Source organism: Exiguobacterium sp. UBA1053 (assembly GCF_002316465.1).
In the GTDB taxonomy this organism is placed as follows: domain Bacteria; phylum Bacillota; class Bacilli; order Exiguobacteriales; family Exiguobacteriaceae; genus Exiguobacterium_A; species Exiguobacterium_A abrahamii.
This window is the reverse complement of record NZ_DCDO01000012.1, coordinates 1-57,671: the sequence shown is the minus strand read 5'-3', so window position 1 is coordinate 57,671 and position 57,671 is coordinate 1. Positions and strand designations below refer to the sequence as shown.

At 46.2% G+C, this 57,671-nt stretch carries 56 protein-coding genes and 2 riboswitches (1 of these 58 running past the window's edge); of the genes, 27 read left to right on the top strand and 29 right to left on the bottom strand.

All coding sequences use genetic code 11. The annotated features are described in order from the left end of the window. Both B3G15_RS07750 and B3G15_RS07745 read left to right on the top strand, forming a co-directional pair. Positions 1 to 576, top strand: partial view of an ABC-F family ATP-binding cassette domain-containing protein gene (locus B3G15_RS07750; RefSeq protein ID WP_023469741.1) — the final stretch only. It extends 981 nt beyond the left edge of the window; 576 of the gene's 1,557 nt are visible here — the last part of the coding sequence; its start codon lies beyond the left edge, outside the window; it ends in the stop codon at positions 574 to 576. A gap of 132 nt (positions 577 to 708) precedes the next feature. Continuing rightward, on the top strand, positions 709 to 1,494 hold the full coding sequence (locus B3G15_RS07745; protein ID WP_290719679.1) for an alpha/beta hydrolase family protein: 786 nt from the start codon (positions 709 to 711) through the stop codon (positions 1,492 to 1,494). A 9-nt stretch (positions 1,495 to 1,503) separates the two neighbouring features. Here B3G15_RS07745 and B3G15_RS07740 read toward each other — a convergent pair whose 3' ends face one another. From B3G15_RS07740 to B3G15_RS07730, 3 genes are read right to left on the bottom strand one after another with little or no spacing between them, the layout of a single operon-like run. Continuing rightward, positions 1,504 to 2,082: a ferric reductase-like transmembrane domain-containing protein gene (locus tag B3G15_RS07740; protein ID WP_290719676.1), complete on the bottom strand. Its 579-nt coding sequence runs from the start codon at positions 2,080 to 2,082 to the stop codon at positions 1,504 to 1,506. Beyond that, positions 2,070 to 2,960: an FAD:protein FMN transferase gene (locus tag B3G15_RS07735; RefSeq protein ID WP_290719673.1), complete on the bottom strand. Its 891-nt coding sequence runs from the start codon at positions 2,958 to 2,960 to the stop codon at positions 2,070 to 2,072. The genes B3G15_RS07740 and B3G15_RS07735 overlap by 13 nt, the downstream gene beginning before the upstream one ends. Before the next feature lie 11 nt (positions 2,961 to 2,971). Next, entirely contained in the window at positions 2,972 to 3,280 is a 309-nt protein-coding gene (locus tag B3G15_RS07730; RefSeq protein ID WP_290719671.1) for a hypothetical protein, read from the bottom strand. Between the two features lie 101 nt (positions 3,281 to 3,381). Here B3G15_RS07730 and B3G15_RS07725 point away from each other — a divergent pair, with 101 nt between their 5' ends. The 3 genes from B3G15_RS07725 (at position 3,382) to B3G15_RS07715 (ending at position 5,714) form a co-directional block, all read left to right on the top strand. Further along, a complete protein-coding gene (locus tag B3G15_RS07725; protein WP_290719668.1) occupies positions 3,382 to 4,059 on the top strand; it encodes a response regulator transcription factor in 678 nt (225 codons plus the stop codon). Then, a complete protein-coding gene (locus B3G15_RS07720) occupies positions 4,052 to 5,221 on the top strand; it encodes a sensor histidine kinase (protein WP_290719665.1) in 1,170 nt (389 codons plus the stop codon). Before B3G15_RS07725 ends, B3G15_RS07720 begins: the two co-directional genes overlap by 8 nt. 79 nt (positions 5,222 to 5,300) lie before the next feature. After that, positions 5,301 to 5,714, top strand: coding sequence for a DUF2231 domain-containing protein (locus tag B3G15_RS07715; RefSeq protein ID WP_290719662.1), 414 nt, complete (start codon positions 5,301 to 5,303; stop codon positions 5,712 to 5,714). Between the two features lie 66 nt (positions 5,715 to 5,780). On the opposite strand, the gene B3G15_RS07710 is transcribed toward B3G15_RS07715, so the two are convergent. From B3G15_RS07710 to B3G15_RS07690, 5 genes are all read right to left on the bottom strand, one after another. After that, positions 5,781 to 7,013, bottom strand: a complete 1,233-nt coding sequence (locus B3G15_RS07710; RefSeq protein WP_087681667.1) for a DEAD/DEAH box helicase — start codon at positions 7,011 to 7,013, stop codon at positions 5,781 to 5,783. A gap of 104 nt (positions 7,014 to 7,117) precedes the next feature. Further along, entirely contained in the window at positions 7,118 to 7,417 is a 300-nt protein-coding gene (locus B3G15_RS07705) for a DUF3817 domain-containing protein (RefSeq protein WP_023469750.1), read from the bottom strand. A gap of 78 nt (positions 7,418 to 7,495) precedes the next feature. Beyond that, positions 7,496 to 8,461, bottom strand: a complete 966-nt coding sequence (locus B3G15_RS07700; protein WP_290719631.1) for a ring-cleaving dioxygenase — start codon at positions 8,459 to 8,461, stop codon at positions 7,496 to 7,498. A 119-nt stretch (positions 8,462 to 8,580) separates the two neighbouring features. Next, positions 8,581 to 8,781 carry a cold-shock protein gene (locus tag B3G15_RS07695; protein WP_023469752.1) on the bottom strand — a complete coding sequence of 67 codons (201 nt, stop codon included), beginning with the start codon at positions 8,779 to 8,781 and terminating at the stop codon, positions 8,581 to 8,583. A gap of 275 nt (positions 8,782 to 9,056) precedes the next feature. Then, positions 9,057 to 11,447, bottom strand: coding sequence for an immune inhibitor A domain-containing protein (locus B3G15_RS07690; RefSeq protein WP_290719627.1), 2,391 nt, complete (start codon positions 11,445 to 11,447; stop codon positions 9,057 to 9,059). 254 nt (positions 11,448 to 11,701) lie between these two features. On the opposite strand from B3G15_RS07690, the gene B3G15_RS07685 reads away from it, so the two are divergent. The 3 genes from B3G15_RS07685 to B3G15_RS07675 all read left to right on the top strand — a co-directional run bounded on the left by B3G15_RS07685 (position 11,702) and on the right by B3G15_RS07675 (position 15,309). Continuing rightward, positions 11,702 to 13,189, top strand: coding sequence for an HD domain-containing phosphohydrolase (locus B3G15_RS07685; RefSeq protein WP_290719626.1), 1,488 nt, complete (start codon positions 11,702 to 11,704; stop codon positions 13,187 to 13,189). Positions 13,190 to 13,207: 18 nt separating this feature from the next. After that, complete coding sequence (locus B3G15_RS07680) at positions 13,208 to 13,639, top strand: GyrI-like domain-containing protein (protein ID WP_050677192.1); 432 nt, start codon at positions 13,208 to 13,210, stop codon at positions 13,637 to 13,639. A 173-nt stretch (positions 13,640 to 13,812) separates the two neighbouring features. Then, complete coding sequence (locus B3G15_RS07675; protein WP_149428030.1) at positions 13,813 to 15,309, top strand: M4 family metallopeptidase; 1,497 nt, start codon at positions 13,813 to 13,815, stop codon at positions 15,307 to 15,309. Positions 15,310 to 15,415: 106 nt separating this feature from the next. Here the strand turns inward: B3G15_RS07675 and B3G15_RS07670 are convergent, their stop codons facing one another. The 4 genes from B3G15_RS07670 to B3G15_RS07655 form a co-directional block, all read right to left on the bottom strand. Next, positions 15,416 to 16,276, bottom strand: coding sequence for a hypothetical protein (locus B3G15_RS07670; RefSeq protein ID WP_290719620.1), 861 nt, complete (start codon positions 16,274 to 16,276; stop codon positions 15,416 to 15,418). 67 nt (positions 16,277 to 16,343) lie between these two features. Then, complete coding sequence (locus B3G15_RS07665; protein WP_290719617.1) at positions 16,344 to 17,327, bottom strand: YhdH/YhfP family quinone oxidoreductase; 984 nt, start codon at positions 17,325 to 17,327, stop codon at positions 16,344 to 16,346. 254 nt (positions 17,328 to 17,581) lie between these two features. Next, complete coding sequence (locus B3G15_RS07660; protein ID WP_290719614.1) at positions 17,582 to 18,094, bottom strand: hypothetical protein; 513 nt, start codon at positions 18,092 to 18,094, stop codon at positions 17,582 to 17,584. A gap of 43 nt (positions 18,095 to 18,137) precedes the next feature. Further along, positions 18,138 to 18,911 (bottom strand): hypothetical protein, encoded by a 774-nt coding sequence (locus B3G15_RS07655; protein ID WP_290719611.1) that lies wholly within the window; start codon positions 18,909 to 18,911, stop codon positions 18,138 to 18,140. A 142-nt stretch (positions 18,912 to 19,053) separates the two neighbouring features. On the opposite strand from B3G15_RS07655, the gene B3G15_RS07650 reads away from it, so the two are divergent. After that, positions 19,054 to 20,691: a glycosyl hydrolase family 28-related protein gene (locus tag B3G15_RS07650; RefSeq protein ID WP_290719609.1), complete on the top strand. Its 1,638-nt coding sequence runs from the start codon at positions 19,054 to 19,056 to the stop codon at positions 20,689 to 20,691. Positions 20,692 to 20,731: 40 nt separating this feature from the next. Here B3G15_RS07650 and B3G15_RS07645 read toward each other — a convergent pair whose 3' ends face one another. The 3 genes from B3G15_RS07645 to B3G15_RS07635 all read right to left on the bottom strand — a co-directional run bounded on the left by B3G15_RS07645 (position 20,732) and on the right by B3G15_RS07635 (position 23,566). Further along, positions 20,732 to 21,553 carry a DUF1028 domain-containing protein gene (locus B3G15_RS07645; protein WP_290719606.1) on the bottom strand — a complete coding sequence of 274 codons (822 nt, stop codon included), beginning with the start codon at positions 21,551 to 21,553 and terminating at the stop codon, positions 20,732 to 20,734. Between the two features lie 99 nt (positions 21,554 to 21,652). Beyond that, positions 21,653 to 23,056 carry a YfcC family protein gene (locus B3G15_RS07640; RefSeq protein ID WP_290719603.1) on the bottom strand — a complete coding sequence of 468 codons (1,404 nt, stop codon included), beginning with the start codon at positions 23,054 to 23,056 and terminating at the stop codon, positions 21,653 to 21,655. 228 nt (positions 23,057 to 23,284) lie between these two features. Then, positions 23,285 to 23,566, bottom strand: a complete 282-nt coding sequence (locus tag B3G15_RS07635; RefSeq protein WP_029342949.1) for a putative quinol monooxygenase — start codon at positions 23,564 to 23,566, stop codon at positions 23,285 to 23,287. A 156-nt stretch (positions 23,567 to 23,722) separates the two neighbouring features. Between B3G15_RS07635 and B3G15_RS07630 the strand changes: the two genes are divergently transcribed. The 5 genes from B3G15_RS07630 (at position 23,723) to B3G15_RS07610 (ending at position 29,957) form a co-directional block, all read left to right on the top strand. Further along, positions 23,723 to 24,208, top strand: coding sequence for a cupin domain-containing protein (locus B3G15_RS07630; protein WP_023469764.1), 486 nt, complete (start codon positions 23,723 to 23,725; stop codon positions 24,206 to 24,208). An 86-nt stretch (positions 24,209 to 24,294) separates the two neighbouring features. Continuing rightward, on the top strand, positions 24,295 to 25,185 hold the full coding sequence (locus B3G15_RS07625) for an aldo/keto reductase (RefSeq protein WP_290719599.1): 891 nt from the start codon (positions 24,295 to 24,297) through the stop codon (positions 25,183 to 25,185). A gap of 13 nt (positions 25,186 to 25,198) precedes the next feature. Then, the gene (locus tag B3G15_RS07620; protein WP_290719596.1) at positions 25,199 to 26,131 is read left to right on the top strand and encodes an aldo/keto reductase; all 933 of its coding nucleotides are present in this window, start codon (positions 25,199 to 25,201) and stop codon (positions 26,129 to 26,131) included. Positions 26,132 to 26,212: 81 nt separating this feature from the next. Continuing rightward, positions 26,213 to 26,665: an OsmC family protein gene (locus B3G15_RS07615; protein ID WP_133208492.1), complete on the top strand. Its 453-nt coding sequence runs from the start codon at positions 26,213 to 26,215 to the stop codon at positions 26,663 to 26,665. Between the two features lie 127 nt (positions 26,666 to 26,792). Beyond that, positions 26,793 to 29,957: a DUF3427 domain-containing protein gene (locus tag B3G15_RS07610; protein WP_290719594.1), complete on the top strand. Its 3,165-nt coding sequence runs from the start codon at positions 26,793 to 26,795 to the stop codon at positions 29,955 to 29,957. Here the strand turns inward: B3G15_RS07610 and mutT are convergent. Then, a complete protein-coding gene (gene mutT / locus B3G15_RS07605) occupies positions 29,932 to 30,336 on the bottom strand; it encodes an 8-oxo-dGTP diphosphatase MutT (protein ID WP_058704348.1) in 405 nt (134 codons plus the stop codon). The genes B3G15_RS07610 and mutT overlap by 26 nt on opposite strands. 184 nt (positions 30,337 to 30,520) lie before the next feature. Between mutT and B3G15_RS07600 the strand changes: the two genes are divergently transcribed. Continuing rightward, on the top strand, positions 30,521 to 31,705 hold the full coding sequence (locus tag B3G15_RS07600; protein WP_214861129.1) for a class I SAM-dependent rRNA methyltransferase: 1,185 nt from the start codon (positions 30,521 to 30,523) through the stop codon (positions 31,703 to 31,705). Between the two features lie 85 nt (positions 31,706 to 31,790). Here the strand turns inward: B3G15_RS07600 and B3G15_RS07595 are convergent, their stop codons facing one another. Next, positions 31,791 to 32,789: a zinc-binding dehydrogenase gene (locus tag B3G15_RS07595; RefSeq protein WP_290719589.1), complete on the bottom strand. Its 999-nt coding sequence runs from the start codon at positions 32,787 to 32,789 to the stop codon at positions 31,791 to 31,793. Between the two features lie 109 nt (positions 32,790 to 32,898). Between B3G15_RS07595 and pepT the strand changes: the two genes are divergently transcribed. Beyond that, positions 32,899 to 34,134: a peptidase T gene (gene pepT / locus B3G15_RS07590; protein ID WP_290719587.1), complete on the top strand. Its 1,236-nt coding sequence runs from the start codon at positions 32,899 to 32,901 to the stop codon at positions 34,132 to 34,134. Between the two features lie 88 nt (positions 34,135 to 34,222). Here the strand turns inward: pepT and B3G15_RS07585 are convergent, their stop codons facing one another. Beyond that, positions 34,223 to 35,092: a prohibitin family protein gene (locus B3G15_RS07585; protein WP_290719584.1), complete on the bottom strand. Its 870-nt coding sequence runs from the start codon at positions 35,090 to 35,092 to the stop codon at positions 34,223 to 34,225. A 299-nt stretch (positions 35,093 to 35,391) separates the two neighbouring features. Here B3G15_RS07585 and B3G15_RS07580 point away from each other — a divergent pair, with 299 nt between their 5' ends. The 3 genes from B3G15_RS07580 (at position 35,392) to B3G15_RS07570 (ending at position 39,455) form a co-directional block, all read left to right on the top strand. Continuing rightward, a complete protein-coding gene (locus B3G15_RS07580; protein ID WP_023469778.1) occupies positions 35,392 to 37,014 on the top strand; it encodes an ABC-F family ATP-binding cassette domain-containing protein in 1,623 nt (540 codons plus the stop codon). Positions 37,015 to 37,079: 65 nt separating this feature from the next. After that, positions 37,080 to 37,460: an NUDIX domain-containing protein gene (locus B3G15_RS07575; RefSeq protein ID WP_290719580.1), complete on the top strand. Its 381-nt coding sequence runs from the start codon at positions 37,080 to 37,082 to the stop codon at positions 37,458 to 37,460. Between the two features lie 114 nt (positions 37,461 to 37,574). After that, positions 37,575 to 39,455 (top strand): PhoX family protein, encoded by a 1,881-nt coding sequence (locus tag B3G15_RS07570; RefSeq protein WP_290719577.1) that lies wholly within the window; start codon positions 37,575 to 37,577, stop codon positions 39,453 to 39,455. 39 nt (positions 39,456 to 39,494) lie between these two features. On the opposite strand, the gene B3G15_RS07565 is transcribed toward B3G15_RS07570, so the two are convergent. From B3G15_RS07565 to B3G15_RS07540, 6 genes are all read right to left on the bottom strand, one after another. Continuing rightward, complete coding sequence (locus B3G15_RS07565) at positions 39,495 to 39,962, bottom strand: hypothetical protein (protein WP_029342963.1); 468 nt, start codon at positions 39,960 to 39,962, stop codon at positions 39,495 to 39,497. A gap of 77 nt (positions 39,963 to 40,039) precedes the next feature. After that, entirely contained in the window at positions 40,040 to 40,987 is a 948-nt protein-coding gene (locus B3G15_RS07560; protein WP_214858850.1) for an ATP-grasp domain-containing protein, read from the bottom strand. Beyond that, on the bottom strand, positions 40,984 to 42,042 hold the full coding sequence (locus B3G15_RS07555; protein ID WP_290719573.1) for an LLM class flavin-dependent oxidoreductase: 1,059 nt from the start codon (positions 42,040 to 42,042) through the stop codon (positions 40,984 to 40,986). The genes B3G15_RS07560 and B3G15_RS07555 overlap by 4 nt, the downstream gene beginning before the upstream one ends. A 74-nt stretch (positions 42,043 to 42,116) precedes the next feature. Next, positions 42,117 to 42,219, bottom strand: a riboswitch (SAM riboswitch). 113 nt (positions 42,220 to 42,332) lie between these two features. Then, positions 42,333 to 42,971 (bottom strand): DUF975 family protein, encoded by a 639-nt coding sequence (locus B3G15_RS07550; RefSeq protein ID WP_050678780.1) that lies wholly within the window; start codon positions 42,969 to 42,971, stop codon positions 42,333 to 42,335. 63 nt (positions 42,972 to 43,034) lie between these two features. After that, entirely contained in the window at positions 43,035 to 44,303 is a 1,269-nt protein-coding gene (locus tag B3G15_RS07545; RefSeq protein ID WP_290719569.1) for a DUF2325 domain-containing protein, read from the bottom strand. 87 nt (positions 44,304 to 44,390) lie between these two features. Then, on the bottom strand, positions 44,391 to 45,176 hold the full coding sequence (locus B3G15_RS07540; protein WP_290719566.1) for a DUF817 domain-containing protein: 786 nt from the start codon (positions 45,174 to 45,176) through the stop codon (positions 44,391 to 44,393). Between the two features lie 152 nt (positions 45,177 to 45,328). On the opposite strand from B3G15_RS07540, the gene B3G15_RS07535 reads away from it, so the two are divergent. The 5 genes from B3G15_RS07535 (at position 45,329) to B3G15_RS07515 (ending at position 49,319) form a co-directional block, all read left to right on the top strand. Beyond that, positions 45,329 to 45,994 carry a YczE/YyaS/YitT family protein gene (locus B3G15_RS07535; RefSeq protein ID WP_214748852.1) on the top strand — a complete coding sequence of 222 codons (666 nt, stop codon included), beginning with the start codon at positions 45,329 to 45,331 and terminating at the stop codon, positions 45,992 to 45,994. A gap of 154 nt (positions 45,995 to 46,148) precedes the next feature. Beyond that, entirely contained in the window at positions 46,149 to 46,604 is a 456-nt protein-coding gene (locus B3G15_RS07530) for a MarR family winged helix-turn-helix transcriptional regulator (RefSeq protein ID WP_023469788.1), read from the top strand. A gap of 1 nt (position 46,605) precedes the next feature. Continuing rightward, positions 46,606 to 47,241, top strand: coding sequence for a nitroreductase family protein (locus B3G15_RS07525; RefSeq protein WP_023469789.1), 636 nt, complete (start codon positions 46,606 to 46,608; stop codon positions 47,239 to 47,241). Positions 47,242 to 47,290: 49 nt separating this feature from the next. After that, positions 47,291 to 47,926: a nitroreductase family protein gene (locus B3G15_RS07520; protein ID WP_023469790.1), complete on the top strand. Its 636-nt coding sequence runs from the start codon at positions 47,291 to 47,293 to the stop codon at positions 47,924 to 47,926. A 76-nt stretch (positions 47,927 to 48,002) separates the two neighbouring features. Next, positions 48,003 to 49,319 carry an NAD(P)/FAD-dependent oxidoreductase gene (locus B3G15_RS07515; RefSeq protein WP_290719558.1) on the top strand — a complete coding sequence of 439 codons (1,317 nt, stop codon included), beginning with the start codon at positions 48,003 to 48,005 and terminating at the stop codon, positions 49,317 to 49,319. A 21-nt stretch (positions 49,320 to 49,340) separates the two neighbouring features. Here the strand turns inward: B3G15_RS07515 and B3G15_RS07510 are convergent, their stop codons facing one another. The 5 genes from B3G15_RS07510 to B3G15_RS07490 form a co-directional block, all read right to left on the bottom strand. Then, complete coding sequence (locus B3G15_RS07510) at positions 49,341 to 50,777, bottom strand: DEAD/DEAH box helicase (RefSeq protein WP_290719555.1); 1,437 nt, start codon at positions 50,775 to 50,777, stop codon at positions 49,341 to 49,343. Between the two features lie 63 nt (positions 50,778 to 50,840). Beyond that, positions 50,841 to 51,914, bottom strand: coding sequence for a 23S rRNA (adenine(2503)-C(2))-methyltransferase RlmN (gene rlmN / locus B3G15_RS07505; RefSeq protein WP_023469793.1), 1,074 nt, complete (start codon positions 51,912 to 51,914; stop codon positions 50,841 to 50,843). Positions 51,915 to 52,038: 124 nt separating this feature from the next. Then, complete coding sequence (locus B3G15_RS07500; RefSeq protein WP_064300737.1) at positions 52,039 to 52,845, bottom strand: ABC transporter permease subunit; 807 nt, start codon at positions 52,843 to 52,845, stop codon at positions 52,039 to 52,041. Next, the gene (locus B3G15_RS07495; protein ID WP_064300738.1) at positions 52,842 to 53,723 is read right to left on the bottom strand and encodes an ABC transporter ATP-binding protein; all 882 of its coding nucleotides are present in this window, start codon (positions 53,721 to 53,723) and stop codon (positions 52,842 to 52,844) included. Before B3G15_RS07495 ends, B3G15_RS07500 begins: the two co-directional genes overlap by 4 nt. A gap of 12 nt (positions 53,724 to 53,735) precedes the next feature. Then, a complete protein-coding gene (locus B3G15_RS07490; RefSeq protein WP_290719548.1) occupies positions 53,736 to 54,395 on the bottom strand; it encodes a methyltransferase in 660 nt (219 codons plus the stop codon). Between the two features lie 89 nt (positions 54,396 to 54,484). Here B3G15_RS07490 and B3G15_RS07485 point away from each other — a divergent pair, with 89 nt between their 5' ends. The 3 genes from B3G15_RS07485 (at position 54,485) to B3G15_RS07475 (ending at position 57,633) form a co-directional block, all read left to right on the top strand. Then, positions 54,485 to 54,805, top strand: coding sequence for a heme oxygenase (locus B3G15_RS07485; RefSeq protein ID WP_023469797.1), 321 nt, complete (start codon positions 54,485 to 54,487; stop codon positions 54,803 to 54,805). A 124-nt stretch (positions 54,806 to 54,929) separates the two neighbouring features. Further along, positions 54,930 to 55,667, top strand: coding sequence for a hypothetical protein (locus B3G15_RS07480; protein ID WP_064300741.1), 738 nt, complete (start codon positions 54,930 to 54,932; stop codon positions 55,665 to 55,667). Positions 55,668 to 55,759: 92 nt separating this feature from the next. After that, positions 55,760 to 55,938: riboswitch (Lysine riboswitch) on the top strand. 111 nt (positions 55,939 to 56,049) lie between these two features. Further along, positions 56,050 to 57,633, top strand: coding sequence for a Na+/H+ antiporter NhaC family protein (locus B3G15_RS07475; protein ID WP_290719541.1), 1,584 nt, complete (start codon positions 56,050 to 56,052; stop codon positions 57,631 to 57,633). Positions 57,634 to 57,671 lie beyond the last annotated feature (38 nt).

Genomic DNA, 57,671 nt, shown 5'->3' with positions numbered 1-57,671 from the left:
GCAAAAGGTCTTGTCATCGGATACGATGAGCCACTGTCTCGTCCTCTTGATTTGACGATTGAACGCGGACAGAAGATCGCCTTGCACGGTGCGAACGGAATCGGGAAATCGACGTTGCTCAAGAGTTTACTCGGTGAAATCCCGGCTGTCTCGGGTGTCGTTGAGCGGGGAGAGAACTTGCATATCGGGTACTTCGAGCAAGAAGTCAAAGAGAAGAACTCGAATACGTGTATCGAAGAGATCTGGAATACGTTCCCGTCTCTGACACAACAGCAAGTCCGCGCCATGCTCGCGAAGTGTGGTTTGATGACGAAACACATCGAATCGAAAATCGAAGTACTCAGCGGTGGAGAAAAAGCGAAAGTCCGTCTTTGTAAATTGATGAACACGGAATCGAACATCCTCGTACTCGATGAGCCGACGAACCACTTGGACGTCGAAGCAAAAGAAGAATTAAAACGTGCGTTACAAGAGTACAAAGGAACCGTCCTCTTAATCTCACACGAACCAGAATTCTATGAAGCTGTTGCAACAGACTTATGGAACTGTGAATCATGGACGACAAAAGTATTCTAAGCCATACTTTACAAAAGATGGGATGCCCAGACGGGTATCCCATCTTTTTAGTTCATACACTTAATCATTGCATGATCGTGCATCTTCACGCACACTAAGACTTAGAAAATGATTATGAAGGAGCGTGTTTTTTTGGAAACGATCACGAAAAAAGCAACACTATCCTATCTCCATGTTCCAAGCGGTGGTTCAGAACAGTTGATTGCCCGTCTCTATTCACCTGAACACACAGCGGATGCTCCACTGATTGTCCTCTTCCACGGATTTCCCGGGAAACAGTTGAACATGGACTGGGCAGTTCAACTTCAAAGCGCAGGATACCATGTACTCGTCACGTCGTATCGTGGAACGATCGGGAGCCCTGGAACTTTCCGATTCCAACATGTTTTGGAAGACGCGACCGCGACACTACAGCACGTCTGCTCAGAGTCTTTCACTGCCGAACATGGCATCAAGGCAGATCAGGTTACCGTCGTCGGTCATAGCATGGGCGGCTTCGCCGGTCTGCATGCTTTTGCTGAGACATCGGAGGCTGCACATTATGTCGGGATTTCTCCGTTTAATTTTGGTCTCGTCGGTCAGCTTGTCCTCGAACATCCGGAATACGAAGCTGCGCTACACGGTGTACTCGAGCGAGGAGCTGCTTTCCTGAATGGTGCCGTTGCTGACGCGTTACTCGACGAGTTGAAGCATCATCATACGACTTGGAACTTACTGACGCTAAAAGAACGTCTAGCCGATCGCTCGATGTTGCTTATGACGTCAGAACGGGACGAAACATCGATCAAAGCGCTCCATCATGACTTATTGCTACCCGACAGTCCGTTCGAGGAAGCGATTGTCGATAGTGATCACAACTATATCGAGAATCGGGACGCTGCCTTTAACGAATGGACAGCTTGGCTCGCACGACAATGAAAAGAGCGCTCAGCGTACGACTGAGCGCTCTTTTGCTGAAGTTCGAGTCCGTTGCACAGGACGGATCCGCATCCGGTATAGGACGAGCGTAAACATCGTCAGTGTTGAGACAGCGTACCAGATCGTCGTAAACAAGGTTCCGGTATCCGTACCGATGAATAGACCGTGTGCCGTCATTAATAGCCAAGCAGGTAAGACGAGCCAGTGTGTCAATTTCCAAAGCGTCTTGCCTAACGTCTCCTTTAAGAAATCCGAAGTCACGAGAACGAATCCGAATAAGTAGAGACTGATCGTTCCTAGCGCATTCCAGAGTGGTTCATAAGAAGCTTGGCCCGGAATTAGGACCTCAAAGATTGTCAGTGGCGCGTATGAATCGACGATGATGAGCGTCGCATGAAGGACGATTGCGAGCAAACCTGCCCAGCCACTATATAAGTGCACGTGATACAGTCGTGCTTTTTGTTTTTTGAGTGCCGGGTAGGAACCGAGCAATCCCGCTAAGACAGAAATCGTCATGAAGAAGTGCCCACTTAATCCACTCAATCGAATCATCGTCCATGTCGAGAACAACCATTTCATCCAGTCCATATCTCACTCACTCCCTTCTGTTCACTTCGCCATTCCCCAGCAGTATCCAAAATCAATAATCGTCCTTTTGGAAACCAACGAAACAGCTTTTCTTGACGTTCTGTCTCTGTCATCTGAAAGGCAAGTTTCGTCATGACTTCGGCTTCATAGAGTTGTGGCGCAGATGCGGTTACTTGAAGAATCGGACTTTTCGTCGGACGTCCTGTTCGTCCATCCAACAAATGATGATGCGTCTGTCCGTCCGTCTTCCACGATCGATAGACACGGTTCGATGTCGCGACCGCGCCTTGTCGCAACTGCACATCAGCGACGCGTTGTTCGGTCTCGGGATGCGTGATCGTGATATTCCATGGTTCCTCATCGGACCAGACGATGACGTCGCCTCCCGCTTCAATCAATCCACGACTCCAGCTTTTTCGTAGTCGCTGCGCTGCGATCATCGCGGCAGCTCCTTTTCCGATTCCACCTAGGTCGATAAAACCGCCTCCGACTCGAGTCACGTCACATCCTTCAATGATGAACGGGGCGATCTCTGGTGGAGCAACCTCTTCATAAGCGACAACTTGTGTGAAGGGAAATGATTGGCGATAGCCATTGGCTTGTTGTTGCGCCAGCAGGAATGGAGAAAAATAACGTTCGGTCTGCTCGAAGTATCGCGTGGCGCGGGCCAGTAAGCGGGCTAACGGTAAGGACACAGATAACGTGTCGCCGATCCGTAAGCGATTCAATCGACTGACTTCACTTTGCTTATCAAAGCGTGACCACTGCCGATCCACATAATGAAAGAATCGGACAAGTTCCTCCCATTCTGCTTCATCGATCGGCTGATTCGTCACGAACCGCACCTGATTATGCATCGCATACAATTGTCGCTCCATCTTCCTCCTCCTTACCTCGAATGGCTAGACTGACCGTCACTTGATCCATCGGGTTGACTGAAGCCGGACGATTCATCACCTTGCCATTGATCATCATCGTCATCTTCGTAATATCCATCATCCCCTTCGTATTCGCCTTCATCATCGCTATACTGATTCCCTTGAGATGGTAGCGTCGTATCGTTCGAATACGTATCGCCTGTCGAAACAGGTGTCGTAGAGGAATCGTTCGAACTGACACTCAACTGACCAATCGCAAGTCCGATGAAGACGGAACTACTAAGCCCGACGAGCCATTTCGCAAATGGTTTTGGTTTCATCTGTTTCCTCTCCCTTCTTGTTACGTTTACTGTATCGAAAAAAACTGACAACTAACTGACGGCAACTATGGGATAATGAGAAAAAAAGAGGAGCGATGTGCATGCGCGTTTTGGTAGCAGAAGATGATCAGCGTCTTGCGAAGATGTTACGCCTCCATTTGGAGCGGGCAGGATATCAGGTAGATGTTGCGCAGAATGGAGTGGAAGCGCTCCTCCAATGTCAGACGTATCGCTATGACTTACTCGTTCTCGATTGGATGATGCCTCGCAAGAGCGGGGTCGAAGTCGCCGCTACCTTACGCCAAGAACAGTTCGAAGGTGGCATCTTGATGCTGACTGCTCGTGATACGGAAATTGATCTCGTTCATGGTCTCGATAGTGGAGCGGATGACTATCTCGTTAAACCGTTTCAATCGAATGAATTACTGGCACGTTTGCGCGCGCTCAGTCGTCGTCAACAAAAGGCATTCGTGTCGACGGTCTCCTTCAACGGACTAGTACTCGATCTATCGTCACAAACAATTTCCTATGAACATCATTCGATTGATTTAACACGACGTGAATTTGAATTCCTTTCCTTACTGTTAAGACGACCTGAACAGGTCATGAGTCGTGAATTAATCATCGAAGTCGTGTGGGGGATCGGTGCGGATATTACGGATAACGCGCTCGATGCGCTCGTCCGACTCGTTCGGAAAAAATTAGATGCGGTCAATGCTCCTAATTTGATCCGGACAGTTCGCGGGTTCGGTTATCGTTTAGGTGATCCGCATGCTTGAATCGATTCGAAAACGACTGACCTTGTTATTCAGTGGCTCGTTCTTTCTTGTACTAGTCCTCATCCTGATCGGTGTGTATGTCACGAACGCCCAATTGCTGAATCGAATGGAATTGAATCAATTGAAGGGAGTATCTGATCGAGATATCTTCGAACGGATCGAGCACGGGGAAGATCAATTCATCCGAAATCCGATCTATTTCCAGTTACTCGACGGTTCAGGAAATGAACGCTATGCAAGTTTGCCGCCTGGCGTCGAGATGAAAACACTGCGCCGTTTTTTAAGCTCGAATGATACGACGAAACAAGTGGAATGGGATGATCGACACTTCTTACTGTATCAACGAAGTACCGAAGAAGGACGACTACTGCTAATGAAGGACATCTCTCCGACCGAAGATACCTTACAGCGATTGATTGCCGTTCTTGCGGGGATTGCCGTTCTCGCAACGATCGTTCTGACGCTAGTCGGATACATCCTTGCTGGTCGAGCCGTCATTCCGGTGCAACAAGCATTCAATCGCCAACGTCGTTTTACATCCGATGCTTCACATGAACTACGGACACCTCTGACAATCGTCTATAGCGGGATTGAATTGCTAGAAGCGGAATCACTTTCGAATGAAGGACGCACGATTCTAGAGGATATCAAAGCAGAAACGGCAGGGATGCAGTATTTAGTCTCTGATTTACTATTGCTTGCGCGAGAAGGACAACCTTCACCGAAACAAGAAGTTGACCTTAGTTCACTCGTTCAAAAGACCGTCGAACGTTTTCAGCCTGCCTACTCGGATCGCGTCATCCACGCATCGATAATGCCTGACTTACGCATGAAAGGGGATGCCCATCAATTGAACCGCTTATTGACGGTCTTTCTTGAAAATGCTCTTGTCTACAGCGATGAAGCCATTGATGTCTCCCTCGAAGAAACTGCTACAGAACGCCAGTTGACGATACAGGACCGTGGAATCGGTATCGCTTCCAATCAACAAACTAAAATATTCGAGCGTTTTTACCGGGGTGACCATTCGCGTCACGGAACAGGAACCGGTCTTGGGCTATCGGTTGCTCAATCCATTGTGGAGCAACATGGTGGAACGATTTCCATTGATTCCACATTAGGTGAAGGCACACGGTTCATCATTCATTTTCCAACTCTTTAAAACGGTGTCAGTTAACTGTCAGATAAGCAGGGTAAAGTGAAATTATGCTTTACCATACTTATCCAAGGAGGTCTTTGATATGTTGGGGAACGTACCGCTTCATCCACTTCTTGTTCATGCACCGATTGCACTTTTATTATTTGCGACGATCCTATTACTCATCAGTCTGAAATGGACGCAATTCAAACTGTTTGCCCTTTTTACGTTAGTCGTCGGTCTGATTTCCGGAGTCGCTGCCTATTTGTCTGGAGACGGAGCAGAAGAGTATGCGGAAGCGAACTTAAGCAGTGTTACTCATGCTGCTATCGAAAATCATGAACATTTCGCGTTGTTCAGTCTTGTTGCCTTTGGTGTCTCGCTGTTATTTCTGTTATTGGGTTACCGCTCAAACAAAAAAATATTATTGTTACTTAGTTTCGTTGTTGCGATCGTCGGTAGCGGGTTGCTTGCTTATACCGGACATCTCGGTGGTCAGATGGTCTATGCCAAATAATACAAGAGCCGGTCTATTTTCTCTTTTTATGAGAGAAATAGACCGGCTCTTTTATCTTGTTTCTGTTTATTTACGATGTGCACGTCCCGGGCGACGGTTATTCGAACGACGTGTGTTTCCACGTCCTTCTGTCGTCTTCCGTGATCCTTTGCTTTGGTCGTGCTGTGCGCGAATCGCTTCTTCAGATAATTCGACGACGATTGGCGTGACCGAGATGTTCAATTCCCGCTCCATATCACGGAACGTCCGACCATCTTTTGGTGTCACGATCGAAACAGCAATTCCGTCGTTCCCGGCACGTCCTGTCCGACCGATCCGGTGAACATAACTTTCCGCATCGTCCGGTAAATCGTAGTTGAAGACGTGTGTCACACCTGTCACATCGAGTCCACGAGAAGCGACGTCTGTTGCGATCAGGAATTGTGTTTTTCCTTGATAGAACTTCGCCATCGCCTTTTCTCGTTTCCCTTGCGTCAACCCACCATGCAATTCATCCGTCGGATACCCTTGCATCTGTAGTTCTTCGTTCAATTTACTGACGCGACGTTGTGTACGGCAGAAAATGATGGCTGCGTACGGACGCATCTCGTCAAGCATCGTCCGCAGTGTCGCTTGTTTGCGGCGATCCGTCGTCTCAACGACGAACTGCTCGATCGCTTCAACAGTAATACTTTCCGCTTCCACCTGTACTTCGACTGGATTACGCAAATACGTTTTCGCGAGTTCCTCTACTTTCGGCGGCATCGTTGCGGATAACATGACGAATTGACGATCAACCGGTGCAGCCTCGATGATGTCCTCGATTTCTGGCAAGAAACCGATTTGCAGCATTTGGTCCGCCTCATCCAAAACAAGCGTCCGTAATTCACTTAAATCAAGTGTGCCGCGACCGACATGATCGAGAATCCGTCCTGGTGTTCCGATGATGATTTGTGGCATCCGACCGAGACGTTGAATCTGTTTAAAGACGTCTTGTCCGCCGTATACAGCGAGTGCACGGTACTGTTCCGTGTTCCGAATCAGTTTATGCGTCTCATCGGCAATTTGACGCGCAAGTTCGCGTGTCGGTGCGACGATCAATGCTTGAACCGTTTGTGATTCGACATCGATTTGCTCAAGGATGGGTAAGAGAAACGCTAACGTCTTCCCTGTTCCCGTTTGCGCCTGCCCAATCAAGTCGCGTCCGTCGAGTAATGACGGAATCGCTTGTTCTTGAATCGGTGTTGGCTCCTTGATGCCTTGTTTTTGTAATTTTTTTATCCACAGATCGCTGATGTGTAATGTTTCAAATGTTGACATGATATATCCTCCTAAAAATTATCCACAGAAAAAAGCTGTGGATAACCTGCTTCGCATAGACAAAAACAGTTATCCACAGCCGTGCTCTATTCAGTATACACAATTTACGCGTTTGTTGCTTCCTGTTTTAGCTTCCAGTCGAGCACGAATGTACCAAACGGGATGAATGATGCGATGAACGCAATCCCCGCCTTGACGATCGACCAATCGTATTTGAATTTCACGACCGCGAGCCAGAGTGCATACATGACGAACAAGACACCATGAAGTGCGCCAACGACCGAAACAGCTTGCGGAATATCCGCCATATACTTTAACGGCATCGCAATCAACAGTAAGACTAAAAACGAGATTCCTTCTAGTATCGCAATCATTCGGAATTGCCCAAGCGTAGTTCTTAACATCCCGTCACTCCTTTTTCTTAATTCCTGTTCTTAGTATACGGGATGGACGATCCTTCTGTGACCTGTGTCACAGGATTGTCAGATTTCGAGTGGACGTAACCGCGCTTCGATGGTAGCTCGCTTTGGTTCAAGAAACGGTGGTAACGCAAGCGTCTCCCCTAACGTTTCAACCGACTCATCCGTCGCGAATCCCGGTGTATCCGTCGAGAGTTCAAACAAAATATGGTTCGGTTCCCGGAAGTAAAGAGCTTGGAAATAGTGACGATCGACTTTACCGGAGTTCGGTAAGTGATAGGCATTCAAGCGTTCGACCCACTTTTCATATTCATCACTGTTCGGCACTCGGAACGCGACGTGATGCACACCACCACGACCTAGACGTTCTCGGTCGAGATCTGGACGTGCCTCAATATGAACCTCTGCTCCGATTCCACCTTCTCCCGTTGCATAGACTTCAATCGGTGCAAATTCACCTGCTAAAGATGGATAAGAACCTACTTTTCGGAATCCCATGACTTCCGTCAGTACACGGATCGTCAACGTCGGATCGTTGACCGTTAATGTGACGGCTCCTAGTCCAACGATCGCATGTTCCGATGGAATCTCTTCTTGCGGCCATGGTACACCACCTGCGACACCTACCTCACCATCTTCCGCGACGAGAATCAAACGTGTTCCTTCCTGATCACGAAAGGCGAGTGTTTGGCGCCCTGCTCGCTCGACGATTTCATCGTGATCCACACCTTTCGCTTCAAAACGTTGTTTCCAAAAATGAAGTGCAGCCGTTGTTTTGACACGAAGCGATGTCGAAGAGATACTCGATGCTCCCGGTACGCCCGTTCCAAGATGCGGAATATCAAAAAACGTCAAGTCCGTTCCTGGATTCCCTTCCGCATCTCCATAAAACAAATGATACGATGTCGTGTCATCTTGATTGACAGTCTTTTTGATCAGACGCATGCCAAGTATTTGTGTGTAGAATTGATAATTGCGTTCTGCCATGCCTGTTAAGATCGATACATGATGAATTCCGAGTAATTCCATCTTCCTCACTCCTTGTCAATGATTTGGTAATTGGAGTATATCTCACATTTATCTTGAATTCAAGATATTAGTCTAATAAAAAACCGCCCCTCCGAAAAGGGACGATTGAATAATTGAAATTAAAGTTTTACGACGTTAGCAGCTTGTGCTCCACGTGCGCCTTCAGTGATTTCGAACTCAACTTCTTGACCTTCGTCAAGAGTTTTGAAGCCTTCACCAGTGATTGCTGAGAAATGTACGAATACGTCTTCTCCGCCTTCAACTTCGATGAAACCGAAACCTTTTTCTGCGTTAAACCATTTTACTTTACCTGTGTTCATGGGAACAACCTCCAAAAATAAATTACTTAATACATATGCTGGGCATATGAAAAGAATTCATTATTGTCCCGAAATACATGGAGCAACGAAAAGATTGTTCGTGACACGATGTGAATCCGTAATGACAATAACAATATTAAGCTAACGTAAGTATAGAATGGATGCGCTTTAAAAGTCAAGTTGTCAGACCAATGTTTTTTCCAATTGATTCCACTTCTTCTACATAACTAAAATAAAAAACAGGTTCAGCCGAAACTGAACCTGTTCTTCTGTTTTTAACGGTGGATCCAGACTGCTCCAGCAGAGTTGTCTTTCGCTTCACCGATGACTTGAATCTTCAGCCCGTTGTTCGGAAGCAATTTCCCTGCGTCCGGAATCAACTGGTTGATGTACGATTTCGAATCATCAAACTTCGTCACACCTGGGAGACCTTTGTAGTCATAGAGTCCACGTGATGGCGAATCGATGAGCCATGCAGGTGCTTTATCATAACTGAAAGCAGCATCTGCGATCTGGTAACGTGTGCTTCCTGTCGTAACCGGCTTACCGTTGAGTGTTCCAACGATTGCTTCAGGATGTGAGTCGACGACTCCGAGGAATCCTTCACCTGGGTGTACGCCAACCCAGTTATCGTTGAAGCTTGAATCGCCATACCAGACGACAAGACCTGTGTTGTACTTAACGCCTCGTGCATGCTCGAGTGCTTTATCCGAGCCTGCATAGTTACGCCATTCGAGGTAGTACGCGTTATCGGCATAAGAGAAACCGTCTGAAGCAACGAAACCATCTAGAGTGAACTTCGGAGTACCCTCTGCATCATCCTCAAAGACGACTTTACCGTCAACTGTCAACTTCGCGTTATCAAGTGCAAATCCGTCTAGTGCAAGTCCACCATCTGTCACGTATTCAAATTTCAACGTGACTTTTTTACCCGCAAATTCGCTCAGGTCATATGATTTATCGACCCATGCTCCTTTTGTTGATTCAGCACGTTGATCACCATCTGTATCTTGATCGCCAATCGTGTCAATGACTTTCGATTGACCGTCAGCAGTAGCTGTGACTGTCAAGTAATCGTAGTTGAATTCAACATCGTAAAAGGCTTTGAAGTCGAACTTCGCTTCTTTTGCATTCGTCAAATCGAACTCTGGTGAAGTCATCGACGTATGAAGATCATCACCTTTCGTACTGTAGTAATACTTCTTACCGTAAGCCGGCGTGATACCTTTCACCGGTTTTTTCGGTAGATTTACTTTGATGATTCCTGGATTTTTTGATTTCGTTACGCTTTGGTCGAGGTACGATGCCGTCCCTGCCTTAGTGAGCGAATCAAAATCAATCTGTTGGATGTTCGCCCAGTTTCCACCCATCACGTTTTGGAAGAACTCTTTGTTTTGTGGCGAGAAACTTGTTGGTTCTGTTCCAGCAACTTTACCATTCCAGCTACCACCACTCATGATCGACCATGAAGCGACCGGTTCACCTTGACCTGTGTACTGTGTATCGTACTCATCAGGAAGTCCAAGATCATGACCAAATTCGTGCGCGAAGACGCCGACTGCGCCATCTTCTGGTTGAACCGTGTAATCATAAGCAGCCATTTTTCCGCCCCAGTAATTGACGCTTGCCGTCGTATCCGCTACAGGATATACGCTACCAAGTGTCCAGCGGTGTGACCAGATCGCGTCGTCACCGAGCTTACCGCCACCTGCTTCTTGTCCTGTACCCGCATGAATGATCATCAAGTGATCGACGAGACCGTCTGGCTCATTCAAGTTGCCATCGCCGTCCATATCGTACTGGTCGAACTTATCGTAATCTGCTAAGTTAATGCCGGCTTTAACAGCAGCATTCAGGGAATCCTTGACGAGACCACGTGGTCCTTTTGCGCCAGGAAGGTTATCATTCCCACTCACAGGACTGTCAGCACCATAATCTTTAGCTGTTCCTGGAACAGTCAACCAATTGGACACCGTACCATCTACCGAATAACTACCACCTGATTGTTCTTCATAGAACTGTTTGAACGTTTTTACTTTGTCTCCGTTGAAGAGTTCGAACTCTTGATCACCAAACATTAAATCTTGATAATGTTTTTGGTTGAAGTCATCCGAATACATATATCCAGGCTCTTGAACGACATTGTTGTGCTTGAAGTCGCTGTATTCGACGAGAAGGACGAGGACTTTATCCGTCCGTGTCGCACCGTTATAGGCTGCCTGTTTTGCTTTATCAACTTTGACGAAGCCATTCGGATTACCTTTTTTGTAGTTGCCGTGTTTTTTCTTCAATTGTTTAGCAAGTTGTTCCTTTTGTTTTGTTAAGAAGTCTTTTGTTTTCTTATCAAACGCGGCTTCTTTACTTGATTCATGATCGTGGTCATGATCGACGGCCGGTTTTCCGTTCGCCTTTTTGTCCAGGTACTTTTGAACGGCTTTTTGTTTTGCTTCTGCTGAAGCTGCTTTTGAGATGACCCCACGTTTTTCAAGCACTTTTGCTAATCGATCCTGATCGACCGTGTTCAAATCCATCGGTGCACCAGGTGCTACTTTTTCTGCTGCTTGTACGGACGTTACCTGCCCACCAGGTAAGACCGGACCAACAGCAAACGCAGCTGCCGTAATTCCAGATAGAACGGCTAGACTAAGCTGTTTCTTTTTTCCCACGTGAATTGACCCCCTATGTAGTAGTGAAAAGCATCTGATTACTATACTTTTCTGAATATTCAAATCATAGATTATTTTATTTCGTTAATCAATTGCTTTTAAGACAATTAGTGCTTTGTAACCATACCTATTTTTGGGGATTATTTTCAAAAGATTTTCAAAAGATTCTTTCACCTCTTTTTCAAAAAAATACGCTTCTCTCATTTTAGAAAACGGTACGCTGAAGGCACTCTGATTACCATAAGGAGGATCCAATGAGCGCTTTACGACATTTTGAACGTCATTTACTTAGAAACTACCTGATTGGTTCATTCGTCGCTGTCTTTGGCGTCGGTTGCCTATTTATTTTCGAGACGCTTACCTTCACCGGAATAGAACAATTGATTTTAATCGGTATCATGGCTGCGTCCGTCAGCCTGATGTTTTCACTGGAATACACGCTCTACTCCCGACATGTCGCTTCCTTACGTCGCTTTTTCGAAAACGATATTCCTTCTCTCGTCTCGTTTCAAGAAGCCTATCAAACGACGCATCGTTTTCCGGTACTGACTGTCCAGCGCATCATGGGACCACACTTTTTAGGTCTTTCCGTTCCCGCTTCACTTCTGACAGCCCTGGCGATCTCTCAAGGGTGGTTACAGATGCCGTACTATTTAATTGGTCTTGCTTGTTTTGGTGCGGTCCTCGTCGCCATTCTGCATGCGCTGATTGAGTTTTTTCTTACCTATCGTGTTACCGAACGTATGCTACTCACTTTAGAAAACTATGCGTTTAAACACGGATTTGATTTCCCTAAAAAAACGACGGTCGTCACACTAAAGCAAAAAATGCTCTTCAGTACACTGATCATCGGTGTTTTTCCCGTCATGCTGTTCGTTCTCGCCTCAGCTGTCCAGTTAACGGAAAATGAGAGCCTTCGCTCTTACTGGAGTTGGGCGACACTCATTTTAATCGTCATCTTATCCGTTGCGACGTTTTGTAGTCTTCTTCTCTATGAAAACATCCGTAAACCAATCGCTACCCTGCAACAAGGGATTCAAGATGTCGAAAGCAATCGACTCGTCTCGTTACCAAATCCGTATTCGGACGAGTTCTCCCACCTCGTTTCTGGTTTTAACTTGATGATGGAAGGTATCAAAAAGCGTGATGAGGAAAACGAACAGTTACTCGATAGTTTGTTTACCTTGTTCGCTGCGACACTAGATGCCCGTGATCCTTACACAGCCGGTCATTCCGTTCGTGTCGCTGCCTATTCAGTCGAAATTGCTACCGCTGCTAATCTACCGAACGAACAAATCGAACTGTTACGTAAATCCGCGCTGTTACATGACATCGGAAAAATTGGGATTCGAGACGATGTGTTATTGAAAGAAGGACGTCTCACAGACGAAGAATTTCAGGTCATTCAGCAACATCCAGTCATCGGTGTGCACATTCTATCGCAAGTTCAGTTACCAAAGACGTTACAACCGATTCTTCCTGGGGTAAAGTACCATCACGAACGCTATGACGGAAAGGGGTATCCGGAAGGTCTCGTAGGAGAGGACATTCCACTCTTCGGTCGAATCATGGCGATTGCTGACGCCTATGATGCGATGACATCCGACCGTCCTTATCGTAAGGGAATGTCCGCAGAAAAAGCCTTGTCGATTTTAGAAGAAGGTATGGGTACACAATGGGACGCCACCTTTACGCGTCTATTTCTAGATTTGAAGCGTTCGCCCGTCGAGGACGTGTCATAAGAAGGAAGGGAGTTTCTGATGCATCCAAAAATCGTTGAACGCCATGAATTTTATTTTGTTGGACTTGGACTGACGTGTGAAGAGAACGAGTTGCATACATTGATGCCGGAACTCTGGCGTGAATTTTCAAGACGTTCGCATGAGATCCCTGCAAAGCTGGACAGCTATCCGCTCGATATCTCGCTCGAACGAAACGGAACCAAATATTCGCAATGTGTCGGGTATCCCGTCTCGTCGCTTGAACAGATTCCTAAAGGTATGAAAGGGCATCGGATTCCTGCTGCGCGTTATGTCTTTTGGAAGCACGAAGGACCGGATATCGAAATTTGGAAATCATTCGAGAAAATTCAACGCTTCGCTTCAAAACAAGGAATCGAGCTTGATCCACATGACTTTAAGATTGATGAGACACGAGATGACGTCCATCATCTCTACCAACGTATTCGCTGAACCATTCTCTTGAATGGTTCTTTTTTTGTCTTGAAATATCTTTTACACTTAATAATTCAGTCCAGGTACTACGGACTATATTCAGAAAATTCTATTTAATTCGAATGACTTATTCTCGCTTCTCTAATTCTTTGGCATAGTTAGACTCAACCCAAACAAGGAGGCGATTTATTTTGAAAAAGTTTCTCGCTACATCGCTTGTCGCAAGTGTACTTGTTGTTCCTACGGTAGTAGGTGCAGAAGGTCTTCAGTCTGGTAAGCTCACGAAAGCTTCGTCAGAACCAGCTGCAACGATCGTTAAAGATTTCGTGAACAAAAAAGGTGACTTTGCTGTTCAGAACGTCGAAAAAGACGGATCTTCACAGATCGTACGTCTCCAACAAGAAGTGGATGGCGTCCCTGTCTTTGGTAGTGTCGTCGTCGGGAACGTCGCGAAAGACGGTACTTTGAAAGCAGTCGTAAACGATGCAATCAACGTCAAAGGAAAACCAGGTCTCGCGAAAAAAGCAACGCTCTCTGAAAAGAAAGCCATCAAACTTTATCAAAAAGCAATCAAGGCTTCTAAATTCGAAGTCGCTCCAAAAGCAGAACTCGTCATCTATCCAGTAAAAGATGATGCTGTCTATGCATACAAAGTTACATCGACGGTCCTCGCAGGCAAAGAGCCATCACGTTGGACATACTTCATCGATGCAAACTCAGGTAAAGTACTTAACAAGTTCGACCAACTCGCTCACGCAACAGGTACGACAGTACTTGGCACAAGCGCAACGTTCAACACGACGTTGAGTGCTGGGAAATACTATCTTCAAGATACGACGCGTGGAAAAGGTGTCTACACATACGACGCGAAAAACCGGACATCACTCCCGGGAACACTCTGGGCAGATGCAGATAACGTCTTCAACGCGACATATGACCGCGCTGCTGTCAGTGCACACGTCAACGCCGCAAAAACATATGACTTCTATAAAAACACATATGGTCGTAACAGTTACGACAACGCTGGTGCACGCTTGAACTCAACGGTCCACTATTCAACGAACTACAACAACGCATTCTGGGATGGCACGAAGATGGTCTATGGTGACGGAGATGGCACGACATTCGTCGCACTTTCAGGCGCACTTGACGTCGTCGCTCACGAATTGACACACGCTGTCACAGAATACACAGCTGGTCTCGTGTACCAAAACGAATCTGGTGCGATCAACGAAGCCGTCTCAGATATCATGGGTACAGTAGCTGAGTATACAGTCGGATCGAACTTCGACTGGCTCGTAGGAGAAGACATCTACACACCTGGAGTCAGTGGTGACGCACTCCGTTCGATGTCGAACCCAGCTGCTTACGGTGATCCAGATCACTACTCTAAACGTTACACAGGTACACAAGATAACGGTGGTGTCCACATCAACTCTGGTATCATCAACAAAGCCGCTTACCTCCTCGGTAACGGTGGAACGTTCTACAACGTATCTGTCACAGGAATCGGTGTACCGAAACTCGGTGCGATCTACTACCGTGCTCTCAACGTGTACTTGACTCCGAACTCGAACTTCAGCTCACTCCGTGCAGCAGTCGTTCAATCGGCGAAAGACCTTTACGGTTCAACAAGTGCAGAAGCAACAGCTGCAGCGAAATCATTTGATGCAGTAGGCGTCTACTAAGAAAATCTCCTCCCAAAGGATTTTCATATTTCCTCCCGAGTGTCGGACTCGGGAGGTTTTTTGCGCAAAAAAAGACGAATTCGCTTGAAGCAAATCCGCCGTTCATTCATTCTTGTCCAGGATCACGCGCAAGACGTAAACGCATCTTTCCGTTATCCGGGAACACTTTTAGTTGTAAGGATTCTCCCTCGTACCACGTACCATAGCTCGTATCGACGACGGGTTCACCCAGTGTCGACAAGGCGTTCGTTGAGGCATTCGTCCAGTCGATCGCTTCAATGATTCCGTCCGAGACGACGAGCAGGTATCCGGCGTTCGAGAAGTAATAGGTATTGACCGCGTCCTGTTGCGTATTACCAACAACACCATATTTTGCTTCGAAGTCAGCAATTGGTTTTCCGAGATACTGCTCCGGCTTATCAATCGGTTGGTTGGCAACTGCTTGTGAGAGTGCCGTAAGGACTGCTTTATCTGATGTTCCTTTTGGTGCTTCTAATCGGACATCGGTCTCAGGCAAATACCCTTCGATACTATCGTTGAGTTTCAAGTGGACCATTCCGTCTTTTGCATCCAATACCTCATAGACATCACCTAAATCTGCTTTATAGATGACACTACTTCGGCTTGCATCGCGATAGACGTTCGCGAACGGACGTGTCACCCAAGCTGCTTGCGCATACTCTGCCGCCTTTTTCTTTGATTTCTTCTTCTCTTTTTTCGCTTCTTTTGGATCCTTTGTCGAGGCTGTCTCTTTCTTCGACTTTTCGTTTTTCGTTGCTTGATCCGTCGTTTTCGGCTTCTCAAGCGTCGATGTTGCTTGAGAGGCATCGTTATTCGTCAACATATACAACCAGCCACCTACGATGAATAGCGTTGCTAAAATACCGCCAAACGCAATCCCCCGGCGATTGCGTTTCTGTTTCCGTCGTTCTTGTCGAGACTGTCGTTCTTGTTGGTGTTCACTCATGTATGGTTCCTCCTGAAAAGTCGACACAGTTTTTCCCCACTATACCACCAATGTTTACTCGAAATATTTAAATTTCGATGACAGTTCGACCACGATGACGTGAAGTCAGCAAGGCTTCTGTAATTTCAGGTAAATCGTTTAGTGTTTTGATAGCGACTTCTGGCGCAAGATCGACCTTCCAGTCACTCGCTAAACGTTGCCATAGCTCTTCGCGATAGGCGATTGGTGTTTGCACCGCATCGATTCCAATCAAGCGGACACCGCGTAAGATGAAGGGATAGACTGTCAATGTCATCTCTGCCCCACCGACGTTACCACACGTCGTCACGACACCACCATACTGTACGAAGCGAATGACGGACGCGAGCAATGGACCCCCTACCGTATCAATGACACCTGCATACGTTCCTTTTTTTAATGGACGGTCTGTTTCTTCTAAGAACGTAGTGCGGTCTAATACCTCCGCCACACCTTTTTTAAGTAATCGTTCTTGTTCTACTCGTTTTCCGGTCACGGCATGTACCGTGTACCCTAATCGAATTAGTAAAGCGATCGCAATCGTACCAACGCCCCCCGTCGCTCCCGTCACGAGGATCGGTCCTGCATCCTTCGAGACGATTCGTGACAATTCATCAACCGATTGTGCTGCCGTCAATCCGGCCGTTCCATATTGCATCGCTTCTAATGGACGAATGGATTCTGGAAGTAGCGTCACCCAATCGGCTGGTACACGTATGTATTCTTGAAATCCGCCTGAAGTGTTCATCCCGAAATCAAAACCATTGACGACGACGGCTTGACCGATGTGAAATCGTTCATCAGTCGTTTGTTCGATGAATCCTGCTGCGTCAACGCCCGGGGTATGCGGATAGGATTTCGTCACCCCACGATTACCCGACATCGATAAAGCATCCTTATAATTGACGCATGAGTGCGTGACACGAATCAGGACGTCTCCTTCTGGTAAATCATCGACGTGCTTTGTCTCGATATTCCCCTCGTATGATCCATCGACTTCTCGAACGACGAATGCTGAAAAAGTGTGTTCCATGATCTCTCTCCTTTCGCTTGTGCTTCTCTATACCCTGTTGTTTCCATCGACACACTAAAAATCCCTGCCGTTTCTCAAAGAAACGGCAGGGAGCGGGGACGGAAAAAGCATCAGGGTTCCATAGGTGGTCAAAGGTAACAGGTCAATCTGTCAATGGTTCGTGGTCATCGGTTTGCCGTCGCCATTTCTTCTCCACAGAGGAAAATTGAGGTCCGTCCCCTCCCCTTGACGTGGAGTCTCACCACGCCAAGGAGTTACATATAACGTCCACCATCAAAATCGATCGTCGTCTGGTAGTTCGCGGCATTAATCGCATTTGATACTTTGTGCGCTTGTCGCTCCACTTCCTCCGCCTTTAGGCGATAAGTATCGGGATCAAACAAGGCATGGCGAATGACCGTCGTCCCTTCGAATCCGTATTGGAACTCACGTTTCGGTCGACTCGCAAGCATCTGGTAATTTTGTGCCTTCGCCCGCAATTGGGTAGCCCACTCGATCGCTTCGACGAGCGGCATGTCTCCTTCATCCGTCGCGATCACGGTGTTTAAATTTGCTGCATAAACGAGACGATCTAAGACCCGCATGTCGTAACGCACAATGTCCATTGCGGCTTCTACGTCAGTTATCGTTCGTCCTTGTTGCGTCGGGAGTGCTTCTCCCTTTTCTAAATCAATGAACGCGACGCGCTCCATTTCTTCGATTAGCTGATCGAGTTGTTTCCTCAAAATACTCTTTAATTTCACGGCATCTGCTAGGTACATCATCATCTCCCCTTTCCTGTTCCATTTACGTCATTCCTTTCAAAAGGTTTCAATCAAACTGATGGACAAAGGCACCAAATTCTCCCTGAATCGTTTGCTTGTCCATCTCCGATATCGTAGCAGTTCGTTCTGTGTAGCGTTCTAAGAGGTAGGCTTTTATTAGGATATGTGACGGTTTGAATCCGATCCGCAGGCACCATTCCTGAAGTGTTTCTGTATCATGTCGCTGTAAACGGACCGGGAGAATCTGATTGAACTGGATAAGCTGTTTGCGAATCCAGACATCTGGTAGCTCGACCGGATTCTCAGTTAAAACAAAGTCGTTGGCTAAGGGCTGTAACGGGATGTCGGCTCTGATCGATTCCTCGTCCTGCTTCTTGGTCTTTCGACGTTTTCGCCAAACGATATAGCTTATGATGACTAGAGGTAAAACAAGCAAGCTCATCAGTAAGATCGATGAGGACGATCCCCCTTTTTCGTTCGTACCGCGCTCAGCATTTTCAACCCCTATAGTGAATATCTTATTCTTTTTCTTTTTCGGTTTGAGGTCTTTCTGCTTCTTCGGCTTTTCGTTCGTGTCCCAAACACGTAAATCTTCATCATTCTTCATTTTCTTTTTAGGTAACCACGAAAGAAATCGAATGTTTAACAATTCGCCTTTTTTCTTGCAATTCGGTTTACACGATCCATTCGTTTTGAATCCCGACGTCTGAACAGCTTTTGGCTTCAATGCTTGAACAGCCGCTTCCGTCAGTGGCTTACCGATCCCTAAGATTATCAAAATCAGGCCGATACCAATTACGAGTCGTTTGCGAAGTGACATCAGAAGATCCTCCTCTTTTGACATCCATTATAATCCATTTTAAAAATTTTTGTGTATTTTTATGGATGTATTGAAACGAGGAATGATTGTGTAAGGAGAGGGGAAAAGGTAAACAGACCTATTCAGAGAGGGGAACCATTTCATGTTAAAACTCGATCACACGCATGATCCGTATCAAAATGCGGCGTTGATTCAGGAATACGTTGAAACGTCAACCAACGAACAAGCAGTTCGACAAGCGGAACAACTGCTACACGATAGTCCATTCGTCGCACCACGACGCAATCCTAACCTCAGTCGAACGCTTCGTTCGATGATCTCGCCATTATTTTTGACGAACCGTGATAAACATATTCTACCGCTGACACCCGCTTTCGTGACACCACGCGATGAGATTCGACCAAGTTGGTTCGGTCGTCTCAATCATGAGTTCGAACGTTTGATCAGCGATGTCGAAACCGTCGATATCACTGATTTTGGCGCAGTCGGTGATGGACAGACGGATGATACACAAGCATTCATTGAAGCGCTCGGTGATGGACATCGACAAGTCCATGTCCCAGCCGGTACGTACGTCGTTCGGGGAATTCGTTTGCCAAGTTATACGATTTTAACAGGAGCCGGTAAAGGGAAGACAATTTTAAAGATGCACGATGATGCACCAAAAGGACGACGTCTCGTGACGAATCAAAATTATCTTCTCGGTAATCATCATCTACTCGTCGAGAAAATGACGCTTGATTGGAACATTAAACGCATCGGTGACGCGAAAAAAAGTAGCACATGGGGCAACCACTCCAGTTGTCTTACGTATGCGCATGTCACCTATGGCTGGGTCTTTGATGTCGAGGCCGTCAACCCGGGACTTCACTGTTTTGATATTTCGACACCGTATTACAATTACAATGGAGACGGAGCTCGAGCGAACTTAAGTAGTTCATTCATCTGGTTTGACGGATTGACCGGTTACGGATTCGGCGATGACGGGATTACGACGCACCATAGTGATCATCTTTTCATCTCGAACTGCTTCATGCATGACCCAAGTGGACGTGCTCATGCAGAAGGTTTCTCGAATTCAAATGGTATTGAAATCGATGATGGATCACGCGACGTTTGGTTGTTCAACAACGCAACAAGTCGTTGTTTTGGTGGACTTGAGATCAAGGCACATGCGACCTCTTCTGCTGCCTCGACCGTCAAAATCGTCGGACACCTATCGATTGATGATCATCGCGCCTTTAACTTCCGACACATTGGTCACCATCAAGCGACTGATCCGACATCTCAAACGGCTTATAATATCATCGCAACGCGTTTGATCGCTCAGACTCCTAAATATACGGAACTCTATGCGAATTCAAAACCGCGTGCGCTCGTTGTTTCCGCTTACCGTAATGTCGTCATTCATGATTTTACGGTGCTCGGTGATCCGTATTATGACTATCAAGAACAACCGATGATCGGGATTCAATATAAGGCACGGAACGTCACGATTAGTCAGTTGAAGATGAGCGGATTCCGACAAGCGAAAACGGACATCCAAATATTTGGGGGAGAAAACGGGGCTGAAGATGTACGCCTTCGTGATATCCGCATTGAGGATTCCGCCAAACACGGGATTACGATCGGTCCAGACATCACGCGTATCAAGTTGACGAACGTGGCATTAAAAGGAGACGGAACAGTCGGCTTGAACGCTAAATCGGAACCGGAAATGGAACGGTTCATCGCGACCGGATTCAAAGTACCGATTCGCGCCCAGTCGACACAAGTATGAAAAAATGACAGGATGGACCGTGGTCCATCCTGTCATTTTTTTATTGTGCTCGAATATACGCGAGAACACGTGTATCAATCGCACGATCCGCTTGTTCGCGCATCTCGAAGTTTTCCGTATGCAGATATGTTCGGAACGCGTCTTCAAAATCACCGCGATAGCCAAGCGCTAACAATTTATCCATCAACTCTGACTCTAAGACATCATCGATCGGCTTGATTTCTTCCGGCTTACTCGGTTGTAGATAAAGGGTATGCAGTTGATAGATGCGTTCGAGCTCTTCAATCGGACTCGGATGATCGTCAACGCGTAAATCAATATAACGGTCGTTGAATCCACCGTATCCGCCACCCTCCTTGACGACGAGCAGTGCCGCTGACTGCATTCCGCGTGAGTCCCCGCCTGCTGCTTGACCAGCTGCTAACGCACGCAACAAACGTTCTGCAAGCGGACCTTGCGTTGATTCAAAGACACGTGCCATCTCTTTCACCGTATTACCGTCTACAAGAATATTCCCTTGCGCTGCAAAGTGTTTCCCGGCAATACCGCCTGCCCAGTCGTTACATCCCTCTCCCGTGAATGTCGCACTCTTGCCATTCGCATCAATGATTCCCACTTGACGATCCGCTCGTCCTTCATCTGCTTCCGTCAATCGACGCAACACTTCGTCCGCTGAAGCACCTTGTTCGATCATCCGTAATCCTTCAGGGCCATACGTCGTGTTTGCAAATGATTGTGTCGCTACAGCACCTACTCCTGCCTTCGCAAACGGAACAGCGCTCCCGACGGCTAAAAACTTCGACTGAACGGCAACGCCCCATGCTTGTTCTTTTTCACAATACCCAACGATTGAATATGTCACTTCAGTTCCCCCTTTAGTCATTACCTATTCCGTTCGTGATAACGCTTCCCGATTCCTGCAACTGAAAAACCTTCCGGACATCCGTCCGGAAGGTCGACTTCATTGAATACCGAGTGTTACGGCAAGTAGTAGGGCGGCACATGCCAAGGCAATCCAAATCGCAAAGAGTTTCCAGACGAAGCGTAACCATTTCTCATACGGAATGCCTGCAATCGCGAGAAACGCCATCAAATGTGCGCTCGTCGGGAAAATCATGTTCGTCAATCCATCCCCATATTGGAATGCCAAGACAGCCACTTGACGCTCGATTCCTAATAAATCGGACAATGGTGCCATGATGGGCATCGTCGTCGCCGCTTGTCCACTCCCCGATGGAATAAAGAAGTTCGTAATCAATTGCACGGCGTACATCCCGATGACGGCAAAGAACGTCGGCAAATGTCCTACGGCATTCGATAAGCCGTAAATGACCGTATCGATAACACGTCCTTCTTCAAGAATGACGACGATTGCTCGAGCAAATCCAACAATCAAGGCGCCGAACGTCACGGCTTTTGCGCCGTCAATCAAACTCTCGAACGTACCGTTCACACCAAGCGTAACGATTCCCGCAATCATCCCGATGATCAAGAAGGATGCGGTTAATTCTGTCAAATACCAGCCCCACTCAAAGATTCCGATCACATTGAGCGTAATGCCTCCGATTAAAACCAGTAAGACGAAAGCATGACGTTTCGAAAAGCTTGAAATCGTCGTCGCTGCTTCTTCCGAACGACGTTGTTCGAGATCAAAAACAAGACTGCGCGCCGGATCATGTTTGACTTTCCGTGCGTAGTTCATGACATAAAGAATCGTCACCGCTAAAAATACGATATAAACAGCCGTTCGATAACCGAGACCACTAAAGAGCGGTACTTCCGCAATTGATTGAGCGACACCTACCGTAAACGGATTCAACATCCCACCGGCAAAACCAACCGCCGCCCCTAGACTGACGATCGCGGCTCCTGTCATCGCATCATATCCAAGGGCACGCGCTAACATGATCCCAATCGGCACGAAGATGATCGTTTCCTCTGCCATACCAATCGTCGCCCCGGCAATCGAAAAGACGAACATCGTCATCGGAATCATGATGTGCCCTTTTTGACCGAATCGACGGATTAATTGATTGATTCCCGCTTCAATAGCACCGGTTTGACGAATGATACCGAAGACACCACCAACTAAGAAAATGTAAAAAATGATCGCAGCACCCGCTTCCATGCCTTGCGGAATTGCTTCAAATAAACCAAAGAGATTGACAGGCGCAGACTCTACCGCGCGATATGTACCATCGATGACGACAGTCTGTCCGTCTTGCTTTTCACGATCGAATTGTCCTGCTGGAAGTGTATACGTCAAGATGACTGAGATGATGAGAATTGCCATGATGATGGCATATGTATGAGGCATCTTGAAGAATGATCGCTTCGACTCTGGTGCATTCGTTCGTTCATTCATGATAAAAGCCTCCTTTTTGTGTCTTTATAAGAATAATGCCCTAATCAGGGAAAAACTAACAGTTTCAGTGAAATGTCATACGATTGTAAAAGAAAAGTGAAACACGCTTATATGAAATCTGAATTGAAAATGAACGTTCTAAACGGTCACATTGAACGAAAAAAGGAGGATATTCTCGGTCATAAAACCGAGGATATCCTCCTTTTTTATTTCGTTACTCTCTTACATTTATGCTTGGAACGATTGAACGTCTAATGGTTTAGCAAGAGCCGTTTGTGCAAACGCAACGAATTGTCCGAAATGAGCACTCGTGTTGTGTGCTTCGATTGCAGCTTGGTCTTCCCATTTTTCAATCATCATGAAGACATTTTCGTCTTCTGTGCTTTGGAATAAGTCATAGCTGATGTTTCCTGCTTCAGCACGTGATCCTGCAACTAGTGTTTTAGTTGCTTCTAAAAATTCTTCTCGTTTCGCGGGTTGTACTTCTAATTTTGCTTCGATGGCGATCATCGGAAAGCCTCCTTTGTAATTTCGTTAACTTAAGCATCTTAGCACCTCCGAATTCGTTACGCCATAAAGATGCTCGGACGATTGATGATATTTAATTACGGGTAATTACAGATGTAATTATTACTTTGTGCCACACCAGAGAAAGGAGCAACGAAGATGCGCGTTGAGGTATTTTATTTTGAGGATGACGGGCACATTCCGAACAACCCGACATTCCCCGTGTTGATTTATCGGCACGCATTTGCAGAGCCATCACACATCGAACAGACCTTCCATGCACATGACTGGCGTAACAGCTGGGTGGATGGGATTTTTGACTTTCATCATTATCATAGTATCGCTCATGAAGTGATCGGGATTCTTGAAGGGCATGCAACCGTTCAGCTAGGTGGTCCGCTCGGTAAGACCTTCACTTTGACGAGTGGAGATATTCTTTTACTTCCTGCAGGTACGGGACATAAAGCACTTGATACAAGTCGACACTTTCGAGTAATCGGTGCCTATCCGGATGGTCAAGATTACGATACGCTGACAGGTCAAACAAGTGAACGCCCGGAAAATCTTCAACGTATTCGTCAGGTGATGCGCCCAACTCAAGATCCTGTATTCGGTGATCACGGTCCCTTGTTTGAGCATTGGTGACGTCTCCTTCTATTGAAGAAGACGTTTTTGTTCGGAGTTCGCGTGGTAAACCCTACTATTGTCTCTCTACTAAAGGAGGAAGAACGATGAACGCAACAGAAAAGACGTTGATACTTGCTGCATTAAAGCAAAAAACGGTGGCGTTTCCCGATCAGACGCATGTTCGGGCACTCGGACAAGGCACATGGCGGATGGGAGAAGAGTCGGAGAAGCACGAAGCAGAAATCGAAGCACTCCGTGTCGGTCTCGATAGTGGAATGGAACTCATCGATACGGCAGAGATGTACGGAGAAGGTGCTTCTGAAGAATTGATTCGCGACGCAATCGCAGATCGACGAGAGGAAGTCTTTCTCGTCTCGAAAGTGTATCCGCATCACGCTGGCGGAGAAGCATTGAAGCAGGCTTGTTCCAACACACTTGAACGTCTTGGTACCGATTACCTTGATTTGTACCTTCTGCACTGGCGTGGCGACATTCCACTGAAGCAAACCGTCGAAGGACTGGAAGCTTTAAAACAAGAAGGAAAGATTCGCCGTTGGGGTGTGTCTAACTTTGACGTATCAGACATGAAAGAACTGTTGGCACTGCCAAATGGTGATCAATGCGCTGTCAATCAGGTACTCTATCACCTTGGATCACGCGGAATCGAGTATGAACTATTACCGTTACTACGTGAGCATGGTATTCCAGTGATGGCGTATTGCCCACTAGCAGAAGGTGGTTCATTACGCGATCAACTTCTGAATCATCCGAGTGTCGAAGAACTCGCTGAGACACACGGTGTGGATCCGGCACAAATTCTACTCGCATGGGCGATTCGTGAAGGTGACGTCATCGCTATTCCTAAAGCCGGACAAGCACATCATGTCGAAGCCAATGGTCGCGCTGCGCTTCTGAATTTAACAGAGGAAGAGCTCGCTGCACTTGATCAAGCGTTCCCAGCACCAACGAAAAAAGAACCACTCGATATCGTTTAAGGAGGTCATTTTCATGACAAAACATGTTCAACTCGGTCAATCTAACTTATTCGTTCACCCCATCGGTCTCGGTACGAATGCTGTCGGTGGACACAACTTGTATCCGAATCTCGATGAGCAAGCCGGACGCGATCTCGTTCGTGTCGCTTTGAAGCAAGGAATCAATTTCCTCGATACAGCTTTCATCTACGGACCAGAACGTTCGGAGGAACTCGTCGGTGAGGTCTGGAAAGACACAGTCGCTCGAGAAGATGTCGTTCTCGCGACGAAAGGTGCGCATCAGTTCGTTGACGGAAACGTCGTCATGAACAATTCACCAGACTTTCTCCGTCAATCGGTCGAAGAGAGTTTAAAACGCCTTCAGACAGACTATATCGATTTGTATTACATTCATTTTCCGGATGAATCGACACCAAAGGATGAAGCAGTCGCAGCACTCGCAGAACTGAAGAAAGAAGGAAAGATTCGCGCAATCGGTGTCTCGAACTTTTCGCTTGAACAACTGAAGGAAGCGAATAAAGACGGACATGTCGACGTCTATCAAGGGGAATACAACCTATTCAAACGGGATGCGGAAAAAGAGTTACTCCCGTATATCGTTGAGAACGGTATGTCGTTCGTCCCGTACTTCCCACTCGCTGCTGGATTATTGGCAGGGAAATATACAAAAGAGATGACGTTTGATGATTTACGAAAAAACGATCCTTTGTTCCAAAAAGATGTCTTCGAGGAAAACCTCGCAAAAGTCGATCAACTGCGTCCGATCGCAGAAGCACATGATGCGGAAGTCGCACACGTTGTACTCGCGTGGTATTTGGCACAGGACGGTATCGATGCCATCATCCCTGGTGCGAAACGACCGGATCAGGTGACGGATACGTTGCGTACGTTAGATGTTCAGTTGTCACAAGAGGATATCGAAAAAATCGACCAAATTTTTAGCTGATCGTTCTCTTCTAATTGAACATGAGCAGAATAGGCGAAAAATCATGCTGAACTTCGTATGATGGAGGCATGGAGGCGATTGATCATGAAGCACCACTTTCATTTAACCGCAGACTGGCCGGGCAATCGCAATGATGTTGGTCAGATCGAGACGGGTGAACTAAAAACAAAAATCTCAATTCCGGACGCCATGGATGGTCCAGGGGTTGGTACGAATCCAGACGAGATGTTACTGGGGGCAGCTGCTACGTGCTATATCATCACGCTTGCCGCGATGCTTGAGCGTAGTCACATTCCAAAAGTCTCGTTAACGATGGAATCTGAAGGCATCGTCGATGTCACGAACGGTGTCTTCACATACGACGCGATCATTCATCGTCCGAAACTCTTATTGCCATCTGATCTGTCGGATCGTGATGTGGAGAAGGCACAACGTCTTGCTGAAAAAGCGGAAGGTTCGTGTATGATTACGCGAGCATTGGCTGGTAATGTCAAAGTATCGCTTGAGGCTGTTGTGGAGCGAATCTCAAATTAATAAACAAAAATCATCGTTTAACTTTTTAGTTAAACGATGATTTTTTTACTTTATTTATCTATTTATTGGTATATTATTGATGATTTGCTCATTATAAATACCATTTACTATCATTCGGAGGATAACCATGTCTTATTATGAAACACTACGTTCTTCAACTGAAACTAACTCACAATCTGATACAACAAGTGTCTCTGTACCAGCACATGACTACACAACAGAATTACTTACACACCTTAATCAAGTACTATATCAATCTTTAGACCATTTACAAAAACAAGATAAACCTGATCAAATGGTTGAAACGGTCAATGAATGGCTCCTTCATTTAAATCAACCTCCGATCGACTCGCCGCTTCATCGTGAACTCACTACTAGCACAACTCATGCTTTACCTACACAATATAAAAATTCTTTGCGTGCTTGGGAACTCATTGCTCCTGGCCAACTCGAACAAGAACAGTTATTGCATCATATCAATCAAGAATTATGGACAGCATCTGCTGCTGATTGGATGGTGAGTTTTACACGACATTCTGGAATCCAAACGCTTGTACCAGCTTTAAAAGAAGCAGAAGCTCAAAACAAACCAATTCGCATTTTGACTTCATTTTATATGAATATTACAGAAGCGAAGGCTATCCGGCATTTGATGGAATTCAGCAATATCGAAGTAAAAATTTATGAACCGATTAAAAAAAATCATGCGTTTCATCCGAAAGCCTATTTATTTTCACGTCCTGATCAGTTGGATAGTGCTATTGTTGGATCTTCTAATTTATCAAAATCAGCTTTAACGTACGGCATGGAATGGAATATTCGTATACCTTCTACACCCGTCACAACATTAGTCACTCAAGCAAAAAACTTGTTTGAACAGCTTTGGAACAGCCACGAAGCGACTATATGTACAGAAGAATTATTAGTTCAATACGAACAGTACCAACAAGAAACACCACCTATAAGATCATTTTCTATCCGCGATACAGTTGCCGAACCCGCTGTCGATTACACCGTTATTGAACCAAACCTCATGCAGATTCCAGCTTTAGAAGAACTGAATCGTTTGCGCGAGCGAAAAGAAAAAAAAGCAATGGTCATTGCGGCAACAGGAACGGGGAAAACGTACTTAGCAGCATTTGATGTCCGTCAAGCTCAGGCTAAAAAAGTATTATTTGTTGCACATCGTGGAAAGTTACTATCACAAGCTGAGCATACATTTAGGCAAGTTTTTTCAAATGAAAGTTATACATTTGGTAGATATTCAGGATCACAACAAATTCAAGATGCACAATTTACTTTCGCTACCGTTCAAACACTCTCAAAAGAGGTTCATCTTAATCAATTTTTAAAGGATACGTTTGACTACATCATCATTGATGAATTCCATCATGCTTCATCTGCTTCTTACCAAAACATTCTTAACTATTTTAAGCCCCAATTTTTGCTTGGCGTAACGGCAACACCAGAACGAATGGATGGTCAAAATATCTTTCAGCTTGTTGACTATAATGTTGCTTACGAAGTACGTCTGTATGATGCCTTAGCACAAGATTTACTTTCACCATTCCATTATTTTGGGATTCAAGATGATGAATCGATTGATTATTCTCTTATTCCTCAACAAAACGGATTTTATGTAGAACAAGATCTTGTTGTTGCACTCGAACGATCAACACGAACAGATTATATTGTTGAAATGATTCGTAAATTTGGGTTCAGTGGTAATCAGGCTGTTGGACTAGGATTCTGCGTCAATATTAATCATGCAGAGTTTATGGAGCAGGAATTTAAACGACATCAGATTGAAGCAATGGCTGTTACAAGTAAACAGTCCGAAGATGAACGCGAAGAGGCCATTCGCCGACTAGAGGACGATCAAGATCCACTGCAATATATTTTTACAGTTGACTTGTTTAACGAAGGCGTCGATATTCCAAAAGTCAATCTAATGCTATTTTTACGTCCAACGGAGTCTCCTACTATTTTTATTCAACAATTGGGGAGAGGCTTACGTAAACATAGCTCAAAAGAATTTGTTACGATTTTAGATTTTATCGGAAATAGCCAAAAGGCTTTTGTTGCACCGCTTGTGTTGTCTGGTCAACAATCGTTTCATTCTATTGATCGTTATAAAATTGCTACTGCTGTAAAACAGCATTTTCCGATTTTACCGGAAGGATCTTTAGCCATTCTAGATTCAATTACAGAAAGATTTATTATTGAACAAATGAAAAAAATAGAGTTTTCAGCTAGCAAACAGCTCCGTGAAAGTTATCAAAGGCTGACACGCATGATCGGAAATCCTCCGAGTTTAAATGATTTAGTTACGCATAAAGACGCACCAGCTATTGAAAGTATTGTTCAGCAATGGAGAAGTACATTACGTCTTAAACAACTTGAAAAACATGCTACCGACGAAGAACTACGTTTATTGCTCGATGACACTACACGCAAAATTGTGGAACAGCTCGAAGGACTATTCCCAATTCGTGAGCCCTTCAGCTTACTGATTTTAAAACATTTACTGCATCATCCTTCTGCTTCAGTTCAAGATATTGAACAAGAAGTTTTCAAAGAATTCGCCTTATCGACGAATCACTCTTTCTCAAAGCGACCTATTATTCATCATCTTTTTAAACGCTGGTCTACTGCGTTTAAAAATGATCGTATTCAATTGCTAGATGCTGTATCAAAAGAGCGCTATCGCTTTTCAAATACAGTCGGCCAAGCACTTCAACAATCAACTGAATTACGTTCATATATGATACATTTTATCCAAGCAGGTCTACTTGCATTTCATCAACTACCAGATCGAATCAACTGGTTGATCGAAGACCAGGCGTTTCTATTACATCAAACATACAATCGTTCTGTTATCCAACGTCTTCTTTGTTCACCAAGTCAGGAAGGTTCTTGGCGTGAAGGCGTAGCTCAAGCTGGTGACGACTACATTTTATTCGTGAATTTACACAAAGATGAAGCCATTGATGAGCAACTAAAATATAACGATTATTTCTTAGATCAATATCGTTTCCACTGGCAGTCTCAAAGTAATGCAACTGCTACAGGTAAAGCGGGTACTTTATATCAAAACCATGAGAGCGAAGGAATTCGTATTCATTTGTTTATGCGTAAAGCAGATAAAGAACAAGGAAAAACGCTACCGTTCACATACTTTGGCCAGTTAAAGCATCTTCAAAGTACAGGTTCTAAACCGATTAGTGTGACTTGGTCACTTCATTCTCCACTATCAATTGAACTGTTTAAGGAGTGGCAAACTCTTTCTTAATGTACTCAACTGCAGGAATATCAGCAGGAGCCCATTCAAGCTGATCAAGGTCTGAAACAGATACCCAGCGAAGCTCTGCATGTTCTACGGCAATCGGTTCTCCTGTTACGATTTCAGCTTCAAACGTATGCAATGTAACAATAATAGCATCGTACTCGTACGTCGTTTTTTCAATTGGTTGTTTGACCTTAATATTACATTTTAATTCTTCATTGATCTCGCGAACTAAAGACTGTGAAGGCGTTTCATGTAGCTCAATTTTCCCACCAGGAAACTCCCATAAGTTGGGCAATGACATTTGGCTACTACGAAGTGCACACAATATTTCATTATGATCGTTGCGAATGACAGCCCCTACGACTTGAACATGTTTTTTCATTTTTTATGTTTCACTCCAAATCATTATAGATTTTTCAGTTCTCTGCCTATCATAACAAAAACCGTTATTCCTTTGACTTATGCAAAGAATAGCGGTTTTATTATATCCAGTTATCCACATGTGGATAACCCCATTTATGGTATACTTATGGCACTTATCCACAAGTAGAAATGAGGAAACTAACATGTCTCGTGAACTTTATCCGATTGTCGTCAAACCAAAATGGATTGAATCGATTCGAAGCGGGTATCCCGCCTTACGCAAGGAAATGTTCGAAGCTTTGCACCATGTCAAAGAGGCAGGCGGACTGCTTCATCTGATGACAGAACATAAAGAATACCTCGCGACCGGTTATTTTGGCAAGCAGGAAAAAGGTGTCGGTTGGACTCTCTCAATGGACGAGCAAGAAGCGATTGATGTCGCCTTCTTCAAACAACTTTTTGAAAAAGCTTTAGACAAACGAAATGAATTTTTTGAAGAGTATTCAGAAGCCTTCCGTATCTTTAACGGTGCAGGAGATGGTATTGGTGGTTTGACGATTGACTGTTATGATCATCATTACCTCATTACATTCGAAAATGAAGGCATCTATACATTCCGCCCACTGATTCTTGAAGCTCTTGAATCACTACTGAATTATAGAAGCATCTATGAAAAACGAGACTTCCTCGTCGATCTTCAACCGGTCAAAGGCGACGACTTTTTGAAGGGCGAACGAGGCGATTTTCCTGAAGTCGCACAAGAATATGGCGTGTTGTATGAATATGACTTGGATGCTGGTATGCGGACTGGTTTTGACATTGCCCAACGTGAACTTCGCCGAATCCTTCTCGATTCCGTCGAACGAAAGACCGTACTTAACCTCTTTTCCGATACAGGAACGTTAACGGTAGCTGCCCTTTATGGTGAAGCTGCTCGAACGACAAGCGTTGATTTCTCGACACGTAGTCGAAATAAGACAAAAGATAATCTAATGTTGAACAGTTTTACTCCCGAAAAACAGAAGATTTTAGTTCAGGATGCGTTCGACTACATCGAACAAGCGGATAAGAAGACTCGTTTTGACGTCGTCTTGTTCCATCCACCCGTACAAGTCAATACACGGACACGTCAGTTTCGGACGGAACAGGATCTCGCCCTTTGGATCCAAAAAGTCATTCATCTGACGAATCGTGGAGGACTGCTTGCGATTACGACAGATAGTCCTGCTCTTGATGCATCACAATTGAAAAAAGCTGTCGAGCAAGCATTCAACAAGTTGCGTCAAAAATTCGAAGTCGTGTGGGAGCAACCGGAGCAGAAAGATTTCCCGACTCCTCCTTCCATGCCACAACTCGCTCCAAAAAGCATTCTTGTTCGCCGTAAATGATCTGTTATCTAAAAAATCCGCTACCGAATTTTTCAATAGCGGATTTTTTTATATTTTTAACAGGAAATGTAAAATGAATGGAGAATCATTTTTTAGGGGTTGGATATACACTCACTTTACCAAAGTGTGATGTTTGATCAAATCGTTGATAGAGATCGTTTAATGCATCGCGTTCATAAGGAATCTGCTCTTCAATCCGAATCTCGAGGACACCCTCTTCCACTAAATGAACGAGTTCTGATAAGTGACGTTGCTGTTGTTTCATCTCATCTACTTTTCCTTTCAGCAACGGAAGCGCGACGAACACAGCTTCAAGTGACAAAGCTTTACTATGCATCATCGTTAAATCTTGTGTCGTCCGTGTCGCGATCGAAATGATGCGTCCCCGTTCTTTAGCGAGTATGAACGATTCTTGTAAATGGTCACCACCCACTGTATCAATGATGACGTCGAATCCGTCCAGATCCAGTCGGTTTAGCAACGCTTCAGCTGATTCTTCCTTGTACCGATGAACGCGGATCCCTTTTGCTTCTAGCCAAGCTGCCTTCTCGTCAGAAGAGGCGCTCGCTGTGACGTCACATCCATAATGACGAGCAAGTTGTACGGTAAGATGTCCTACTCCACCCGTTCCACCTGCTACATAAACACGGATTCCTGGGGTAATCGCGATTCGCTCTTTTAAAATTTCCATCGCCGTCAACCCAATCACCGGTAAACAACCAGCAACCTCAGCCGAGACCCCTTCCGGTCGTAAGACTGCCATCTGTTCAGGTACAAGCATTTCTTCCGCTAGCGCACCGGCACGTGTTCCAAGTCCGCCACCGAATGCGACGATGCGATCGCCGATAGAAAAAGACGTCACACCCTCGCCGATTTCAATGACTTTCCCCGTTACATCGCCCTGGAGAATTCCAGTCGTCGAAGCCGCCGCCACATGTCCGAAGAACATCTTCGTATCAAGTGGATTGATGCTCGACCCCTCGATTTGAACCCGTAATTCGTGTTTCCCCGCTTTTTCAGGTGTGACGTCTTTTTCTGTCAGTGATGCGTCTTTTCCATACTGATCGACTACGAATGCTCTCATGAAGAATTCCCCCTTTTTCATTATTAGTCTATCATGATTCAGAATTCTCTCACATTAGTCGTTCATGCTATGATGAAGGTATCTTATGACGAGAAGGGACGTTTTTGATTTGAAACAAGAATTGATTGATCGTCTAACTACATACGTGAAAGTCGATACACAGTCGAACTATGAGAGTACAACTGTTCCAACAACTGAAGGGCAATGGACACTGGCTCGTTTGCTCGTAGAAGAATTAAAGACAATTGGCATGGAAGAGGTCACGGTCGATGACAATGGTTATGTCATGGCGACGTTACCCGCTAATACAGATGCAGACATTCCGACAATTGGTTTCCTTGCTCACCTGGATACGGCAACGGACTTTACAGGTACGAATGTCCGTCCGCAACTCGTGGAAGCATATGACGGAAATCCAATCACGTTAAGTGAAGTACCGTCCGTCATCCTGTCTCCAACTGATTTTCCGGCACTACACAACTATGTTGGTCATACCTTAATGACAACGGATGGTACGACATTACTCGGTGCCGATAATAAAGCTGGAATCGCAGAAATCATGACAGCAATGCATCATCTGATTTCACATCCAGAAATCAAGCATGGTCGCATTCGTGTTGCCTTCACACCAGACGAAGAAATCGGTCGTGGACCACATCACTTCAATGTCGAAGCATTCGATGCCACGTATGCTTATACGGTCGACGGCGGTCCGCTGGGTGAACTCGAATACGAAAGTTTTAATGCGGCTGCGGCCAAAATCGTCTTCCATGGAACGAATGTCCATCCAGGAACAGCAAAAGATAAAATGGTCAATTCGCAGAAACATGCGATGGCGTTCCACGATCGTCTTCCTGGAGAAGAGTCTCCTGAATTCACGGATGGTTTCGAAGGCTTCTTCCACTTAATTTCGTTTGACGGTTCTGTCGAAAAAACGACACTCGACTATATCATTCGTGATTTTGATCGTGAGGCGTTCGAAGGACGGAAACACTTCTTATCTGCCCTCGTCGATGAGTGGAACAAAAAGTATGGCGCAGGTAGTGTGGAAATCGATTTACACGATCAGTACTACAACATGCGCGAAAAAATCGAACCCCACATGCACATCATTGATATCGCTCATGCAGCGATGGAGTCGCTTGACATCACACCGATCATTAAGCCGATCCGTGGTGGAACGGATGGATCACAACTTTCATACATGGGTCTTCCGACACCGAACATCTTTACCGGTGGCGAGAACTATCATGGCAAGTTCGAGTTCATCTCTGTGGATAACATGGTGAAAGCAACACAAGTCATTATTGCAATCGCTCAAGGTTTTGAACAAGCTTCGCACTAATCAAAAAGCAGATTCTCAGCGCTGAGAATCTGCTTTTTTCACGTCTACCGTTGTGGTCTTTAAGCGGTTTATCTTAGACATATTTCAATTAGTTTTTTTCTTGTGTCGTACCGTCAGGAATCGGTAGTTGAACCATACTCCCTGATCCACTGACGAGTGGTGATTTCCCGTCCCACTTCTTGACAGCTTCGTATTGAATCATTTCTTTCGTCAACGTCTTCTGTAATTCTTTTTGTGCTTTTGCCAACCCTTGAGCTTCGATCAAACGCGCATCGGCTGCTCCTTTTGCTTCTACGCGAAGACGTTCTGCCTCTGCTTTAGCGATTTCAAGATCCGTTTTCTTTTTATCGAGTTCCTGCGACGCTTTGACACGCGCATCGATTGCTTCCTGTGTCTTTTCATCTGGTTTCGGCGCACCGAGTGCGACATCTTCGATGATGAAACCGATATTCTTGACGTCTTCCGCAAACTGCGTCTGAATGCTCGTCGAGACATTCCCTGATTTTTCACCGAACAGTTCAAGGACGGTGACTTTTGAGATTTGCTCACGCGATGCATCATAGAGACGTTGTTTCAGGTAACCTTTTGCGATCTCATCGATTTCGATCGGTCCGAACTTGTTGAAGACTTTCGTCACCTTATCCGGTGAGACGGAGAAGCTGTATGTAAAGTCAACGACGATGTTCTTTCCATCCTTGGTTGCAAGTGTCATGTTCTCAAGCGCTTTTGTCTGTGTCCGAATCGGATACTCCGTCACCCGTGTGATCGGTGAAACGACATGCCAACCTTGCGATAACGTCTCATCTTTGACACCGCTTGATGGTGTATAGACGACACCAACTTGTCCAGGTTCGATTTGTTCAACGATGAACGGCGTTATTGCAAGCAACGCTAGTACGAGCACACCAGCGATGATCATCGATGGGCGAATTTTTTTCTTCGGTTTGATTTCTCTCATTCTGAATCTCCTTTATCAATCTTTTCTTGGATATAGCGATAGAGTTCCATGCCAAGCAAAACGATGAGGGCGAAAAACAATAACGTGAAAAAGATGGCCATCTAACCCCTCCTCTAGCGAATTCCTTACTTTCTTCTACGTATCTATCTGGAAAATGTTTCATTTTTTTAAATGTCTGGTTGCTTATTTTTAATTTCTGTCCTAATATGGAAGGAACTTTGCCTGCTCTACGACAGATCACGATTTGTGGTACACTCGAGTGAGCACATCACTTACTAGAAACGAGGGTTCATCTCTATATGATTACAGTACAAAACGTCGGTCTTCGCTTTGCAGACCGAAAATTATTCGAAGACGTCAACATCAAGTTCACACCAGGTAACTGTTACGGTCTGATTGGTGCAAACGGTGCCGGTAAATCGACATTCCTGAAAATTCTCGCTGGTGACATCGAAGCACAACAAGGCGATGTCATCATCACACCAGGCGAACGTTTAGGCGTTCTCCGTCAGAACCATTACGAATACGAAGAATTCCAAGTCATCGAAACGGTCATGATGGGACACAAACGTCTCTATGAAGTCATGAAAGAAAAAGATGCGATCTATATGAAAGAAGATTTCTCGGACGAAGACGGCATGCGCGCTGCTGAACTCGAAGGTGAATTCGCTGAGATGAACGGTTGGGAAGCAGAGTCGGAAGCCGCAATGCTTCTTCAAGGACTCGGTATCAAGGAAGACCTTCACTCGAAAACGATGGCTGAGCTGACAGGATCGGAAAAGGTCAAAGTCTTGCTTGCACAAGCGTTGTTCGGCAAACCAGACATTCTCTTACTCGATGAGCCGACGAACGGACTTGATTTGAAAGCCGTCAAATGGCTCGAAGAATTCTTGATCGGATTCGAGAACACGGTCATCGTCATTTCCCACGACCGTCACTTCTTGAACAACGTCTGTACGCACATGGCGGATCTCGATTACGGTAAGATTCAACTTTATATCGGAAACTACGATTTCTGGTACGAGTCAAGTCAGCTTGCTTCGCGTATGGCAAGTGACCAAAACAAGAAAAAAGAAGAGAAAATCAAAGAACTTCAAGCCTTCATCGCGCGTTTCAGTTCAAACGCTTCGAAAGCGAAACAAGCGACGTCGCGGAAGAAATTGCTTGATAAAATCACACTCGACGACATTCGTCCATCGTCACGCCGTTATCCGTTCGTCGGTTTCACACCGGAACGTGAAATCGGAAATGACCTCTTGATGGTCGACGGCATCTCGAAGACGATCGATGGCGTCAAAGTCCTTGATAACGTCCGCTTCTCGTTGAACAAGACGGATAAAGTCGCGTTCATCAGTCAGAGCGATATCGCAATCACGACTCTCTTCAAGATCCTTATGGGTGAGATGGAACCGGATAGCGGTACGTTCAAATGGGGCGTCACGACTTCGCAGTCGTACTTGCCAAAAGATAACTCGGAATTCTTCGAAGGCTCGGATAAGACGATCCTCGATTGGCTCCGTCAGTATTCACCGGCAGACGAGAGCGATACGTTCCTCCGTGGATTCCTCGGACGGATGCTCTTCTCAGGAGAAGAAGTCATGAAAAAAGCATCTGTCTTATCTGGGGGCGAAAAAGTCCGTTGTATGCTTTCAAAAGCAATGCTCAGCGGTGCTAACGTCCTCGTACTCGACGATCCAACGAACCACTTGGATCTCGAATCAATCACAGCACTCAACGATGGCTTGATCGCTTATAAAGGCGCAATGCTCTTCAGTTCGCATGACCATCAGTTCGTCGAAACAATCGCGAACCGGATCATCGAGTTGACGCCAAACGGTATCGTCGATAAAGAAACGACATACGATGAGTACTTGAACAATGATACGATCCAACAGCAATTAACAGCGTTATACGCACAATGATTTTGAAAGAGACCGGAACTGTCGTTTCGGTCTCTTTTTTGAACACATTAAAGGAGGAATGCGATATGCGGCATCGGGTATGCGCTGCGCTGATCGAAGACAAACAGATCCTAATGGTCGAGTTACACACGCCTTCCCGGACATTTTGGACGTTACCGGGCGGAGGTGTCGAGAATGGTGAAACAAAAGAACAAGCTATCGTGCGCGAAGTATTAGAAGAGACGCATCTTCACGTCACGGTCGAACATCAACTCTATGACATCTCGATCAATCAAGGAACGGAGACATGTTTTCTCGTCCGGCGTGTCGCGAATAGTTCCGCACCTCGACTCGGGATTGATCCCGAACTACCACTTGATCAACAGGAATTACGAACCGTCTGTTTCCGACCACTAAAGGACCTTCAAGATGATCCACAGATTGCTCGTTTGCTGACCTTACTGTAAAGGAAACATTAACTAACTGAGATATAACTGACCAGGTTTCTTTACACCCTCTACATAATCGACTGATTAAATGAAAATGTAGCAACAACACAAACTCATTTGGGGGAAACAAAAATGAAACGAACACTCATGGTTGGTCTATCAGCAGCGGTCTTGTCATCAAGTATGGTCCCGATGTTCGCGGATGCCCATAGCTCTTCTCATACAACACGCAACATCAAGAAGGTCGAATTCTTGTCGATGGATGCACCTACAAAAATCGATCAGATGGTAAAAACTTATACAGAAGCAAAAGTCAAAGTCACCTATACGAACGGCAAAACGGAAGTGAAGCCGTTGAACTATAATCAATTATTCCTGTCGCAAGATAAAATCGTCGAAAACAAAGGCGAGATGATTGCAGCAGGTACACCGATCGATGCTAAAGGAAATCCGATCATCGACCGCAGTGTACCGGACAAACCGGAAGCCTTCGTCTCAGATGCACCAGACTCGAATAGTCTGCTTGAAGTGCACGGAAAAAAATACATGGTCTCTCACTTCGAGTATGACTCGATCGACAATGCTGGTAATGAAGTCAAGGGACTTCCAGCATCGATGACATTAACGGAAGTCGTACAAGATAAAAAGACAGGAAAACTTGCCGTTAAAAAAGCCAGCAAGATTGATTTTGAGAACGTCAATGGACTCTGGACACCATGTAACGGTTCGACGACACCATGGGGAACGCACCTTGGGTCAGAGGAATATGAACCAGATGCTCGTGCGTTTGAGTCAGACAAAACGTCAGCTGCTTATAAAGAAGTAAATGCCTTCGCTGAGCGCTATTTCGGAACGACCGAAAAAGCGAATCCTTACTTCTACGGGTATACGCCTGAAATCTCGGTCGACCGGAAAGGAAAAGCGACAGCAGTGAAACACTACAGCACAGGTCGTTTCTCGCACGAGATGATGCAGATTCTACCGGATCAAAAGACCGCGATCTTTGGTGACGACGGCAATAACACAATGATGTTCATGTATGTCGCAGATAAAAAGCGCGATTTCTCAAAAGGAACACTTTACGCGGCTAAGTTCAAACAAACACGCGCAACGGAAGGCGGAGCTGGTGATCTCGAATGGATCAAGCTCGGTCATGCTTCCGATAAAGAAGTCAAACGCTTGATTGATAAAGGAACGAAGTTCAGCCACATCTTCGAGACAGCCGATGCGCCAACTCCTGGCTTCAAAGCAGTCAAAACAGCTGCTAGCAAAAAAGTCGAATACTTGAAGCTCAAGCCTGGTAAGGAAAAAGAAGCGGCCTTCCTTGAATCACGTCGTTATGGTGCGTTGCTTGGCGCAACATCAGAATTCAACAAGATGGAAGGCATCACGGTCAACGAGCAAGACAAAAAAGCCTACATCGCCTTGTCTTATGTGTCAGGCAGTACCGAAAAACAAGAAGGTGCTGTCCAAGACGACATCCAGCTTGAAAAACGCGAATCGGGTGCGACATTCGAAATCGATCTTGGTCGTGCAAAAGGCATCGACAGCCGTTACGTACCAACGAATATGCAAGCACTCGTCATTGGTGAAGATTTGAAGAAGCCGGATGCTTACGGCAACACAGCGAATCCGGATCTCGTCGCGAATCCAGATAACCTTGCTTACTCCGCGACATCTGATACGCTCTTCATCGGTGAAGACAGCTCCTTGCACACGAACAATTTCGTTTGGACTTATAACCTGAAGACGAAAAAGTTATCACGTATCCTTTCGGTTCCAGTCGGAGCGGAAGCAACTGGCCTTCGTTCACTCGATCATGTTGGGAAGTATAGCTACCTCCTAAGTAACTTTCAACATCCGGGTGAGTCATTGACTGACAAACAAATCACCGCCGTTGATCCAAAGGCGCTTGAAAAAGCGATGAAAGACGGCATCGGTATTCAAAAAACGGGTGGTGTCGGCTACCTCTCTGGGTTACCGAGCGGTCACAAATCATATACGCATCGATAAGATGCTAAAACGGATTCCCAGGCACAGGAATCCGTTTTTTCATGCGTTATTCTTCTTTTGTTTCGCCGCTTCTTCTTCGACACGTTGCAACAGCCCATGAACGATTTTCTCATTCTCTCGCTCTCCTCCAAGCGACAACAGACTCTTTCCAACAAAATTGGCTCCTTCGTTCTTCCCTGTATAAATCAACAGACATCGATCAGGTCCGAGTGGTTTGAGCGTAAACGTCATCTCGATCTTGAATATTTTAGCCAATGTGAATCCAATCGTATTTTGCTTGAAGTCAGGCTCGTTCGTATAGGCTAAATCGGTCACGATATAGGTTTCAAGTCGATTACCCTGCATGTATGTTTGACGATACGTCGAACCGACGACACCCGGTTTTCGTTCAATCACCTCATGCTGGACGACGTTCGGAATCAAACGTTGCAGTCGCGTGTGATCAAACAAGTGCCATGCTTCCTCGATCGGAATATCAAGCTGTCGTTCTTCTCTCCACGTAATCATACACCTGCCCCCTTTTTTAATAGAAATACCCCGTCATCCGGTCTTGTAACGTCCGGTGACAGGGCGAGAGCAGATTCTTATTTTACTGTGCTTGTTTCAAGGGCTGCACCGAGGAACTTCGCTAGTTCAAGCATGCCGTAGCGTCCTGCAGCTGCTTCAGCGTCTGAGTTATAGTTCGTATTCGTATTGACGTCATACGTATAGATCGTACCTGACGCATCCTTAATGAACTCGATGCCTGCGACCGCGATTTGGTTCGCTTGGAGGAACGCTTCATACTTTTGGATGATCGGGTCATTGAAACCTTCAACGATTTGGAACTTCATCGGCGTTTGCGGTGCTTCTTCTCCGACTGGGCAGAACAAGTCGTCGATCACACATGCATCTGCTGGGCAAAGCTCAAAACCTTCTGACGTATCGACTCGAACCGCGTAGACAAACTTTCCACCCACGAACTCACAACGCGTGATGTACGGTTCTGGTGCTTGAATATACTCTTGAATCAACGTGATGCCATCGACTGGTTCGTCGAATGTCGGACCATCGAGATAAGCTTCAAGTGCTTCAATCGAATGGAATAACTGGACGCCGAGACCTTTCCCTGCACGGTTGTGTTTCGTGATGAATGACGAAACACCGATCTCTTTTGCTGCTTGCACGATTTGATCACGTCCGACGGCAGCCGTCGTCTTCGGTACACGAATCCCAGCCTTACGCAACGCCGTATATTGATTGACTTTGCTGACTTCAAGACGGAGCGCACGCGTTCCGTTAAAGACGGTCCGGTCATGCTCTTCTAACCAAGCGAGGACCCCTTCCGTCAACTCCGGCGCGTAACGATGTCCCCGCGTATGCGAAGAAGCACTCATCCGGCTGTAAAAGACGCCTTCTGGCGGCAGTTCATCCAGCGGAACGATTCCTTCATTCAAGTGCCACTGTTCATACGGTAATTCGAGTTCTTCGAGACGTTTGATGAGATGGTCCGTCCATTCTTGGTTTTCGTGGAGAATATGAATTTTTGTCATGATTGTTGACCTACCTTTCGTTTCGCTTCGACCAGTGGCATTACGTCACGAGCAAAGCGTTCCATTTCTTCAAGTTGTGGTGAGAATTGTAACAAAAGTAACGTGACACCGACGGCTTCGAACGCTAGAATCCGTTCAGCGATTTGTTCTGATGTCCCGATTAAATTCGGACGTAGACCACGGTTCGAGACAGAATAATCGTTCCGCTCGACCTGTTGCTCCAGTTGCGATTTACTAATGAAATCCTGATAACCGGCATAACCGGCGCTGTCTTCCTTGACGTCCGTGATCCGTTGCCATTCAAGAAGTGCTTCTTCTTCAGTATCCCGACAAATGATGTAGGCAGCAAGACCGAAGCTTTCGAGCGGCTTTTGTCCCGTCGCTTCCCGGCGTACTTTCATATCGTCGATTTTATGGGCTACTTCTTCAACAGTGCCCCCGTGCATGACATAAGCGTCACAGTGTTCGACGATCGTTCGCTTTCCAGCTTCACTCTCTCCACCAGCGTAGAGCTTGATCCCCGGACGCTGGACTGGCTTCGGATGGAGTTCTGCTTGCTCGATCGTGTAGTGATGACCGGAGAAGCTATACGGTGACGCATCTGCCCATAGTCCCTTCATGACCGTGACGAACTCTTCCGTCCGAGCATAGCGTTCATCGTGCGCTGTGAAGATACCGTTGTATTGTTTCGCTTCCTCTGCCCACCACGCTGAGACGACGTTGAGCGTAAAGCGTCCACCACTCAACTGATCGATGTTTGCCGCCATCTTCGCCGTCGTCGCTGGATTATGGAACCCGGGACGAACCGCTGTCATGATCTCAAGGCGTTCTGTCGTTGCAGCAATCGCTGCTGCCGTCGTCCATGCCTCAAGACTCGGTTCCTTGATGCCTTTGATATCATTCAAGTTCAATTCCGCAATCAACGTCGTCGAGAAGCCGATTCGTTCTGCTGTTTGTGCGACTTTTTTCGCATAATCGAAGGTCGGTGGCATCTGTTCATCCTCGACGTTACGTAACCATCCCCCAAAAATCGGTAACCAAAAACCATACTCCACTCCATCGTCCCCCTTATCATAAAAAAACGCTCTTTTCGAAGTTCGAAAAGAGCGACGGTATCTTGTCCTGTCCGCTCTTATCTTCGGAAGGTATCCCTTCCTGGAAGTAGCACCTTCCGCCACGGCGGGGTTGCTGAAGTGTCTTCGGGCCAGTCCCTCGACTTCTCTAGATAAGATGTGTTGCATTCATCGTACAAAATTCACTGAACTAAAGCAACCATTAAACCGTCTTTTCCAATCGGAATTATTTCGCGCATAAAAAAATCCCGACATCGTGTCGGGATTCGGGATTAATATGGTGCGACGAAATCTGATGTTGGCTCTGGCGCCTGTTCACCACGAACACGATCATAGAATTTTGCCATCGTGACGCTGAAGTATGGTCCAACCCATAAGACAGCAAGACCAAGTGTAACAATCACAAGTAATGCCCAACCAATGAATGATAGGAAGAGTAAGAATGCTTCCATTTTATGACCATCCATGAGTTGACGTGAACGCGTGATCGCCTCGAGAATACCGACTGAAGGTTCATCTCGAAGGATGTAGAACGTCAACAAGTAAGAGAACGACTTGATGATCCCTGGAATGATCAAGAGTAAGGTCCATAGGAATAAGAAGACCGCTTGCACAATCGACACGCCGATGACTTTACCGAAGATTTTATACGGTTCGAACAAATCAGCTACTTTGACTTCTTCATTGCGTGCGAACGACATCGCGACCCATGTCCAACCCGCTGCAATTGGGATCAATAAAATCGAAAGAATGATACTGACCGCACTCATCGCATTTAGATCTTCGTTAGGATCTGGTCCGATGAACGTCGGAACGCTCTGGATGATAGAAAAAAGTACGAACATGAGGATGGCAAATCCCCAACGACCGCTGAGCGACTCCTTCGCTGCTTTTTTTAATTGAGATGACATGAGTAAGGTCCTCCTTGAAAAATAAGTTCTCACCTTACTTTACGGTCGAATTCTTCTAATGTTTCACTCTTTTTTCAATAATTTCCCGTCTCGTTGCTGGTTGAGCCAGGCACGCTCAAGCTGTCGTTCACACGCCGTGTATAACGAGCGTCGACCGTCGAGCCGTTCCATCGCGAATGGAATACCATGCTTTTTCGCCTGCGCGATGACATGTGCACTCGCTGCATGAGAAACGCGACTCGTTACGACGACGATCGCGTCCGTCTTTTTGGCGAGACAGGCAATCTTTTTCGCGGACTGTGCGTCCCCTGCCAGATGAAGCAATTCGATCCCCGTCGGCGCAAAGAACTCACGATAGACAGCGGTCTGTTGTTCGTTTCCGACAATGACGAGACGCATTCCTGTGAAGCGCGTGAAATCAAGCGGTGTCTTATCAACGAAATCCATCAATTGTCCGGGTACAGCTGTCGTCACGATCGGTTCAATCGTTCGCTCTTTTGGCATACGGACGCGACGCTGCGCTTTTTTAGCTTTCAGCACCGGTTGTCGTTTCATTTTTCGTGCATACCGATTTGACTTTTTTGTTGTCACAGATGCCTTCACTACCGGTTGCTCTACTTCTGATCGGCGGTTAGATGATGCGTTGACGATCGGCTCTTCATACGTGAACGGATGCTTCCAAGCAATCGTCAGTGTATCCTTCCGTTCCCGCCACATGACGAGATCGACGAGTTGACCTGCTTCTAGTCGGAAATAGCGCATGTCTTCTACCGGAACGACATAATAGAACGATCTGCCCGACTCATCTTGCAGTGGACCATTCACCGTTTCCTCAATGATTCCATGCGCCTTGACGATTGCTTGTTCAAACACGACACGTTCTGGATTCTCTCTCATTCGCTCCGTCGAGACGACGGCTTCGATACGGCATATCGTTTTTTGATCATCCTGACGATCGACACGGACCCGGACTTCCATGCCGTGCTCGAGATTCCAATCGCGGACGTCTCGTTCAGAAATATGACTGCCCGACCATTCTAGTAAAGTACCGCCTTTTAACCCCCGCTGAAACGTATAGGCATAACGTTGCTTGCGTATTGGCTCGATCGGTACTTGTGGTGGAATGACCATAGTCTGTTTCTCTAACTCCATCACTTCATCGATGACCGGTGTTTCTTGAACGTCGCGCGGTGCATAATACGCTGACATCTTGACCCATTCATCGATTCCGTTTACTTCGTCGAGCCAGAGTTGCCAATCTTCATACCGCTCCACAACCGCTAATTTCATCTGTACCAATTCAGTTGCTCGTTCCAACACCTGTTGCATCATCCGTAACCACTTCCTTTGCGTTTTTTTCACTATAGCAACGAAAAAACGCGGAAGTAGTCCAAAAAAATAACCAGGTTATTTTTTTGTTTAGGTACGTTGCTGAATTTCCACAGCCGGATCCTGACGCTTATATTTCGCGACGATGACGATCAAAACCGTGATGATCACAAGCAGGAACCAAGAAGATAATTTTCCAAGATCAACGACTGCCCAGCCTCCTTCTTGATGCGGATAGACCCAGCCTTTAAAAAACGTCACGATATTCTCTGCGATCCAAATGAAAAAGGCGATCAGTAAAAAGGACAGGACGAGCGGCATCCGATAAATCGTCTGCTCGATCGTAAAATGAACCCATGACTTATAGAAGACGAGGACGACGAGAACCATCAATAGCCAGCGTGCATCGAAGATCCAGTGGTGGGTGAAGAAGTTGAGATAGACGAGACTACCGACGCTGATCGCAAACCACGGGGGAGGAAATGCTATGAATCGTAAATGAAATCGCCGAAAAGCCTGGCAGACATAACTCGCGACGCTTGCGTACATGAATCCTGCATACAATGGAACACCAGCCACTTTCGTCAAAGCTTCTTCCGGATAACTCCAAGACCCGACGTTCACTTTGAACAGTTCAAGTGCTAGACCGATGACGTGAAACAATAAGATCAGTTTGAATTCCTCCATCGTTTCATAACGTGTGACGAGTAAGACGATTTGGACGAGAATACACCATAGCAACAAGAGATCATATCGAGCAACCGTTTCAGTAGGAAGATAACGTGAAAGAGCAAGCGCTGCGAAAATCATCACGGGAAAGACGCAACAGATGGCTTCTATATATGTAAAACGAATCAGGTGCCGGATCGCTTTCATTCGGTCATCTCCTTTTTTCTTCAGTATACGGGTCTCAATCCTCCTTCCCCTCCTTCTTAAGATGGAAAAAACGGAAAATTTCGTCTTTCTTCTTCCACTTTCCTCATGATACAGTTAACGAATCAATTATTTTAAGAAATGAGGTGCCAGACATGACGCGTCATCGCGCTTCCTGGTTGTTACGCGCTACGTTAAAGTGGGGACTCTTCCTGCTTGGTTTATTTTTACTCGCTCTTGGCTCATCGATGATGATCACGGCTGAACTCGGTGTCTCGACGTGGGATGTATTGCATCTTGGTCTCCAAAAGAAGACGCCACTATCCGTCGGAACGATCATCTTACTTGTTGGTCTATTACTCGTTTTCGTTAAGTACGCATTAGACCGCGTCACACCGCAAATCGGAACGCTCGTCAACGCGATTTTCGTTGGTGTCTTCATGAATCTTGTGCTTGGTTCTCATCTCTTACCCTCTTTTGAATCGATCTGGTTGAATACGCTCTGGCTGATTTTCGGTATCTTCATCATTGGGATGGGCGCTGGTCTGTATGTCGCTGTCGGATACGGGGCTGGTCCACGTGATGGGTTAACGCTGACACTTGCAGAGCGATTTGGAACGTCGATTCGTCTGATGCGGACGATCATGGAGGTCACGGCATGCGGCATTGGCTGGTTGCTCGGTGGTCCTGTTTTCTTCGGTACAATCCTCTCGATTTTCTTAATCGGACCATTCCTACAATTTTGGTTGTTCTATTTCCGTCGGATCATTGCAGCGATCGATGCAAAAGGAATTCCAGCGTCTAAACGCCAAATTAGCTAAGTCGCCTGACTCGATATCATTCTGCGTGAATGATATCTTTTTTTATGTCAGAAGCAGATAAGTTGCGCCATCAAAATAAACACGTTATATTCGTTTACATATCAATCTTTGATACGTCAAAGGTTTCTTCGAACGAAGGGAAGGATGTGATGGATTGAGTATTTCCTGCACCGAAAAAGGACGTTTGATCTATGCACTCGTCTCCGTCAATAAGACGATTGCTCAAAAATTCGATCTCTGTACGGATGGTTTTAGTCAGACGCGAATGGACCTACTTGCTCAACTACAAGTCGATCAAACGATCAGTCAAAAAGAATTGCAAAAACGCGTCAATGTCGATCACGCGGCGGTGACCCGTCACCTCAAACACCTGGAATCGACAGGGATGATTGCTCGCGAGCGTTCAGCCGCTGACAATCGGGTGATTCTTGTTTCCTTAACGGAACAAGGGGCGACGCGCATTGCACGATTACGCGAACAAAAAGATGAGTTCCTCGAGAACCTACTCGAAGGATTCTCTGCTGAAGAACAACGGACGTTAGCTGAGATGATTCAACGCATCGAAGCGAACGCCGACACGTTACCTAAATTAAAAGAGGAGTCGATTTAATATGGCAACGCAAACTCAAACAGACTTCATGGAAATCGTCAAAGGACGCCGTTCGATCCGTAACTACGATACAGACGTGAAGATCTCAAAAGAAGAAATGACACAAATTCTTGAAGAAGCAACACTCGCACCTTCTTCTGTCAACATGCAACCATGGCGTTTCCTCGTCATCGATAGCGAAGAAGGCAAAGCAACACTTGCACCACTCGCGAAATTCAACCAAGTCCAAGTCGAGACATCTTCTGCTGTCATCGCCGTCTTCGGTGACATGAACGCTGTTGATCAACTCGAGAACATCTACGATACAGCTGTCGCAAAAGGGCTCATGCCACAAGAAGTACGCGATCGCCAAGTACCAGCGATCCAAGGGATGTACAGCAGCGTATCAGCAAACGACTTGAAAGACAGCATCTTGATTGACTCGGGTCTCGTCTCGATGCAATTGATGCTCGTCGCTCGTGCACACGGTTATGATACAAACCCAATCGGTGGTTACGAGAAAGATCAAATCGCGGAAGCATTCGGTCTTGAAAAAGATCGTTATGTACCGGTCATGTTGCTATCGATCGGTAAAGCGGTGGACGCTGGATATCCATCAGTTCGCCTACCAATCAACGACATCGCAGACTGGAAATAAGTTTTTTACACTATAAAAAAAGAAAACACACAAGGGAGATTGAATAATTATGACTACTCAAACAACAACGGACTTCATGGAAATCGTCAAAGGACGCCGCTCGATTCGTAACTACGACACGAACGTAAAAATTTCAAAAGAAGAAATGACACAAATCCTCGAAGAAGCAACACTTGCACCTTCTTCAGTTAACATGCAACCATGGCGTTTCCTCGTCATCGATAGCGAAGAAGGTAAAGCGACACTCGCACCACTCGCAAAATTCAACCAAGTTCAAGTCGAGACATCTTCTGCTGTCATCGCTGTCTTCGGTGACATGAACGCGGTCGATAGCATCGAGACAATCTACGACATGGCTGTTGAAAAAGGTCTTATGCCACAAGAAGTACGTGATCGCCAAGTACCAGCCATCAAAGGTTTCTACCGTCCAGAAGACGTTGAAACATTACGTGATAGCATCTTGATTGACTCAGGTCTCGTTTCGATGCAATTGATGCTCGTTGCTCGTGCACACGGTTACGATACAAACCCAATCGGTGGTTACGAAAAAGACCAAATCGCAGAAGCATTCGGTCTTGAAAAAGAACGTTATCTTCCAGTCATGCTGCTTTCAATCGGTAAAGCAGTCGACGCAGGATACCCATCAGTTCGTCTACCAATCGCTGACATCGCAGAGTGGAAATAAGCGATCTCACCTAGTCCGGATTCCTTTCACAGGAATCCGGCTTTTTTGTATACTCAAAGAAAAGGAGGCGTCTGTGATGTATGATGTGACGATTATCGGAGCCGGTGTGGCAGGAATTTTCCTCGCCCATCAGCTTGTTGAAGACGGACAACGCGTCCTACTGCTCGATGCCGGAAAACCGATTCGCGAACGAACAGCAGAAGATGCGTATCTTGGATTCGCAGGGCTTGGCAAATCAGAAGGAAAGTTCAATTATGCGACGGGATTCGGCGGGGAACTCGTCTCAAAAATCGGTGAAGAGACGACACGACGACTGTTCCAAAAAGTCGATGATCTCTTATGTACATATGGTGGAGGTACAGTTGAGACCTATTCCACGCATTCCCCTACTGTAGCGTCTCGTGCCCGTCGCGCCGGTCTACATTCGGTCGAGACGACCGTCCGTCATTTAGGCACAGTACGGACAGCTGCTGTCTTCACGGCGTTTGAGGACGCCTTATTACCGCGTCTCGATGCCCGATTCGAAACGACAATCGAGCAGATCACGAAGTCGAAGTCGTTTACGATCAAAACAGCGGACGAGACCTTCGTCAGTCAACGGATCGTGTTCGCGACGGGTCGTTCTGGTGCAGACTTTACGTTGCACCAGTTAGCGACGCTTGGTATCACCCCACAGCGGACCCGACTCGATCTCGGGGTGCGAATTGAGACGGATGAGGTACTATTTCGGACATTGTTACAGGAGACGTTCGAGACGAAGCTCGGTTACGACTCGCCTTACGGTCAAGCCGTCACCTATTGCATGAATCCGCGTGGACGGATCATCCGCAAATATCAAGAAGGACTCGTCATGCCGGACGGTCAAAATGTCCACGAGACAGCAGACGGCTCGACAAATCTGAACTTCACGCTATTTCTCCCGCGGTATTTTTCAACACTAGCGAAAGCGAATGCGTATGCCGCACGCATCATTGGCGGAATCAACCAAGGTGGTGATCGCATTCTCGTTCAGCGACTCAGTGATTTCCGAGCATCGCGAGCGACGGCACACGATCGATTGAGTCGTAACACCATTGTCCCTTCCCTAACCGCGTCTCCCGGTAATTTGCATGCAGAAATGCCTGCAGAAGACCTGCTCGTCTTAGAAGGGTTTTTAGAACGCCTTGAGCAACTCCTTGAAGTGGAACTTCCGGGAGATACGTTGCTTTATGGACTAGATGGCAAGTTTTACGCACCGATGCTTGAGACGTCAGAGACGTTTGAGACGACATGTCCTGGTGTCTATGCGATCGGTGATTGTTCCGGTGCTACACACTCGCTTGCCCAAGCAGCCGCAAGCGGACTCCATCTTGGACATGCCTTGACGCAAAACAGCCGGTCCCTCTTCGCTTAAGCGGAGAATGACCGGCTTGTCTTATTTCTTGAATGCTTCGTACACTTTCAATTGTTTCCCTTTGACCTTCGTCGTCTTCATCGCCCGGAGGACAAGCGGACCTTTCCCGTTGAGGATATCGACATACGTCAACGTATCCTGAATCGAGATGATGCCGATGTCGTCTGCTGTGACGCCTTCAATCTTCGCAATCGTTCCAACGAAGTCGACGGCACGGAGTTTTTTCTTTTTCCCGCCGTTAAAGAACAATTTCATGATGTCCGCATCAAGCTGTTCCGTTTTCGAAGAACGCGTATCTTCCGTCGCCATCTTCTCTTCGAATGCATCCGCTGTTCGCATCAAGTCCTTTTCCGACGGTGCTTGGCGACGTGTCAGTTTCCCGTGATACTGCTCGATTTCCTTCAGGCGACGTTCGTCTGCCGGTGTGACGAGACTGATTGCTTGTCCTGCTGCTCCTGCCCGCCCCGTTCGACCGGTCCGGTGAACATAGCTTTCTCGTTCGACAGGGAGATCATACTGGATGACATGCGTGATGTTCTCGATATCGATGCCGCGTGCCGCGACATCTGTTGCAACGAGAATCCGGAACTTCCCGGCACGGAAGGCTTTCATCGCATCGAGTCGATCGTCTTGTTCCATCCCACCATGGATCGCTTCAACCGGATAGTCATGTGCGCGTAGACCATTCGCGACGAAATCAACGTGTTCTTTCGTCCGACAGAAGATCATGCAACGATCCGGGTTTTCAGCGACCAGGACATCTTTTAAAATGGCAAACTTCGTCTTATCCGTCACCGGAATATAGCTATGCGTAATCGTTGAGACGACGGTTTCACCCACTTCGATCCGTTTTGGTGCCTCCATGTAACGGTCACTCAACTGTTCGATGTCTTCTGGGAAGGTCGCAGAGAACAATAGTGTCATCCGCTCCTTCGGTAACTCAGACAAGATGGCATCGACTTGATCGAGGAAGCCCATGTTCAGCATTTCGTCCGCTTCATCTAAAACGACGTAACGGACTTTCTCAAGCGATAACGTGCCCCGCTCGATATGATCGCGTACGCGTCCCGGTGTTCCGACGACGACGTGTGTCTTTTGCTTGAGCTCCGTGACTTGCCCGCGGAACGGTTGCTTGCCGAAGACAGCTGTCGCTTTGATCCGCTTATAACGTCCGATGTTCATGATATCTTCTTTGACCTGCAAGGCGAGCTCACGTGTTGGCGTCAAGACTAAGACTTGTGGTTTGTTTTCTTCCCACTCGACGAGTTCACAAAGTGGAATCGCAAAGGATGCCGTCTTTCCGCTTCCCGTCCGTGATTTGACGATGACATCTTTTCCAGATAGTACGACCGGAATGACGGATTGCTGGACTTCGGTTGGTGTCGTATAACCGAGTTGCTCGATCGAATCGAGAATCGGTGTGCTTAAGTTAAAATCATTGAATCGTGTACGTGTCATAGAATGTCCTCATTTCTTATCGTAAAAAAAGCTTCCCACCGAAACGATGAGAAGCCCAACGAATTATTTGGATGCTACTTTATCTTTTTTGATTTGCTTACTACGTAATTGACCACATGCCGCATCGATGTCTGTTCCGTGCTCGAGACGAACACCACAGTTCAAGCCGTTCTTTTTCAACGTATCGTAGAACGTCGTGATATCTTCAGACGTACTGCGCTGATATTGACCGTGCTCATCGACTGGGTTGTACGGAATCAAGTTGACATACGTCAGGTGACGTTTGTCTTCGAACAGTTTTGCGAGTTCGACTGCGTGTTCTTTTTGGTCGTTGACGCCACGAAGCAAGATGTACTCGATCGTGATTTTACGATTCGTCGTTTGAACGTAATAATCGATCGCTGGCATCAATTTCTCAAGCGGGATCGCCCGGTTGATTTTCATGATTTGCGTACGCAATTCATTGTTTGGTGCGTGAAGCGAGATGGCTAAGTTGACTTGGAGTTTCAAGTCAGCGAACTTGTAGATCTTGTCTGCCAAACCACTTGTTGAAACCGTGATGTGACGTGCACCGATCGCAAGACCATTGTGGTCCTTGATGACGTTCAAGAAGTCAACCATGTTGTCGAAGTTATCGAACGGTTCACCGATACCCATGACGACGACGTGGCTGACACGTTCTTCGTTACCGACTGCATCGAGGTGATGTTGAACGTTCATGATCTGCTCAACGATTTCGCCTGCTGACAAGTCGCGGCTCTTCTTGATCAGACCACTTGCACAGAAGCTACAGCCGATGTTACAGCCGACCTGTGTCGTAACACAGACAGAAAGACCGTATTTATGACGCATCAAAACCGTTTCAATCAAGTTGCCATCATATAATTTGAAAAGGAACTTGATTGTTCCGTCTGCTGATTCTTGCTTGACCGCTTCTGTCATCGAGTCAATCGTAAAACTCTGATCTAACAACTCAAGGCAATCCTTGTTGACATTCGTCATTTCCGCGAAAGTCGTGACACGTTTACGGTAGAGCCAATCCCATACTTGTTTGGCACGGAATGGTTTGTGCCCTTGATTCGATAACCATTCTGTCATCTGCTCAAGCGTTAATCCATAAATGGATGGTTTATTCATTTCGAAAGACCTCATTTCTTTTTCCAGAACTACAACATTCCTTTATCTTAGTAAAAATCAGCGCGTGACGCAACGTTCAAATCCTAAATGTTCACTTTCTGTAAAGTTTTTGCGCCACTTTCGATCAAATCGACAGACTCCGACGTCCGAATTGAACAACTGCTCCAGTCAAGAACACAAGACAGAGGACAAGTAAAAGAATGGAATGAAGAAGAAAATGATCCGTTCCTTCTAGTAATTGCGTCGTATTGAATAAGGAGAAGACGGATAGATAACGGAGCCACTCCGTCTTGTCACTTAGTTCCGACAGAATCGTCAAGACGATCGATAGGACAAGCACACTACCAGCAAGCGAAAAAGCACGACGTTCTTCGTCAAATAACGTCGCAACGAATAACGTAAAGGCACCGATCGCGAAGAGTAACAATAGCGCATTGAGTTGAATCCGCCATAAGATGACGTCATTGATCGAAATATCTGTCATCCACCAGTCGGATACCATCAAGACAAGTCCATTCAGTCCTACGAGAACCATACTTGCGATACCCATGACGATCGCAACAGCAAACGTATACGCATTCCGGGTGATCGGGGCTGCGAGATAGACGATCAGCTCTCCATTGTCGATTGGTCGCGCAACGAGTCGCGCTGCTAATGAGAGCAAGAATAGACTCGCAATGACTTGAAAAATCAGTCCATAATAGTTTCCCCCGAGCAGATCCAGTACATTCTCGAACCCTGTCACCTTATCGTATTGAAATGCTTTTAAGACTTCTGGAGGTAACGCTTCTAGTTTTGCTTCTAGTAAACCGGTCTTCATCATCGATGGATAAAGCAACGCAAGCATCAATAAGTAGAGACTCGTTCCAATCGCATAAGCAAGCACGGGCTTTCTAACCTGCTTGAATAAAGAGCGGATCAGCAATATCACGACGATTCCTCCTCTCCATAATAATGCAAGAAGACCTGTTCTAAATCATCTGCTGACGGACGAATCAGCCGTACATCGTACTGCGTTAAATAAGCGATCGCCTGATTCAAGCTCAGCGTCTCATCCGTTTGAAAACTGACTTCTGTCCGCTTCGGTTCAACACCGACTTGCATCGCGAACTGTGCTGCTTCCACCTCCGTTCGGAAGACGATCGTGTACGTCTTTCGACTCGATCGAACCAACTCATGAATATCCGATTCGACGATGATGCGCCCTGTTTTGATTAAAGCCGCTCGATCGCACGATTTTTCCATCTCCGGAAAATGGTGTGAACTCATTAGAATCGCTTTTCCAGCATGCTTCTCCTGTTCGATCCACTCTAAAAAACGCTCTTGCATCAAAGGATCGAGTCCACTGGTCGGCTCATCAAGTAGATAGACGGGTGCATCCTTCATGAAGCAACCGACAAGTGCCAATTTTTGTTTCATCCCTTTTGACATCTTGCGGATTTTCGTCTTCGTCTCAAAAGGAAATCGTTTCAACAACAGTTGTCGCCGTGCCGGATCGCTACCGTGTAGTCGTTGCATCAAATCCAGCATATCTGCTCCCGTCATGTCTCCAGGTAAACTAATCTCCCCTGGCAAATAACCGACCAATTTCTTCACTTCTTTACTTTGATTCCAGCAATCAAAACCACCGATCGTCGCCTTTCCACCATCCGCCGCCAGTAGTCCCATCAAATGTCGGAGTGTCGTTGATTTTCCAGATCCGTTTGGTCCGATGAAACCGAATATCGTACCCGGATCAACTGTAAAACTGACATCGAATATCCCACGCCCCGGCGCAAATTCCTTCGTCACATGCTCCAAACGGATCATCATCCGACCTCCCTATCTTTTATTTCTTTCCTCACTGTATTCATACCCGTTTTGAAGCAGTTTGTTCGGATCAAAGCGATAGATGACGAACCGCTCGTCATGATTTTTTTCATAGAGGTCTCGTAATCGAATCTCATCGATTTGCTCGAATACGGTATGGCGCTCCAAGTACTCCCGATATTCATCGGTCGGGTAATACAAGATGAGATCAACCGAACGCGGGGAACGTTCGACCGAACTTAAAATGTGATCGATCACTTTCATGAAAATTTGTGAAGAGAATGGATTAAAGAAATAAAACTTATTCGCCTCATCCGGAATGGTATACTGCTCGGCATACGTCTGTTCGAATCGCAAACTTCCGGAACGCCGCTTCCGTCGACTTTGGTAGTTCGCCATATTCCGAAGTGCGTCCTCGTAAAATTGTCCGTTCATCTCGATTCCGATGACGGAACAGTCAAAACGATCGTGTAAGTAAAAGTTTAAACGCCCTTTCCCACACCCGAAATCGATGACAGTATCCTCTTTTTGAAACGGATAGGTTTCGCATAATTCGCTGAGTGCCGCATAAGGCGTCGGTTCATAGCGATTGTAGTGACTAAACACACCATAAAGGTGTTGCATCTCAATGGTCTCAATTCGTAATCGTTGATCATATTCCTGTTCATTCATCGTCTTTTGTTCCTTCTTTCCGGCATTCTTTCCCTCATCGTACTATACTGAAGAAGTACGTTACTCGTTTTTTGAAAGGGGATTTTATGATGATCGTCGTTACGAACCGGATTAAAGTCAAAAAAGGGATGGCTGCAGCTCTCGCTCCTCGTTTTACACGTCCAAGTGGACTTGATACGATGGACGGATTCATCCGTGTTGAGGTCTTATTGACGCAAAACATCGAAGAACACGATGAAATGAACGTCAACATGTACTGGGAAGATATGAAGAGTTTTCAAGCGTGGCGGGAGAGTGACGATTTCAAAGCGTCACATAGTCGACCTGCGAGTAGTGAGGCAGGAGAATCGCCAATGCTCGGCAGCGAGATTCTGACATATGAAGTCGCTTCGGTCAAAGAACGCGCATGATGCACGAAAAGGACTCGTATCGAGTCCTTTTTTATATACCTATACACAAATAGTGAAAGGGTCGAATTGTCACAAATGGTATTATTTGTTATCATAGTGCCATTACAGAGAGAGAGGGTCCTTCATGAATTCATTAACTATTTTTGAACAAGCCATTCGTAGCTTACCTGACGATCGTACGTTACGACGTGATGAATTATGGACGGACGATTTTTTATTGCAACAGGAGAACGAGCTGACCGTCTATTACTCTCCGATTGGCGAATATGTCAATACTGAAGCAAAAGTCGTCATCATCGGGATCACACCAGGTTTTGAACAGATGCGAATCGCTTTCGAAGAAGCGACGGATGCCCTCCATCATGGTGTTTCATTAGAAGAGACGGCACGCCTCGTCAAATATACAGCAAGCTTTGCTGGAACGATGCGACGTAATCTCGTCCAGATGCTTGATACACTCGAGCTTCCAGCATTGCTCGGAATCGAGACGACGGCTAGCTTATTTCATCAACATCAGAAATTATTGCATCCAACGTCACTGTTAAAGCAACCCGTCTTTTATCGCGAAAAGAATTACTCGGGTCATCAACCGAAGATCAATCGTAGCCCTTTATTAAGGCACTACGCGGAAGAACACTTCGTCGCTGAGATCAATCAGTTACAAAAACCAGCGTTATTGCTTCCGCTCGGTCGGGTCGTCGAGACGCAAGTCCGTGGATTGATTCATGATGGACGAATCGAACAGCATCAGCTTCTTTCCGGATTCCCCCATCCATCTGGCGCGAACGGTCATCGAAAAAAACAATTCGAGGAAAACCAAGCCTATTTGATGAAACAGCTCATTCAATATTTTGCTGAATAAACAACTTTATCTTAAATTATCAGAATATATGGTTGAATCGCTTCTGAAATACATGATAAAGTGTCCATAAGAACAGAATATGACTATTCTATCGATGAGGTAGAGGCGCGATTTCAATCAGTACTTGGTCCGAGGATGACAACGAAGACGACTACAGGAAAGGTGACATCGCCGAAATGACAGTATGTGTCGAGCATATCGTCGTTGGTCGATTCGGGAAACACCCGATCGATTGCCATACATAACAATTGTATGGAGCGCTCCAATTCGGCTAAGAAAGACGCATCCAGCGAGGGTGTCGGCTTTGTTGCCGGTGCCCTTGCTTTTTTTGTGCCGCGGGGTCTCATCTTTAAGCCATTTATTAAAGAGGAGGATATTTTTCATGATCAACTATTCAGATTCCATTATTGCCCTTGTACCTGCTTTACTAGCTATCTTATTAGCCATTTTTACCCGAAAGGTCGTTCTTTCGTTAGGTGTCGGCATTCTCGTCGGTGCCCTGTTACTTCACCGTTTTAACCCGATCGATACGGTAACCTATCTCGGCAAGAACATCTTCAGCCTCTTTTGGGCGGACGGTGCCTTAAACGAGTGGAATGTCTTATTACTTGTTTTCTTGTTATTGCTCGGCGTCCTTTCCACATTGATTCAGACATCAGGTGGCGCTCGCGCTTTCGGTGAATGGGCTTCTACGCACGTCAAGACAGCGCGTGGTGCACGCTTAGTTGCCTTCGGACTCGGTATCCTAATTTTCATCGATGATTACTTCAATAGTCTCGCTGTCGGCAACGTCAGTCGTCCGTTAACGGATCGCCGTGGTGTCTCACGTGCGAAGCTTGCCTATTTGATTGACTCAACAGCTGCGCCTGTTTGTGTCATCAGTCCGCTTTCGAGTTGGGGCGCATTCATCATCTCTATCATCGCCGGTATCTTAACGACGCACTCGATTACGGATTACTCAGCGTTTAGTGCCTTTATGATGATCGTTCCAATGAACTTCTATGCGATTTTCGCATTACTTTTAACACTTTACATCGCTTACTCTGGCGTCTCTGTTGGACCGATGAAACAGCATGAACGCCGTGCCGCGAATGGTGAACTTTTTGATGCGTCAAAAGGAACACCGATGGGAATGGCAAAAGAGGTCAACGAACATACGAACGGAAAAGTCCGGGATCTCGTCGTTCCGATCGTCGTTCTCGTCATTGCTACGATCAGTGCGTTACTCGGAACAGGTGCTCAGGCACTTGCAGCCGACAACCGCCCGTTTACTTTAATCGGTGCATTTGAGGCAACGGACGTCACCCGTTCCCTCGTCGCAGGTGTCGTCATTAGTTTGATCGTTGCCTTCCTGATGCTTATCGGTCGGAAAATTCCGGGCCGCGATTACCGTGCAAGTATTGTCGCTGGTATGCGTTCGATGTGGCCAGCAGTCGTGATTCTGTTATTCGCTTGGACGATCATCGCTGTCATCGGTGATATGAAAACCGGTGACTATCTCGCGAGCTTCGTCAGCAACTCGATTTCTGCTTCGTACTTGCCATTCTTATTATTCTTGATTGCCGGCTTGATGGCATTCTCAACAGGAACAAGTTGGGGCACATTCGGAATCATGTTGCCAATCGGTGCGGATCTCGTCATGGCTGTTGATGCCTCACTCTTGTTACCGACGCTTGCTGCTGTTCTTGCTGGATCTGTCTTCGGTGACCATTGTTCACCGATTTCCGATACGACAATCCTAAGTTCGACAGGGGCTGGATCCCACCACATCGATCACGTTACGACACAGTTACCGTATGCGCTAGTCGGTGCTGTTACTGCGGCAGTCGGTTATTTAGTCATCGGTTTCACCGAGTCTTCAGTCTTCGGTTTCATCGGAGCCTTAGTTACATTCGTACTCTTTGTCGTCGTTTTGAACGTTCTCTCAAAAAAAGGTGAAACTGCTTCTGATTTACAAACAGATTAATGTAACACTGTACGAGAAAAGGCATTGGATGCGCGCAT

Bases quoted from the DNA above. Each gene is read 5' to 3' on its own strand.
- B3G15_RS07620 (WP_290719596.1), top strand. From the start codon at position 25,199: ATGACAAAACATGTTCAACTCGGTCAATCTAACTTATTCGTTCACCCC.
- B3G15_RS07670 (WP_290719620.1), bottom strand. From the start codon at position 16,276: ATGAGTGAACACCAACAAGAACGACAGTCTCGACAAGAACGACGGAAA.
- B3G15_RS07700 (WP_290719631.1), bottom strand. From the start codon at position 8,461: ATGGAATTACTCGGAATTCATCATGTATCGATCTTAACAGGCATGGCA.
- B3G15_RS07475 (WP_290719541.1), top strand. From the start codon at position 56,050: ATGATCAACTATTCAGATTCCATTATTGCCCTTGTACCTGCTTTACTA.
- B3G15_RS07490 (WP_290719548.1), bottom strand. From the start codon at position 54,395: ATGAATGAACAGGAATATGATCAACGATTACGAATTGAGACCATTGAG.
- B3G15_RS07735 (WP_290719673.1), bottom strand. From the start codon at position 2,960: ATGGAGCGACAATTGTATGCGATGCATAATCAGGTGCGGTTCGTGACG.
- B3G15_RS07510 (WP_290719555.1), bottom strand. From the start codon at position 50,777: ATGACACGTACACGATTCAATGATTTTAACTTAAGCACACCGATTCTC.
- B3G15_RS07480 (WP_064300741.1), top strand. From the start codon at position 54,930: ATGAATTCATTAACTATTTTTGAACAAGCCATTCGTAGCTTACCTGAC.
- B3G15_RS07565 (WP_029342963.1), bottom strand. From the start codon at position 39,962: ATGATTACGTGGAGAGAAGAACGACAGCTTGATATTCCGATCGAGGAA.
- B3G15_RS07740 (WP_290719676.1), bottom strand. From the start codon at position 2,082: ATGGACTGGATGAAATGGTTGTTCTCGACATGGACGATGATTCGATTG.
- B3G15_RS07560 (WP_214858850.1), bottom strand. From the start codon at position 40,987: ATGACAAAAATTCATATTCTCCACGAAAACCAAGAATGGACGGACCAT.
- B3G15_RS07695 (WP_023469752.1), bottom strand. From the start codon at position 8,781: ATGAACACAGGTAAAGTAAAATGGTTTAACGCAGAAAAAGGTTTCGGT.
- B3G15_RS07520 (WP_023469790.1), top strand. From the start codon at position 47,291: ATGACTACTCAAACAACAACGGACTTCATGGAAATCGTCAAAGGACGC.
- B3G15_RS07600 (WP_214861129.1), top strand. From the start codon at position 30,521: ATGTCTCGTGAACTTTATCCGATTGTCGTCAAACCAAAATGGATTGAA.
- B3G15_RS07705 (WP_023469750.1), bottom strand. From the start codon at position 7,417: ATGTTAAGAACTACGCTTGGGCAATTCCGAATGATTGCGATACTAGAA.
- B3G15_RS07710 (WP_087681667.1), bottom strand. From the start codon at position 7,013: ATGTCAACATTTGAAACATTACACATCAGCGATCTGTGGATAAAAAAA.
- B3G15_RS07550 (WP_050678780.1), bottom strand. From the start codon at position 42,971: ATGTCATCTCAATTAAAAAAAGCAGCGAAGGAGTCGCTCAGCGGTCGT.
- mutT (WP_058704348.1), bottom strand. From the start codon at position 30,336: ATGAAAAAACATGTTCAAGTCGTAGGGGCTGTCATTCGCAACGATCAT.
- B3G15_RS07515 (WP_290719558.1), top strand. From the start codon at position 48,003: ATGTATGATGTGACGATTATCGGAGCCGGTGTGGCAGGAATTTTCCTC.
- B3G15_RS07630 (WP_023469764.1), top strand. From the start codon at position 23,723: ATGCGCGTTGAGGTATTTTATTTTGAGGATGACGGGCACATTCCGAAC.
- B3G15_RS07570 (WP_290719577.1), top strand. From the start codon at position 37,575: ATGAAACGAACACTCATGGTTGGTCTATCAGCAGCGGTCTTGTCATCA.
- B3G15_RS07635 (WP_029342949.1), bottom strand. From the start codon at position 23,566: ATGATCGCCATCGAAGCAAAATTAGAAGTACAACCCGCGAAACGAGAA.
- B3G15_RS07730 (WP_290719671.1), bottom strand. From the start codon at position 3,280: ATGAAACCAAAACCATTTGCGAAATGGCTCGTCGGGCTTAGTAGTTCC.
- rlmN (WP_023469793.1), bottom strand. From the start codon at position 51,914: ATGAATAAACCATCCATTTATGGATTAACGCTTGAGCAGATGACAGAA.
- B3G15_RS07585 (WP_290719584.1), bottom strand. From the start codon at position 35,092: ATGAGAGAAATCAAACCGAAGAAAAAAATTCGCCCATCGATGATCATC.
- B3G15_RS07535 (WP_214748852.1), top strand. From the start codon at position 45,329: ATGACGCGTCATCGCGCTTCCTGGTTGTTACGCGCTACGTTAAAGTGG.
- B3G15_RS07525 (WP_023469789.1), top strand. From the start codon at position 46,606: ATGGCAACGCAAACTCAAACAGACTTCATGGAAATCGTCAAAGGACGC.
- B3G15_RS07660 (WP_290719614.1), bottom strand. From the start codon at position 18,094: ATGATGATGTACCTAGCAGATGCCGTGAAATTAAAGAGTATTTTGAGG.
- B3G15_RS07680 (WP_050677192.1), top strand. From the start codon at position 13,208: ATGCATCCAAAAATCGTTGAACGCCATGAATTTTATTTTGTTGGACTT.
- B3G15_RS07720 (WP_290719665.1), top strand. From the start codon at position 4,052: ATGCTTGAATCGATTCGAAAACGACTGACCTTGTTATTCAGTGGCTCG.
- B3G15_RS07655 (WP_290719611.1), bottom strand. From the start codon at position 18,911: ATGTCACTTCGCAAACGACTCGTAATTGGTATCGGCCTGATTTTGATA.
- B3G15_RS07540 (WP_290719566.1), bottom strand. From the start codon at position 45,176: ATGAAAGCGATCCGGCACCTGATTCGTTTTACATATATAGAAGCCATC.
- B3G15_RS07495 (WP_064300738.1), bottom strand. From the start codon at position 53,723: ATGATCCGTTTGGAGCATGTGACGAAGGAATTTGCGCCGGGGCGTGGG.
- B3G15_RS07485 (WP_023469797.1), top strand. From the start codon at position 54,485: ATGATCGTCGTTACGAACCGGATTAAAGTCAAAAAAGGGATGGCTGCA.
- B3G15_RS07545 (WP_290719569.1), bottom strand. From the start codon at position 44,303: ATGATGCAACAGGTGTTGGAACGAGCAACTGAATTGGTACAGATGAAA.
- B3G15_RS07685 (WP_290719626.1), top strand. From the start codon at position 11,702: ATGAGCGCTTTACGACATTTTGAACGTCATTTACTTAGAAACTACCTG.
- B3G15_RS07640 (WP_290719603.1), bottom strand. From the start codon at position 23,056: ATGAATGAACGAACGAATGCACCAGAGTCGAAGCGATCATTCTTCAAG.
- B3G15_RS07595 (WP_290719589.1), bottom strand. From the start codon at position 32,789: ATGAGAGCATTCGTAGTCGATCAGTATGGAAAAGACGCATCACTGACA.
- B3G15_RS07665 (WP_290719617.1), bottom strand. From the start codon at position 17,327: ATGGAACACACTTTTTCAGCATTCGTCGTTCGAGAAGTCGATGGATCA.
- B3G15_RS07575 (WP_290719580.1), top strand. From the start codon at position 37,080: ATGCGGCATCGGGTATGCGCTGCGCTGATCGAAGACAAACAGATCCTA.
- B3G15_RS07610 (WP_290719594.1), top strand. From the start codon at position 26,793: ATGTCTTATTATGAAACACTACGTTCTTCAACTGAAACTAACTCACAA.
- B3G15_RS07580 (WP_023469778.1), top strand. From the start codon at position 35,392: ATGATTACAGTACAAAACGTCGGTCTTCGCTTTGCAGACCGAAAATTA.
- B3G15_RS07725 (WP_290719668.1), top strand. From the start codon at position 3,382: ATGCGCGTTTTGGTAGCAGAAGATGATCAGCGTCTTGCGAAGATGTTA.
- B3G15_RS07650 (WP_290719609.1), top strand. From the start codon at position 19,054: ATGTTAAAACTCGATCACACGCATGATCCGTATCAAAATGCGGCGTTG.
- B3G15_RS07715 (WP_290719662.1), top strand. From the start codon at position 5,301: ATGTTGGGGAACGTACCGCTTCATCCACTTCTTGTTCATGCACCGATT.
- B3G15_RS07625 (WP_290719599.1), top strand. From the start codon at position 24,295: ATGAACGCAACAGAAAAGACGTTGATACTTGCTGCATTAAAGCAAAAA.